This is a genomic window from Catellatospora vulcania, assembly GCF_009720385.1.
Taxonomy (GTDB): Bacteria; Actinomycetota; Actinomycetes; order Mycobacteriales; family Micromonosporaceae; genus Catellatospora; species Catellatospora vulcania.
In genome coordinates this window covers 911,117-967,333 of record NZ_WARX01000001.1, presented here as the reverse complement: position 1 = coordinate 967,333, position 56,217 = coordinate 911,117, and the positions used below count along the sequence as shown (strand labels likewise).

Annotated in this window: 52 protein-coding genes (2 of these 52 only partly in view); 22 read left to right on the top strand and 30 right to left on the bottom strand. The window is 71.1% G+C overall.

Annotated elements, in window-relative coordinates:
* The 5 genes from F6W97_RS23645 to F6W97_RS23625 form a co-directional block, all read right to left on the bottom strand.
* Positions 1-390: the 5' portion of a coiled-coil domain-containing protein gene (locus F6W97_RS23645; RefSeq protein WP_230686903.1), read on the bottom strand. 654 nt of this gene lie to the left of the window's left edge; only the first 390 of its 1,044 coding nucleotides appear in the window; the start codon lies at positions 388-390; its stop codon lies beyond the left edge, outside the window.
* A gap of 169 nt (positions 391-559) precedes the next feature.
* Entirely contained in the window at positions 560-1,054 is a 495-nt protein-coding gene (locus F6W97_RS23640; protein WP_155372589.1) for a GNAT family N-acetyltransferase, read from the bottom strand.
* A gap of 107 nt (positions 1,055-1,161) precedes the next feature.
* Positions 1,162-1,500, bottom strand: a complete 339-nt coding sequence (locus tag F6W97_RS23635; RefSeq protein WP_155372588.1) for an RNA polymerase-binding protein RbpA — start codon at positions 1,498-1,500, stop codon at positions 1,162-1,164.
* Positions 1,501-1,616: 116 nt separating this feature from the next.
* Positions 1,617-2,621, bottom strand: a complete 1,005-nt coding sequence (locus F6W97_RS23630) for an aldo/keto reductase (RefSeq protein WP_155372587.1) — start codon at positions 2,619-2,621, stop codon at positions 1,617-1,619.
* Between the two features lie 125 nt (positions 2,622-2,746).
* The gene (locus F6W97_RS23625) at positions 2,747-4,231 is read right to left on the bottom strand and encodes a cellulase family glycosylhydrolase (RefSeq protein ID WP_155372586.1); all 1,485 of its coding nucleotides are present in this window, start codon (positions 4,229-4,231) and stop codon (positions 2,747-2,749) included.
* A gap of 265 nt (positions 4,232-4,496) precedes the next feature.
* Between F6W97_RS23625 and F6W97_RS23620 the strand changes: the two genes are divergently transcribed.
* The 5 genes from F6W97_RS23620 to F6W97_RS23600 all read left to right on the top strand — a co-directional run bounded on the left by F6W97_RS23620 (position 4,497) and on the right by F6W97_RS23600 (position 8,595).
* Positions 4,497-5,033, top strand: coding sequence for a dihydrofolate reductase family protein (locus F6W97_RS23620; RefSeq protein WP_155372585.1), 537 nt, complete (start codon positions 4,497-4,499; stop codon positions 5,031-5,033).
* A 303-nt stretch (positions 5,034-5,336) separates the two neighbouring features.
* Positions 5,337-6,575: a lipocalin-like domain-containing protein gene (locus F6W97_RS23615; protein WP_155372584.1), complete on the top strand. Its 1,239-nt coding sequence runs from the start codon at positions 5,337-5,339 to the stop codon at positions 6,573-6,575.
* Between the two features lie 85 nt (positions 6,576-6,660).
* On the top strand, positions 6,661-7,236 hold the full coding sequence (locus tag F6W97_RS23610) for a TetR/AcrR family transcriptional regulator (RefSeq protein ID WP_155372583.1): 576 nt from the start codon (positions 6,661-6,663) through the stop codon (positions 7,234-7,236).
* Positions 7,237-7,250: 14 nt separating this feature from the next.
* On the top strand, positions 7,251-7,919 hold the full coding sequence (locus F6W97_RS23605) for a lysophospholipid acyltransferase family protein (protein ID WP_230686902.1): 669 nt from the start codon (positions 7,251-7,253) through the stop codon (positions 7,917-7,919).
* A gap of 145 nt (positions 7,920-8,064) precedes the next feature.
* Positions 8,065-8,595, top strand: coding sequence for a hypothetical protein (locus F6W97_RS23600; RefSeq protein WP_155372581.1), 531 nt, complete (start codon positions 8,065-8,067; stop codon positions 8,593-8,595).
* Between the two features lie 12 nt (positions 8,596-8,607).
* On the opposite strand, the gene F6W97_RS23595 is transcribed toward F6W97_RS23600, so the two are convergent.
* The 3 genes from F6W97_RS23595 to F6W97_RS23585 form a co-directional block, all read right to left on the bottom strand.
* Complete coding sequence (locus tag F6W97_RS23595) at positions 8,608-9,510, bottom strand: hypothetical protein (protein ID WP_155372580.1); 903 nt, start codon at positions 9,508-9,510, stop codon at positions 8,608-8,610.
* A 168-nt stretch (positions 9,511-9,678) separates the two neighbouring features.
* Entirely contained in the window at positions 9,679-10,653 is a 975-nt protein-coding gene (locus F6W97_RS23590; protein ID WP_155372579.1) for a CU044_5270 family protein, read from the bottom strand.
* Entirely contained in the window at positions 10,650-11,195 is a 546-nt protein-coding gene (locus F6W97_RS23585; protein WP_155372578.1) for an RNA polymerase sigma factor, read from the bottom strand. Before F6W97_RS23585 ends, F6W97_RS23590 begins: the two co-directional genes overlap by 4 nt.
* A gap of 345 nt (positions 11,196-11,540) precedes the next feature.
* Here F6W97_RS23585 and F6W97_RS23580 point away from each other — a divergent pair, with 345 nt between their 5' ends.
* Complete coding sequence (locus F6W97_RS23580) at positions 11,541-12,014, top strand: hypothetical protein (protein ID WP_155372577.1); 474 nt, start codon at positions 11,541-11,543, stop codon at positions 12,012-12,014.
* 13 nt (positions 12,015-12,027) lie between these two features.
* Positions 12,028-12,489 (top strand): type II toxin-antitoxin system RelE family toxin, encoded by a 462-nt coding sequence (locus F6W97_RS23575; protein WP_155372576.1) that lies wholly within the window; start codon positions 12,028-12,030, stop codon positions 12,487-12,489.
* Here the strand turns inward: F6W97_RS23575 and F6W97_RS23570 are convergent.
* Positions 12,486-12,926 carry a DNA-binding protein gene (locus tag F6W97_RS23570; protein ID WP_155372575.1) on the bottom strand — a complete coding sequence of 147 codons (441 nt, stop codon included), beginning with the start codon at positions 12,924-12,926 and terminating at the stop codon, positions 12,486-12,488. The genes F6W97_RS23575 and F6W97_RS23570 overlap by 4 nt on opposite strands.
* Before the next feature lie 201 nt (positions 12,927-13,127).
* A complete protein-coding gene (locus F6W97_RS23565) occupies positions 13,128-13,778 on the bottom strand; it encodes a hypothetical protein (RefSeq protein WP_155372574.1) in 651 nt (216 codons plus the stop codon).
* Positions 13,779-14,128: 350 nt separating this feature from the next.
* Here F6W97_RS23565 and F6W97_RS23560 point away from each other — a divergent pair, with 350 nt between their 5' ends.
* Positions 14,129-14,821 carry a type 1 glutamine amidotransferase domain-containing protein gene (locus F6W97_RS23560; protein WP_196279286.1) on the top strand — a complete coding sequence of 231 codons (693 nt, stop codon included), beginning with the start codon at positions 14,129-14,131 and terminating at the stop codon, positions 14,819-14,821.
* A gap of 665 nt (positions 14,822-15,486) precedes the next feature.
* Here the strand turns inward: F6W97_RS23560 and F6W97_RS23555 are convergent.
* Positions 15,487-15,999: a SigE family RNA polymerase sigma factor gene (locus F6W97_RS23555; protein ID WP_155372572.1), complete on the bottom strand. Its 513-nt coding sequence runs from the start codon at positions 15,997-15,999 to the stop codon at positions 15,487-15,489.
* A gap of 178 nt (positions 16,000-16,177) precedes the next feature.
* Between F6W97_RS23555 and F6W97_RS23550 the strand changes: the two genes are divergently transcribed.
* Positions 16,178-16,381 carry a hypothetical protein gene (locus F6W97_RS23550; protein WP_155372571.1) on the top strand — a complete coding sequence of 68 codons (204 nt, stop codon included), beginning with the start codon at positions 16,178-16,180 and terminating at the stop codon, positions 16,379-16,381.
* 72 nt (positions 16,382-16,453) lie between these two features.
* Here F6W97_RS23550 and F6W97_RS23545 read toward each other — a convergent pair whose 3' ends face one another.
* Both F6W97_RS23545 and F6W97_RS23540 read right to left on the bottom strand, forming a co-directional pair.
* Positions 16,454-21,061: a discoidin domain-containing protein gene (locus F6W97_RS23545; RefSeq protein ID WP_155372570.1), complete on the bottom strand. Its 4,608-nt coding sequence runs from the start codon at positions 21,059-21,061 to the stop codon at positions 16,454-16,456.
* 463 nt (positions 21,062-21,524) lie between these two features.
* The gene (locus F6W97_RS23540) at positions 21,525-22,352 is read right to left on the bottom strand and encodes an alpha/beta fold hydrolase (RefSeq protein ID WP_155372569.1); all 828 of its coding nucleotides are present in this window, start codon (positions 22,350-22,352) and stop codon (positions 21,525-21,527) included.
* A 20-nt stretch (positions 22,353-22,372) separates the two neighbouring features.
* On the opposite strand from F6W97_RS23540, the gene F6W97_RS23535 reads away from it, so the two are divergent.
* Positions 22,373-23,455 (top strand): sigma-70 family RNA polymerase sigma factor, encoded by a 1,083-nt coding sequence (locus F6W97_RS23535; RefSeq protein ID WP_155372568.1) that lies wholly within the window; start codon positions 22,373-22,375, stop codon positions 23,453-23,455.
* 9 nt (positions 23,456-23,464) lie between these two features.
* Here the strand turns inward: F6W97_RS23535 and F6W97_RS23530 are convergent, their stop codons facing one another.
* On the bottom strand, positions 23,465-24,712 hold the full coding sequence (locus tag F6W97_RS23530; RefSeq protein ID WP_155372567.1) for an MFS transporter: 1,248 nt from the start codon (positions 24,710-24,712) through the stop codon (positions 23,465-23,467).
* A 142-nt stretch (positions 24,713-24,854) separates the two neighbouring features.
* Positions 24,855-25,247 (bottom strand): hypothetical protein, encoded by a 393-nt coding sequence (locus F6W97_RS23525; protein WP_155372566.1) that lies wholly within the window; start codon positions 25,245-25,247, stop codon positions 24,855-24,857.
* Positions 25,248-25,587: 340 nt separating this feature from the next.
* Between F6W97_RS23525 and F6W97_RS23520 the strand changes: the two genes are divergently transcribed.
* Entirely contained in the window at positions 25,588-28,401 is a 2,814-nt protein-coding gene (locus tag F6W97_RS23520) for an AfsR/SARP family transcriptional regulator (protein ID WP_155372565.1), read from the top strand.
* Positions 28,402-28,551: 150 nt separating this feature from the next.
* Here F6W97_RS23520 and F6W97_RS23515 read toward each other — a convergent pair whose 3' ends face one another.
* Both F6W97_RS23515 and F6W97_RS23510 read right to left on the bottom strand, forming a co-directional pair.
* Positions 28,552-28,998, bottom strand: coding sequence for a hypothetical protein (locus F6W97_RS23515; protein WP_155372564.1), 447 nt, complete (start codon positions 28,996-28,998; stop codon positions 28,552-28,554).
* A gap of 260 nt (positions 28,999-29,258) precedes the next feature.
* Positions 29,259-29,810: a TetR/AcrR family transcriptional regulator gene (locus F6W97_RS23510; protein WP_155372563.1), complete on the bottom strand. Its 552-nt coding sequence runs from the start codon at positions 29,808-29,810 to the stop codon at positions 29,259-29,261.
* A gap of 103 nt (positions 29,811-29,913) precedes the next feature.
* Here F6W97_RS23510 and F6W97_RS23505 point away from each other — a divergent pair, with 103 nt between their 5' ends.
* Positions 29,914-31,173: an MFS transporter gene (locus F6W97_RS23505; RefSeq protein ID WP_155372562.1), complete on the top strand. Its 1,260-nt coding sequence runs from the start codon at positions 29,914-29,916 to the stop codon at positions 31,171-31,173.
* Between the two features lie 162 nt (positions 31,174-31,335).
* Positions 31,336-32,196, top strand: coding sequence for an SAM-dependent methyltransferase (locus F6W97_RS23500; RefSeq protein ID WP_155372561.1), 861 nt, complete (start codon positions 31,336-31,338; stop codon positions 32,194-32,196).
* A gap of 10 nt (positions 32,197-32,206) precedes the next feature.
* Here F6W97_RS23500 and F6W97_RS23495 read toward each other — a convergent pair whose 3' ends face one another.
* Both F6W97_RS23495 and F6W97_RS23490 read right to left on the bottom strand, forming a co-directional pair.
* Entirely contained in the window at positions 32,207-32,821 is a 615-nt protein-coding gene (locus F6W97_RS23495) for a dihydrofolate reductase family protein (protein ID WP_155372560.1), read from the bottom strand.
* Between the two features lie 51 nt (positions 32,822-32,872).
* The gene (locus tag F6W97_RS23490) at positions 32,873-33,154 is read right to left on the bottom strand and encodes a DUF1905 domain-containing protein (RefSeq protein ID WP_230686983.1); all 282 of its coding nucleotides are present in this window, start codon (positions 33,152-33,154) and stop codon (positions 32,873-32,875) included.
* Between the two features lie 85 nt (positions 33,155-33,239).
* Between F6W97_RS23490 and F6W97_RS23485 the strand changes: the two genes are divergently transcribed.
* Together F6W97_RS23485 and F6W97_RS23480 are read left to right on the top strand one after the other, a co-directional pair.
* On the top strand, positions 33,240-33,584 hold the full coding sequence (locus F6W97_RS23485; RefSeq protein ID WP_230686900.1) for a PadR family transcriptional regulator: 345 nt from the start codon (positions 33,240-33,242) through the stop codon (positions 33,582-33,584).
* Positions 33,581-34,600 (top strand): hypothetical protein, encoded by a 1,020-nt coding sequence (locus tag F6W97_RS23480; RefSeq protein WP_155372558.1) that lies wholly within the window; start codon positions 33,581-33,583, stop codon positions 34,598-34,600. The genes F6W97_RS23485 and F6W97_RS23480 overlap by 4 nt, the downstream gene beginning before the upstream one ends.
* Before the next feature lie 36 nt (positions 34,601-34,636).
* Here F6W97_RS23480 and F6W97_RS23475 read toward each other — a convergent pair whose 3' ends face one another.
* From F6W97_RS23475 to F6W97_RS23465, 3 genes are all read right to left on the bottom strand, one after another.
* Positions 34,637-36,442 carry an alpha/beta hydrolase gene (locus tag F6W97_RS23475; RefSeq protein ID WP_196279285.1) on the bottom strand — a complete coding sequence of 602 codons (1,806 nt, stop codon included), beginning with the start codon at positions 36,440-36,442 and terminating at the stop codon, positions 34,637-34,639.
* Positions 36,443-36,561: 119 nt separating this feature from the next.
* A complete protein-coding gene (locus F6W97_RS23470; protein ID WP_155372556.1) occupies positions 36,562-37,005 on the bottom strand; it encodes a DUF3291 domain-containing protein in 444 nt (147 codons plus the stop codon).
* 31 nt (positions 37,006-37,036) lie between these two features.
* A complete protein-coding gene (locus F6W97_RS23465; protein ID WP_230686899.1) occupies positions 37,037-37,663 on the bottom strand; it encodes a helix-turn-helix transcriptional regulator in 627 nt (208 codons plus the stop codon).
* A gap of 138 nt (positions 37,664-37,801) precedes the next feature.
* Here F6W97_RS23465 and F6W97_RS23460 point away from each other — a divergent pair, with 138 nt between their 5' ends.
* Positions 37,802-38,494, top strand: a complete 693-nt coding sequence (locus tag F6W97_RS23460; RefSeq protein WP_155372555.1) for a hypothetical protein — start codon at positions 37,802-37,804, stop codon at positions 38,492-38,494.
* A gap of 58 nt (positions 38,495-38,552) precedes the next feature.
* Here F6W97_RS23460 and katG read toward each other — a convergent pair whose 3' ends face one another.
* From katG to F6W97_RS23445, 3 genes are read right to left on the bottom strand one after another with little or no spacing between them, the layout of a single operon-like run.
* The gene (gene katG, locus F6W97_RS23455; protein WP_155372554.1) at positions 38,553-40,784 is read right to left on the bottom strand and encodes a catalase/peroxidase HPI; all 2,232 of its coding nucleotides are present in this window, start codon (positions 40,782-40,784) and stop codon (positions 38,553-38,555) included.
* 33 nt (positions 40,785-40,817) lie between these two features.
* Positions 40,818-41,249, bottom strand: coding sequence for a Fur family transcriptional regulator (locus F6W97_RS23450; protein ID WP_155372553.1), 432 nt, complete (start codon positions 41,247-41,249; stop codon positions 40,818-40,820).
* Between the two features lie 52 nt (positions 41,250-41,301).
* Positions 41,302-42,555 carry a WD40 repeat domain-containing protein gene (locus F6W97_RS23445; protein ID WP_230686898.1) on the bottom strand — a complete coding sequence of 418 codons (1,254 nt, stop codon included), beginning with the start codon at positions 42,553-42,555 and terminating at the stop codon, positions 41,302-41,304.
* 1,001 nt (positions 42,556-43,556) lie between these two features.
* On the opposite strand from F6W97_RS23445, the gene F6W97_RS23440 reads away from it, so the two are divergent.
* From F6W97_RS23440 to F6W97_RS23430, 3 genes are all read left to right on the top strand, one after another.
* The gene (locus tag F6W97_RS23440; RefSeq protein WP_196279326.1) at positions 43,557-45,008 is read left to right on the top strand and encodes a non-reducing end alpha-L-arabinofuranosidase family hydrolase; all 1,452 of its coding nucleotides are present in this window, start codon (positions 43,557-43,559) and stop codon (positions 45,006-45,008) included.
* A 146-nt stretch (positions 45,009-45,154) separates the two neighbouring features.
* Positions 45,155-46,726 (top strand): endo-1,4-beta-xylanase, encoded by a 1,572-nt coding sequence (locus tag F6W97_RS23435; protein ID WP_155372551.1) that lies wholly within the window; start codon positions 45,155-45,157, stop codon positions 46,724-46,726.
* A gap of 242 nt (positions 46,727-46,968) precedes the next feature.
* Complete coding sequence (locus tag F6W97_RS23430) at positions 46,969-48,987, top strand: family 43 glycosylhydrolase (RefSeq protein WP_155373079.1); 2,019 nt, start codon at positions 46,969-46,971, stop codon at positions 48,985-48,987.
* Positions 48,988-49,084: 97 nt separating this feature from the next.
* Here F6W97_RS23430 and F6W97_RS23425 read toward each other — a convergent pair whose 3' ends face one another.
* The 4 genes from F6W97_RS23425 to F6W97_RS23410 form a co-directional block, all read right to left on the bottom strand.
* Positions 49,085-50,800 (bottom strand): aldehyde dehydrogenase family protein, encoded by a 1,716-nt coding sequence (locus F6W97_RS23425; protein WP_155372550.1) that lies wholly within the window; start codon positions 50,798-50,800, stop codon positions 49,085-49,087.
* 73 nt (positions 50,801-50,873) lie between these two features.
* On the bottom strand, positions 50,874-52,178 hold the full coding sequence (locus tag F6W97_RS23420; protein ID WP_230686897.1) for an MFS transporter: 1,305 nt from the start codon (positions 52,176-52,178) through the stop codon (positions 50,874-50,876).
* A 38-nt stretch (positions 52,179-52,216) separates the two neighbouring features.
* Entirely contained in the window at positions 52,217-53,137 is a 921-nt protein-coding gene (locus tag F6W97_RS23415) for a TauD/TfdA dioxygenase family protein (RefSeq protein WP_155372549.1), read from the bottom strand.
* A gap of 100 nt (positions 53,138-53,237) precedes the next feature.
* Complete coding sequence (locus F6W97_RS23410; RefSeq protein ID WP_155372548.1) at positions 53,238-53,840, bottom strand: TetR/AcrR family transcriptional regulator; 603 nt, start codon at positions 53,838-53,840, stop codon at positions 53,238-53,240.
* A 186-nt stretch (positions 53,841-54,026) separates the two neighbouring features.
* On the opposite strand from F6W97_RS23410, the gene F6W97_RS23405 reads away from it, so the two are divergent.
* The gene (locus F6W97_RS23405) at positions 54,027-54,224 is read left to right on the top strand and encodes a hypothetical protein (protein WP_155372547.1); all 198 of its coding nucleotides are present in this window, start codon (positions 54,027-54,029) and stop codon (positions 54,222-54,224) included.
* Between the two features lie 111 nt (positions 54,225-54,335).
* Positions 54,336-54,860 carry a hypothetical protein gene (locus F6W97_RS23400; RefSeq protein WP_230686896.1) on the top strand — a complete coding sequence of 175 codons (525 nt, stop codon included), beginning with the start codon at positions 54,336-54,338 and terminating at the stop codon, positions 54,858-54,860.
* A gap of 43 nt (positions 54,861-54,903) precedes the next feature.
* Here the strand turns inward: F6W97_RS23400 and F6W97_RS23395 are convergent, their stop codons facing one another.
* Complete coding sequence (locus tag F6W97_RS23395) at positions 54,904-55,770, bottom strand: alpha/beta fold hydrolase (protein WP_155372546.1); 867 nt, start codon at positions 55,768-55,770, stop codon at positions 54,904-54,906.
* A 185-nt stretch (positions 55,771-55,955) separates the two neighbouring features.
* Here F6W97_RS23395 and F6W97_RS23390 point away from each other — a divergent pair, with 185 nt between their 5' ends.
* Positions 55,956-56,217, top strand: partial view of a class I SAM-dependent methyltransferase gene (locus tag F6W97_RS23390; RefSeq protein ID WP_155372545.1) — the start only. The gene runs 1,241 nt beyond the window's last position; 262 of the gene's 1,503 nt are visible here — the first part of the coding sequence; the start codon lies at positions 55,956-55,958; the stop codon falls past the right edge of the window.

Below are 56,217 nucleotides of genomic sequence, written 5' to 3'. Positions count from 1 at the left end.
CATCTTCTCCAGCGCCGCCGAGCGGGTCAGGAACTCGTCGGGCGAGGTGGCGTTCAGCATCACGCCGATGACGCCGAGCCGCCCGGACTTGTACGCCTCGGCGGCGTACTTGGCGACGCTGACGCGGACCCGGGTGTACCGGTTCTCGGCCGCGAGCAGCGTCTGGTTCATGGTGGTCTGCTCTTTTTTGGCCTTGAGCATCGCCGCCTCGGCCTCCAGGTACTGCCCGGCGGCGCTCTCCAGATTCTGGCGCGCCTGGGCGACCTTCGTCGACGGGATCTCGTTGGGCTCGGCGTTGGCGGGCGTCCCGAACCCGGCGACCAGCAAGACAGCGGCCACGAGCAGGGCGAACAGGGACGCGGGGCGGGGGCGGCGCACCGGGGTGGGCACGTACAGGATCCTTCCGTCGTCCGCCGCGCAGGAACCGGGCGCGCGGCGGCGGCCGCCAGGGGTGAGGGGAACTCTGCACGGGCGCGGCCGCCAGGCAGATTACCCCGATGTGGCGGCGCGGGAAAGTCTTCGAGGTCGCGGTACGTGACCACGGAGCCCTCACTCGGCCCTAACTCGCTGAGATCACCAGGTCACGGAAGTAGTGCATGCCCGGTCGGTCACCGACAGTGATCGGTCCATCGACGGTGAATCCGTTGCGCCGGAGCACCGCGGCGGAGGCGGCGTTGTCGAGGGTGGTCCTGGCGGTGAGCCCGGTCAGCGCGTACTCCCCGGCCGCCAGCTCGCAGACGCGCGCCACCATCGCCGTGGCCAGGCCCTTGCCGGCGGCGTCCGCGGCGATCCGGTAGCCCAGCTCGGCACGGCCGTCGGCGACGTCGACCAGGTTGACCCGGCCCACGATCGCTCCGCCCGGATCGACCACGACGTGGAAGTGATGCTGCCCGGCGGCCTGCTCGGCGAGGATCGCGGCGTGCCGCTGCGGGAACTGCGCGAAGTAGTCGTCGCCCCGGTCGGAGATGGTCCGGGCGAACCAGGCCCGGTTGGCCGTCTCGAAGGCCAGCAGCGCCGGGGCGTGCGCGGCGGTGAGGCGCTGCAGTTCGTGCATGCGCCGGGACGCTACCCGAGCGGACCGCCGCCCGCCCCGGGTTATCGGGGGCATACGAATGCCGACGCCGGTCCAGGGGGACCGGCGCCGGCATCGGCGTTGTCGGGTCAGCGACCGCGCTTGGTGCGCACCTCGGCGAGGCGCTCGTTCAGGATCTCCTCGAGCTCCTCGATCGAGCGGCGCTCCAGCAGCATGTCCCAGTGGGTACGCGGGGGCTTGACCTTCTTCGTCTCCGGCTCGGTGCCGTCGACCAGCCGCGCCACGGCCCCGTCGAACTTGCACTCCCACGTCGAGGGCACCTCGGCGTCCACGGCGAACGGCACCTCGAACCGGTGCCCGTTCACGCACGAGAACTCACGGGTCTGCCGGGGCGCGAACTCGGTGTTACGGTCAGACTCGTAGCTGACGGCGCCCAGTCGGCTTCCCCGCAGCACGCGCTCGCCCATACCAGCTCCTCACAATCGAAATGGTCTCCGGTGAAGCAACGACGCGCACACCCGTCGTGTTTCCCCAGCGGCAGACGACAGTACGCGCCCCGCGCCAGACACGACAAGCCGCCACGTCATGCCCCGGCGGCGTCCAGGCGGGCTGCCTGCTCGTCGGAGAGCACCACGTCCAGCGCGGCGTGTGCCGTCTCATACTGCTCCAGCGTGCGCGGACCCACCAGTGGAATCATCGTGGGCGACGAGCGCAGCAGCCAGGCCAGCACCACCTGGTTCGGGGTGGCGCCGACCTCGCCGGCCACCGCGGCGACCGCGGCCAGCCGCGCCTGCGCGTCGGGTCCCTGGTAGCTGTCCATGGCCCAGTGCCCGGCCCGCTTGTCCGCCGAGTCGTAGACCCCCTTGAGGATCGGCGAGTACGCCACCAGCGACAGGTCGTCGTGCTCGCGCAGGTAGTCCAGCTGCTCGTCGTCCACGATGGAGGCGGAGTCCAGCCCCGCCTTCGGGCGCAGGTAGGTGTGCTGCTGCTGCAGCGCGACCGGGGCGGGCCAGCCGTTGGCCGCGCACAGCTGCCGGATCCGCTCCAGCCGCCAGGTGCGCACGTTCGACCAGCCGATGTACCGGGCCTTGCCCGCCGCGACGATGCCGGCGAGCGCCTCCAGGGTCTCCTCCAGCGGGGTGCGCCGGCTGTCGACGTGCACGTAGTAGAGGTCGACGTGGTCGGTGCGCAGCCGCCGCAGGCTGTCGTCGATGGCCTTGGTCAGCGTCGCCGCGCCGGTGCCCTCGAACCGGCTGCGGGCCAGCGCCCAGTCGGGTCCGGACTGCCCGTCGCGCCAGAGCCCGTCGGAGTCCCAGACCATGGCGCTGCCCTTGGTGGCCAGGAAGACCCGGTCCCGGCGGCCCGGCAGCCAGCGGCCGAGCAGTTCTTCGCTCTCCCCGCCAAGGCTGCCCTCTCGCGCCCACCAGCAGTAGCAGTTGGCGGTGTCGATGAAGTTGCCACCGGCGTCGAGGAACCGGTCGAGCATCTCGACGGAGGTGGGCTCGTCGGTGCTGGTTCCCATGATCATGGCACCGAGGGCGAGCTGGCTGACCTGCTCACCGGTGCGCCCGAGTTCTACGGTTTTCATGCGCTGCCTCCTCGATCGTGTACTCCCGCCACGCTAGAAGCTGGAGCGCGCTCCAGGTCAAGCCGGACAGCACGGCACGGCCCTCTCGCCGGGCACGAGAGGGCCGCGCCGCTGATCGGGGCGGGTCAGCTGGTGGGGAAGCTGTCCGGGGTGCGGATGCGGTTGCGCATGAAGTTGCCGGACTCGGTCAGCACCGCGGTGCCCGCGTACTGGCCGCCGTTGCAGGTGCCCGGCTTGAACGCGGCGCTGCCCTCACCGGCGTCGGAGTAGGTCCAGTTCGCGTAGCCGATCTTCAGCCGGTCCAGCATGTCCAGCCAGGCGGTGCTGCTGGCCGTGTCGACCGCGCCGCCGCCGGTGTAGGTGACCGTGCCGAACTCGGTGACGAAGATCGGCAGCGCGGCAGCCGCCCGCTCCACCTCGGCACGGTAGTTGTCCTTGTGCGAGGCGGCGTAGAAGTGGAACGCGTACATCACGTTGGTCGCGTTGACCTTGTTGTTGATGATCTCGGTGGAGTTGCCGCCCTCCGACACGCCCAGCGACGACCAGCCACGGGTGCCGACGATGACCACGGCGTCCGGGTCGTTGGCGCGGATCACCGGGATGACCTGCTCGGCGTAGTTCTTGATGGTCGACCAGCTCACGCCGTTCGGCTCGTTGGTGATCTCGTAGATCACGTTGCTCTTCGCCGCATGCCGCGCCGACACCGCCGCGAAGAAGGTCTTCGCGCGCTCCAGGTTGTACATCGGGTCGCCCGGGGTCAGCGTGTGGAAGTCGATCAGCGCGTACAGGCCGCGTTCGGTGGCCTCCTCGACGAGGTTGTTCACCTGGTTGGTGAACCCGGCCGGGTTGGTCTCGTAGCCCTGCTCCTGCACGTACATCGACACCCGCAGCAGGTCGGCCTGCCAGTCGCTCGCGAGCGCGTTCAGCGAGTTGTCGTTGTAGCAGTTGGCGAACCACTGCAGGCCGTGCGTGCTCATGCCGCGCAGCTGGATCGGCCGGTTGAACCGGTTGCACAGGTTCACCCCGCAGACGTGCAGCTGCCCGTTGATCGCGACCGGGGTCTGCCCGGTCGGCTGCGACGGGCTCGGCGAGGGCGAAGCGGACGGCGACGTGGACGGCCGCGGAGAGGCCGACGGCGAGCTGCTCGGAGCCGGCGAGCTCGGCGCGGGCGAGCTGGGCGTGGTGGAGCCGGTGCAGACGGCGCCGTTGAGGGTGAACGAGGTCGGCGCCGGGTTGGCCGTGGTCCAGCTGCCGTTGAAGCCGATGCCGGTGGAGGCGTTGGTGGCCAGCGAGCCGTTGTAGCTCATGCTCGCCGCGGTCACCGCAGACCCGCTCTGGGTGTAGGTGGCCGACCAGCCCTGGGTCACCTTCTGGCCGGAGTTCGGGAAGGTGAAGCCCAGCGTCCAACCGTTGATCGGGTCGCCGAGGTTCTTGACGGTGATGTTGGCGGTGAAGCCGCCCTGCCACTGGTTGGTGGTGTAGGTGACGGCGCAGCCGCTGGCGGCCATGGCGTTGACCACGGGCAGCGCGACGGTCACACCCATGGCGAGAGCGCCGACCGCGCCGGCCGCGATCAGGGCGCGCCGGGACGCGCGAGGGAGGAGTCTCATGACGAGCCTTTCGTCGGGATCGGGGTGGGCGCGCGCCGACACGGCCCTCGTCGGGCAACAAGGGGGCAGCAAACGCCCTGGCCAGAGACCGGGAGCGCTCCCATCGACCAGAGCTTAAGGCTCCGGTAATGCCTTCGCAACATATCCATTCATCGAAGCCTCATATCGCCGCAGAGCTACTGAAACTTTCAGAAATGCGTCCCGTCGTGATCGGATGTACGGTCCCGGCACGACGCAGGGCGACGCGGACCACGGGAGGACACGCATGGGCAAGGTGCTGTGGCACATCACGATGTCGCTGGACGGCTTCGTCGCCGGGCCGGGCGGCGACATGTCGTGGATGGCCGGATACGAAGGACCCAACCCCGCCGTCGACGAGGTGCTGTCCCGCATCGGCGCGGTCCTCATCGGCCACCGGACCTTCTTCGGCCCACTCGGCGAAGGACCCGCCGAAGGCCGGGTGTACGGCGGGGCCTGGACCGGACCGCAACTGGTCTACACCCGCGACATCCCCGAAGACCCCGACCCCGCCTACATCTTCGTCGACGACCTGGCCGAGGCCGTCGCCACCGCGAAGGCCGCCGCGGGCGACGGATACGCGGTGCTGATCGGCGCGGCGATCGCCCGCGCCTGCCTGGACGCCGGGCTGCTGGACGAGGTCCTCATCCACGTGGTCCCGACGCTGCTCGGCGACGGCACCCGCCTGTTCGACCGCCCCGGCGGCGACGGCACCCGCCTGGAACAGCTCAGCGTTACCCACACCCCGATGTGCACCAACATCTGGCTCCGCGTCCCGCACTGACCCCTGCCCCACCGGACCCGCGCCGGGCCGGGCCGGGACGGGACGGGACGGGCCCATGATCGTCCGACTTGCCGGGCACACGTGCGTATCTCGAGCCCGCTTTCGCCCAGGTGCCCGGCAAGTCGAGTGACCTTGGTGCGCCCCGCGCCCGGACCGTCACGACACGTCGCGGCCGGGCCGCCGCGGCCAGGTTGGCGATCTCGGCTACACGCTGGGCGAACGCGAGCTACATTACGCAAACCAGGGCAATAGGGTGATCCACCTGAAAGGCCGGCGCTGCGGCGTGATGGGACGGCGAGAAAGATGAGTGAGGCTCCCGGAAGGTTCTCCCGCCGCACGGCGCTGCGGGCGCTGGCCGCAGGATCGTTCGTCGCCCTACCCGGGCTGGCCGCGTGCAGCCGGTCCGCGCCGCCCGCCCCACCAGGCGTCGGCCCTACCCTCAACCGCTACGGCACGACCCCGAACGACTACGCCCTGCTCAACCTCAAGCCCGACACGTTCTACGCCTGGGAGGACGGCTACCGCACGGCCGCCACCAACGACGACCCCCGGGTGTACGAGTGGTGGCACACCGAGCTGACCGGCGACGACGGCATCGTGGTGTCGTTCACGCTGAAGACCCGCCCCGGCGACGGCCTGACCGCCGAGGCCGACCGGCGTCCCGCGGTGAACCTGCTGATCACCACGCCGTGGGGCAACGAGTTCAGCGTGTTCCAGACGTACGACTGGAAAGAGTTCGCCAGCGCCCCGGACCGCTGCAACGTCAAGGTCGGCCCCTTCACGCTGACCGGCGACCTGAAGAACTACCAGCTGCGCGGCACCGCCAACGACATCACCCTCAACCTGAACCTGACCAGCACCGCCGCGCCGTTCCGGCCGGGCACGGGCTACGTGTACCTGGGCGGGCCGGACCAGTACCAGGCCTGGTTCGCCGCGGTCCCGTCGGGCAAGGCCGAGGGCCACATCGTCTTCTACAACGAGAAGCGCGACTTCATCGGCACCGGCTACCACGACCACACGTGGGGCAACCTGCCGCTGCCGCAGTTCGTCGACCGGTGGCGCACCGGCATGGGTGTCGCGGACCGCTACTCGGTGCTCGCCCGGGACATCCACCTGCGCGGCAAGTACGACTCGACCGACCTGACGGTGCTGCTCGTCGATGACACCGAGGCGGGCAAGCGGCTGGTGGCGGCGTACAACGACGAGACGCTCAACGCCACCGAGATGCAGACCGGCGAGGAGGACGACTTCGCCGAGGTGCAGTGGAACTACACCGGCGACAACTCCGCGATCGTCACCATGACGGCCACCGACCGGCTGGTGCCCGGCCGCCCGTACGTCAACGGCACCGGCTCGGTGCTGCCCGCCTCCCGCGGCGAGGCCCCGCGCAAGCGCTGGTACATCCGCAACGAGGCCGAGATCGCACTGAGCCTGGGCACGATGGGCCCCGGCTACCGGGTCACCGGCAAGGGCACGCTCGACAACGCCCAGTTCGGGCTGCTGTCCGGCCAGCCGCAGACTCCCAAGCCGAAGCCGTCCTGATCGGCGGGCACCGGGTGCCCCGGCCGGTCCGCCGAACGAACCACGGCTGGTAGACACTGTCTACGCACTCTGGTAGACAGTGTCTATGCCGGATCAGGACACCACCCTGCGCGCCCGCCTGGTCGAGGTCGGCGTGGACCTGCTCACCCGCGAAGGACCCGGCTCGCTGACGCTGCGCGAGATCGCCCGGCGGGCCGGCGTCTCACACGGCGCACCGCGCCGCTACTTCCCCAGCCACCTGTCCCTGCTGTCCGCCATCGCCCAGGTCGGCTACCACGACCTCGGCGGGCGCATCGCCGGGCTGCGCGACGAAGCCGACCCGCGCGCCGGGCTGCTCGCCCTGGGCCGCGCCTACCTCGACTTCGCCCGCACCCAGCGCGGCATGTTCGAGCTGATGTTCCGCCACGAGCTGCTGCGCGGCAACCAGATCGGCCTGCGCGACGCCAGCCGCCAGCTGTTCGGCGTGCTCGTCGACCTGGTCACCCGCGCCCGGCACGACCTGGCCGACCCCGAGCCCGTCGTCGTCGCCGGGGCGCTGTGGGCCAACCTGCACGGCATCGCCCAGCTCTGGCTCTGGGGCAGCCTGCAGATGACCGTGCAGCTCGACGACGTCGACCCGCTGCTACGCGCCGCGCTGGACGCCCACCTGGGCCCGGCATGACCACCGGAGGACCCTTGTCGATCCAGTCCATCACCCGGATGCTGCTCACCCCGCTGGCGCGGGTGGCGTTCCGGCCGACCGTCGAAGGCCGCGAGCACATCCCGCTGGACGGACCGCTCATCCTGGCCGCCAACCACCTGTCGTTCCTGGACAGCTTCATCATCCCGCTGATGACGCCCCGGCCGGTCGCGTTCATGGCCAAGGCGGAGTACTTCACCGGCGCCGGCGTGCGGGGCCGGCTCATCCGCGAGCTGATGACCGGCCTCGAAGCCATCCCGGTGCAGCGCGGCGGGCACCGGGCCGCCCAGGAGTCCCTGGAACTGGCGCTCGGCGTGCTCCAACGCGGCGGCGCGTTCGGCATCCACCCCGAGGGCAGCCGGTCGCGCGACGGCCGCCTCTACCGCGGCCGCACCGGCGTGGCCTGGCTCGCCCTGGCCTCCGGCGCACCGGTTGTGCCCGTCGCCGTCCTCGGCACCGACCGCATCCAGCCCGTCGGCGCGAAACTCCCCCGACCCGGCCGCGTCACCATCCGCTTCGGCGCACCGCTGCACTTCACCCAGCAGCCCGGCATCAGCGTCGGCCGAGCCCGCCGCCAGGCCACCGACGACATCATGGCCGCGATCCAAACCCTCTCCGGCCAAACCCTCGCGGACGCCTTCAACGAACTCTCCCTCACCCCCTGAGCCGCCGCTCCGCCGCGCCGCATGATCACTGTTTGATGTCATGATCTGCGGTCGGACCGCAGATCATGACATCAAACTCCGATCTTCGCCGGTCTCGGCGCGGGGCGCGGGGAAACTGGGTCGCGGGCCGCGGGGCGAGGCGGGCATGCTCGGCGGTGTGGTGGTGGTGCAGCGGATCAGGGTGCGGTGGACGGCCGACGAGCGCGGGGCGGGCGACGCCGACCTGCGCCGCGGGTTGTCCGACGCGCGCCGCCTGCCCGAGTCACTGCCTGCCGATGCGGTCGTCGTGCATGACGTCGTCGCCGACCACGAGACCGGCTACCGGTTCACCGAGCAGGTGCTGTCCGGCGGGGACGCCGCGTCCTCGGCATCGCTGCAGTTGACCATGACCGAACAGGGCGTGACGGTGCACGCGCACGCCCGCTGGGCGGTGTACCCGCGGCAGGACCGGCCGACCCGCCTGTTCACTCTGGCTCCGGGCGAAGCCGGGCTGTACCGTGCCAACTTCCGGTTCCGAGGCTGCACCTGCTCGGCCTCGTGGTGGTACGAGGACTGGACGGTACGCGTCGCGAACGCGCCCGCCCGGACAGACCTGTTCGTCCGCGGCACCCCGCAGCACGTCACCGACCACCGCGTGCGGCTCTACGGCGGACGGAGCCGGCGCACAGCCGCGTAGCGGCGCCCCGGGTCAGGGGACGGGCGTCTCGCACCAGGCGAGGTCGCCGGGGCAGCCGCGGACAGCGTGCACGGCGAAGTGCTGCGCGTTCGCCTCGGCGAAGGCAGCGGTGCGAAACGGCTTGCCGTGGTCGTCGATGACGAGGGTGCCGCTACGCCCGGCGCTCGACCAGCGCAGGCGAAGCTGCCACGTGCAGTCGCAGTCGCCCGGGTCGGCCTCGATGACGAAGATCTCCGGGTCGGTGTCGGACACCTTGAACGGGAACGCCACCGCCGGGATCTTGTTGCGTGCCAGATCCTCGCCCGCCTGCGGCATCGCCTGCGGGTTCGGTCCGGCCAGGTCGATCCGGAAGTACCGGGGCACGGCGCCGCTGCCGCAGCCCTCTTCCGTGAGGAATACCCGCGGCGCGTCGAGCACCGGAGCCCGTTCCTTGATTTCGACGTCCAGGTCCTGCAGGACCACGGACTTGTCGGAGGTCCCCTGGAGCGTGAGCGTGATCCGCGACCGCGACGGGACCGCCTCGACTCGCTGCATCCACTCGGCGACCTCGTCGTCGGCGGGCCATTCGCGCGACTGTGGATCCATCACTCGGTACGGGCTGGCCAGCTCGCCGGGGTCGGCGTTCACCGTGTACGGCTTGCAGTAGTCACCGCGGGACAGCACGTCCACGCTGAACGGCACCGCGTCCGGCGCGGCCGGTGACGGCGTGCCCGCGCCGCCGGGAGTGTCCTCGCCGGGGACCAGCACCGCGACCGCAACCGCGCTGATCACCGACACGACCACCGCCGAGGCGACGCCGCTGAGCCAGTTACGCAGCACCCGGTGCCGCCGCCACCAGCCCATGGGTGGGCGCGCGACCGGATTCGGCGAGCCTGGCACGGGGCGGCGTTCGTAGGGATCGATCGGCAGCGTCACGGCGCTTTCCTGTCCGGTGTGGAGGCAGTACCGGACGATGACCCTACTGAGTGTCAGGGGCCGGTCGCAGCGCCGCCATGGGCAGAGTTGCCCGGCCGATCGACCAACTCCGGCCAGGTGACGACGCGGGCGGCGCGACCCGTTCGGGCCGCGCCTCCCGCGTATCCCTCAGCTCAGGGTCGACGCGTCCGGCAGCGGGCCGTCGGCCCAGCGGGTGCCGAGCAGGGTCGTCCAGCTGGACACCCGGCCGCCGACCCACGACTCGCTCGCCAAGGCCAGGCCGCTGGCCCGGTCGACGATGAGCCGGGCCTGCGACTTGCCGAAGTCACCCTGCCGAGTCAGCGCGATCGCGATGCCGGCGCGGCCGCGCTGGTCGGTCACCGGGCCCAGCGACTTCATGCCGGGCAGCGCCGCGAGCATCCGGTATGCCGCGCCCCGCACCCGCGGCGGCGTCGGCAGGTCGAGCACCAGCCCCATGCCGGCGTGGAACAGGTACACGTCGCCGCCCTCGGCTTCGCCGTCCGTGCCGTCATACCAGGTGAGCAGCTTCCTCCTGAGCTGGGCCGGGTCGGTGGGCAGCGCGGCAAGCTCCGCGACCGTGCGGGGCTGCCCGGCGAGCAGGAAGTTGTTCGCTGCGGTGTGCCCCAGCATCGGGTGGGCGGTCCACGACCCGCCCTCGCCGCGGAAGTAGCCGCTCGACGGCAGGCCCGGCAGCGCGGCAAGCCATTGCTCGTCCTCCACGGCGGGCCGGTCGCCTTCGCCGTGCCCGCGGCGGATCACCCAGTAGTCGCCAGCGGTGGCCGGTGCGGATTCGCTGTGCTGGGCGGCGAGCAGCAGCACGCCGCCCGCGTCGGTGGGCAGTTCGGCGGGCGCGCTGGACACCGGAGCGCTGGCGGGTGGCTGGACGACCGCCGGGCCCGTCCCGGATCCGTTGTTCAGCAGGATCGCGCCGGTCACGGCCAGCGCGACGGCGGGCAGGCCCGCGGCGAGGACGAGGCGGCCCACCGGCCGCCGGGCGGTGCGGGTCACGGTTTCCTCCTGGGGGTACGCCATGATCAGGGCGGGGTCGGCGGGCGGCGTCACCGGGTCGAGGCCGGTCGGACGGGCCTCGGTCAGGGCCCGCAGGGTGTCGCGGTGGCTCATCGGGAGTACTCCTGAGCGGTGAGGCGGACGGGGCGGTGGCGGTCCACCGGCACGGGGTCGGACATGGCCTGTTCCAGGCGCCTGCGGGCCCGGTGCAGGCGGACGAAGAAGGTGGCCGTCGAGCAGCCGACGACACGGGCGGCGTCCTTGGCGGACAGGCCCTGCCAGGCGGTCAGCGTCAGCGCCTCCCGGTCGTCGTCGCCGAGTCCCGCGAGCGCGGCCAGCATCGCGGCGCGGTCGGCGACGCCCTCGGCCACGTCGGCGTCGGCCTCGACGACCCAGGCGCGCAGCTCGGCGGCGAGGCTGGCCTGGCGTACGTCGTCGCGGAAGCGTTCCCGGATCACGTTGCGGGCCACGCCCAGCAGCCACGGCAACGCCCCCTCGGGCACGGCTTCCAGCCTGCGCCAGGCCACCAGGAACGTGTCGGCGACGACGTCGTCGGCGAGCGTGCGCCCGGCCCGGCTCACCGCGTACGCGTACACCTGTCGATGATGTCGTTGGTAGATGGCGGTGAACCGCCTGCTCGGCTCTCCATGGGTCACTGGCTCCTGCTCCTTCGCCGTGAAGGTGTTCCGTCACCAGGTAGTGCGCCCAGGGCGCCGATTCTTACCGCGGAACCGGCGGGGACCGAAACGGGTTCGCGCGCCGACCGGGTCGGCTCCCTCACCACGATCAACCGACTTGCCCGGCAGTCGGGCGTATGACGGGTCAAGATACGCACAGGTGCCGGGCAAGTCGAACGATCAAGACCCCTGCCGGGTCCCGGGGCGCACGAGGCGCGGCGCGGATCGGCGTTTCCGCGCCGGCGCAGCGGCACGGCTGCTACTTGTGGATTCGTGGGTCATACTCGTAAGTGCCGGGCTTGATTCGAGGGACAGGAGCCTGCGGTGACCGTCGCCTCCGACCGCGAGAAGATCGCCGACCTGCTCTCCTCCGTCGAGGAGCTGGAGGACATCGCCCGCACGCTCGACGACGAGCGCCGCGCGCGGCTGCTGCGCGTCGCCCGGCAATGGCTGGCCACCTGCGAACCCATCCGGCCCGTGATCGCGGCCGAGCTGCTCGACCTGAGCGAGCCGACAATCAGGGAGTGGGCGCGCACCGGCATCTTCACGATCGTGCAGGTCAACGGGCAGCCCCGGCTCGAACCGCGCCGCTTCCACGAGGTCTGGCACCTGGTCCGGGAGCTGCGCGACGCCGGACAGACCCGGGGCCTGCTCGACGCCGTATGGCGCTACCTGGAGGACACCGCGCTGCTGGAACGCGAGGACGTCCGCGAGAGCCTCGCCCAGATGCGGCGCGGCGACACCACGGCCATCGACACCGGCGAACTGCTCGCGCGTACGCGGCAGAGCCGGGCTTAGGCAGGTTGCCGACGTGGCCGTCGCCCTCGAATGGACCCCCCGCGCCGAGCAGCAGTTCGACGGCCTGCGCAACCGTCACCAGCAGCAGGTCGCGCAGTTCCTGCGCCACCTCGAAGCCGAAGGCTGCGCGGCCCTCGGCTACCGCCTCACCGGCGGCGCACCGCTCGACCACCTGTGCGTGAAGCACGTCGGCGACCTGCGCATCGTCGTCGCGTTCCGGTCCGGCAGGCAGGCGTGCGTGGTCCTGATCGGACGCCACGACGAGGCCGACCCGGGCGGCGACGTGTACGCGGCACTCTACGAACTCGCCGGGGTCAAGGCGCCGACGGATCCGCGCACCAAGCCGTCGTGCTGCGACGACAGCGGCCTGCCGCCGGAGATCGGCGCGGCCGTCGACGAACTCGCCGACCGGGCGGTCCGGATCCGCCGCACCCGGCGCGGTGAAGGCCGCAACGGCGACGCGCCTCGCAGCTAGCTCGCGGCAGGCGGCTGCGTGCGGCCGGTCAGGCGCTCGTAGCGCTGCCGGGCCGCCTGCGGAGTGCCGAGACCGAGCCCGAAGGCGATCGCCTGCCAGGTCAGGCCGCGTGCACGGGCCAGCTCCAGCAGGCCGGCCTCCAGGGAGTCGAGTTCGGCGCGTACGCGAGGAATCAGGGTGAGCGCGGCAGTCAGGTCGGCGGAGTCCAGCGGCGCTTCGTCCGGCTCGGGCAACGCTGAACCTGCCGCGAGCGACACCGTCAGGCTGACCGCCTCGTACGGGTCGAGCACCGTCGCGTTTCGCCAGCGGTCACGCCGGCTGCCCGTCGCGGCGTGTCGCTCGGCGATCCGGGTGAGCGCGGCGAAGTCACGCATCGCCCGGGCACGACCGGCATCCGGCGGAGTGAACAGGTCATCGGTCTCTTGCGCATCGGCCATGTCGATCAGTGAACCCTGAAAACACTACGTTGTCAACGTTCCGTGTTGAACAGATCGTTCAAACGTCCATGGCCCCGTCCCTGGCTCCCGCCGACAAGGCGGCGTCAGTTCTGGTTCTGCAGCTTCAGGGAATCTGAGGGAATGGCGGATGCGGTTAGTGCAGATTCCCCGAAACTGCGGAACGGGCGGGGCCGGAGCGGGTCAGGAGCGCATCAGGGGGACCATCAGGTGGGTGCCGAGGACGTCGTTCATGACGGGCGGGGTCTGGGTGTCGTACTTGCCGGTGCCGGACCGCACCGACAGGAGCATCCGGCCGAGCGCGCCCGGCGCCAGCTCGTACGCCTGCAGCGCGGAACCCCGGAAGATGACCGGCTTGCCGTACTGCGCGGCCAGCCGGACCATCACCCCGCCGATGAGCTTCTGGCAGGTCGAGCACGGGCTGTTGGTCTGGTGCGCCTCGATGATGACGGCGAGCGTCGTCTCCTGGTTCAGGTTCACGGCGGCCGCTTCGAACCAGGCCAGGAACGCCTGGAACTCGGAGTGTGCGACACCCGAGACGCCCTTGAGCTTGTGCGGCTCGACGGTGTCCTTGGCGGCGGCCGACTCCTGCTCGATCTCCCCATCGATGCGGCGGACCACGGTCAGGCCGGCCAGCAGCGAGTTCCCGGACGCGCCGCCGGGCAGGGCCGCTCGGTGCAGGGCGGGGGCGGTGACGGTGCAGTACGTGGCCGGGGCGGTGCGGAGCAGCACGTCGAGGGAGTCGGCGACAGCCCACAGACTGTCCCCGGTGTGGGTCTGGCCACCGGCCTCGTACTCGTACCTCTCCCCGGTGAAACTCAGGTGATGGGGCATCTGCGCCTCCTATGTCGGTCGGACGCCGATAAGAGGACGGATCCGATTCGGTGATACGCGTTTTCGGTGTGGCAGCTGGGTCGGGTCGACGACTCCGCCAGGCCGTGAGCCTGGCAGCCACGCATCGAGAGCAGAGGGGGCCTTGGCTTGGCCATATACCCAAAGCTGGGCGAGCCGGTAGGACCTGATGCCTATACTTCAACTTTGATCATGTTTCGTCGGCCTAAGTTCTGGCCTGGCACGTTCACCATGAAACGCGCCGGAATGTATGCATTCAATGCATACATCAACTTCCACCACCGAAGGCGGAATGCTGATCCTCACCATGCTCACCTGAAGGCGAGATCATCATGGCAAAGGTTCTGATGGTGCTGAGCGGCGCTCAGTACTGGACCATGAAGGACGGGCACCGGCACCCCACGGGGTACTGGGCCGAGGAGTTCGTCGCCCCCTACACCGTGTTCACGGAGGCCGGTCACGAGGTCACGGTCGCCACTCCGGGCGGCGTGATCCCCACCGTGGACACGATGAGCCTGCGGCCCAGTATGACGGGCGGCGAGGAAGTCTCCATCCAGGAAGAGGCCGTCATCGAGGCGGCTGAGCAGCTCCGCTATCCCGTTGCCATCAAGGACGTGCGGTTCGAGGACTACGACACCGTGTTCTACCCCGGCGGGCACGGGCCCATGGAGGACCTCGCCTACGACGCCGATTCCGGCAGGCTGCTCCGGGAGGCACTCGCCTCCGGCAAACACTTCGGCATCGTTTGCCACGCCCCGTCCGCGATTCTCGCCACCCGCGACGAGCACGGTGACACGCCGTTCGCGAACTACCGCCTCACCGGGTTCACCAACGAGGAAGAAGCCGGTGTCGGCCTCGCCGACAAGGCCAAATGGCTCCTGGAGGACGAGCTGAAGAAGCTGCCCACCGACTTCTCGCGCGGCCCGAAATGGGAGCCGTACCTGGTCACGGACCGGACCCTGCACACCGGCCAGAACCCGGCGTCTGCCGGCCCGCTCGCGAAAGAGCTGCTGGCGGTGATCTGACCCGAAACAGCAGGAGCGCCGTCACGGATCACTTGACGATCATGCGGTGAGTACGGCCCATGCCGGCACAGAGGGACACCGACACACCAGCACTGCCGGTGTCCCTCTGTGTGCTCGCGTCTGCGGGTGCCGGTGAACCGGCGACTGTCCGGACCGGCCGGTGACGCCTGAGCCGGCCCGATGACGACCTCAGCAGCTCAGCTCGCGTGGCGCGGCACCAGATCTCGGCAGGCCGGTCTGACCGCGCCTACCTGCCCGAATGACCGCGAGGCTCCTGTTCAGAGTGCGGCGGTTGTCGCACTAGCGCCGCGGCGACGGCGACGGCATGTTCATCGGTGCTGACGGGGATGGAGATGGGGCCGCAGGCGACGGGGACGGAGCCGCGCGTGACGGGGACGGAGCCGCGGGCGACGGGAACGGAGCCGCGGGCGACGGGGACGGAGCCGCGGGCGACGGCGCGGCAGGTGGTGTTCCCCGGTCGGCAGCGGCGAGCGCGAGCGGCGCGCTGATCAGAACAGCGGCCACGGCCGCGACAGCGCCGAGCACGACCGTGGTTTTGCGCCTGCGGTGCGCCAGATTGAGCGCGCGGGTGGTCAGATTCACGGGGGAAGCCTCCTCGGAGATTTCGGACAGCGTGTTGCGAATGAGGGCTTCGAATGGGGTGCTCATGGCGTCGCCTCCAGCACGGGTTCGGTGGCGGGCATCAACTGCCGCAGCCGGGTGACGGCTCGGGATGTGCGGCTGCGCACTGTTCCGATGGAGCAGCCCAGGATCTCGGCCACCTGTCCCTCCGTCAGGTCCTCGTAGTAGCGCAGGACCAGCACCGTGCGTTGCGGCGGCGGCAGCTCCCGCAACGCTTCGCGCATCGCGACCCGCAGGTCGGTGTGTGTGCTCGGATCAGGCATGACGAAGTCGGCCGGAACCGCCGTGACCAGCTCGCGTAGCCGGCCCAGCCGCCGCCACCAGCCGACCTGTTCCCGGTACATGACGACGCGGATGTAGCCCTCCGGATCCTCGTGCCGTAACGAGCCCCAGCGGGCGTACGTCTTGGCCAGGGCGGACTGGACCAGGTCCTCTGCCGCGTGCTGGTCACCGGTGAGCAGGTACGCCACCCGGATCAGCGCCGGCGTGCGTGCCGCTGCGAACTCCGCGAACCGTCTCTTGGCTTCATCTTCCACACCCACCCCTATCGCTCGACCCTCTACACCTACAGACGCACGGGGGTCCCGAAGCTATCCGTGGCGGTCCCCCGGCTGCCCGGCGGCCTGAGTGAGGACACGTTGCCCGCCTCGGCCGCCCGCGCCGAGAAGCCGAAATGCGGTGGCGGCAGGCGGTGGCCGACCGTACGTTGCCGTGGTGGTCAAGTCCTCCGGCCGGTTCAGGCGCCGCACCCGCCTGCGTACTCTCCTGCCCTGGTTTCTGATCAACCTCGGCGCGGCCGCTAAACCCGGCCGGGACTGCGGCGATCACGAGTGGTACCGCTTCGACACGGCGGTGGAGCACTGCTACCACTGCGCTGTCGGGCAGCGGCCCTACGACGCGGCTCACTTTCGAGACTGACCCGACAGGCAGGGGGCCTGCCGGCGGTGATCGCCGGCAGGCCCCCTGTGGTGCGGTTTCTCAGGCTGAGGGTCAGCTGCCCGAGAAGGTGAACGTCGAACCCGGCTGGGTCACGATGTTGCCGGTGCCCGAGTTCGTGATGGTGACGTTCGACAGCGTCGCGCTACCGCGGGCCTGGGCCATCGCCAGCATGCCCGCGCCGTTGTTCGACTTGTCGATCTTCACGTTGGTGATGATCACCCCCGGCAGCTCACCGGCCTTGAACTGGATGCCGTCGTACGTCGAGTCGTAGATCTCGGTGTCACGGATGGTGACACCGGGGATCGCGACGGTCGCCGCGAACAGCGTGATCGCGCCGAACTCCTGGTCTTCGTTCCAGAAGGCGCCACCCGTGCGGTAGAGCGCGTTGTTGGCGATCAGCGTCTGACCCGTGAAGGGGATCGGGTCGTGGTCGGTCGCCAGCATGATGCCCGGGTAGTTCATGGTGTCGTAGATCAGGTTGTTCTCGATCTTGTTGCCGTAGCCGCCGTAGATCGCGATGCCGTTCGCCCGCCACGGCAGCTGCACCGTGTTGTTGACGAAGCGGTTGTCGTGACCGATGTCGACCGAGGTGTCCTTCACGTACTTGCTGGCCCAGACCGCGAGCGCGTCGTCGCCGTTGTTGCGGAACGACGAGTTGAACACGGTCGAGTTGCGGGTGCCGTTGGTGAAGTTGATGCCGTCGGCGTACGTGTTGCGCACGCGCATGCCGCTGAACTCCAGCCCGTCACCGGGTCCCCAGAGCTCGGGGATGTTGGAGTAGTCGCGGCCGACCCAGACACCGACGTTGGCGTGCTCGATCCAGACGTTGGTGATCTTCGTGCCGACACCGAGCCGGCCGTTGATGCCGACGCCGCCCTCGGCGTTGCCGTCACCGCCACGGATCCGGCCGGAGCCGAAGATCGCGATGTCGGAGATGATGGTGTTCTTGTCGATGTCGAACCCGAAGTTGCCCTCGTGCGGGTGGTTGATGCCGCCCGCGTTCTGGGGCTGGGTCAGCGTGTAGAGGCGGGAGTGCCACATGCCCGCGCCGCGGATGGTGACGTTGCTGATGCCCACCTGGTTGTGCGTCCCGCGGTTCAGCGGGTCGTCGGTGAGGATCTTCTGCTCCTGCCGCCACTGGCCGGCCGGGATCCAGACGCAGCTGATCTGCCCGTTCTGGTCGGCGGTCACCGCGGCCTGGATGGCCGTGGTGTCGTCGAGGCCGTCGTTGGGCACCGCGCCGTAGTTGGTGATCGAGGTGCACTCGGCCGGCTTGGTCAGCGCGGGCGCCACCTGCTCCAGGTCGACGAGATCGATGATGTAGAAGGAGGCGTTGTCACCCGAGTCGCGCTGCAGCTTGAACTTCGTGCCGGCCGGGTACGACTGCGACAGCAGGGCGTTGGACTCGTCGAACAGCCGCCGCGCGTTGGTCTGCGGGGTGTTCGTCAGGCCCTCGGGATCGTCGGTGGTGCCGTAGAGCCAGCTGTGCACCGAGGACAGGGTGAGCTTCCGGTCGAAGACACCGTTGATGTAGAGGCTGATCGTGTAGTCCTGGCCGCCGCCGCCGGCGGCGTCGGGGACCGAGTTGCGGACGACGATCGAGTTGGCCTGGTTGGTCGAGGTGAACTCGACATACTGGCCCTGGCTGTTGAGCTGCACCGATTTGCGGCCCGAGGACTCGGTGGCGAAGTTGGTGTGCCCGAAGGTGCGCAGCGCGTCCGTCTGCAGCAGGGTGCCCTGGTAGGCAGCGGACTCGGCCTCGTACGAGGTGTACGGGACGGCCGCGCCCCGGCCGACGACGATCGACTGGGACTGCGAGTTGTTGGTCTCGTTGGTCTCGGTCACGACGTTGGTGGCGTCGGCGCTGGCGGTGATGGTCGCGCCGCCGCTGGTGGCGGTCCAGGTGCCGTTGACGGCCACGTTGACCGTGGTGCCCGCGGCGATGGAGGCCGTGTTGGTGTTGAGGGTGGTCGAGCCGACCGTCACCCGGGTGACCGTGGTGACGCCCGAGGCCGTGGTGCCGCGGTTGTTGACGGTCACCGTGAAGCTGACCGCCGCGCCGACGGCCGGGTTGGCCGGGTTGGTGGAGATCCCGGTGACCTGCAGGTCGGGGCCGGGGGCCTGGGCCACGACGAGGTTGCTCGCGGCGTTGGCGGTGTTGTTGTTCTCGTTCTTCTCGGTCACCGTGCTCGCGTTGTCGGCGCGGGCGCTGATCGCGTACGAGCCCTGGCCGAGGGTGCCGATGGGCAGGCTGACCGACTGCGAGCCGCCGGCCGCGATGGCCGCGACGTCGACGGTGCCCTTGAGCGCGCCGTCGAGGTAGAGGCCCACCTTCGAGGCGGGCGCGGCCAGGTCGCCGATGTTGTTGACGGTGGCGGTCAGCGAGATGCTGGACGCCTCGTTCGGCGACGACGGGGTCCACGACACGTTGCTGACGGTGAGGTCAGGGTTCGGCGCGGGGGTGCCGCAGACCTCGAACTCCGCGACCTGGCCCGAGGGGGCGCCGGTGTTGGAGTTGAAGGACAGCCGCACGTCGGCGGTGGTCGCCGAGACGGGGATGCTCACCACGTTGCTGCCCTGGGTGAACTGGTAGCTCGCCGCCGACACCAGGTTGGTGTAGGTGGACGAGGACTGCTCGCGGCCCAGGATCTGGAAGTTCTGGGTACGCGTGCCCCACGAGGCGTCCGGGTTCAGCTTGACGTTGACCTGGGTGACCGTGTGGTTGCCGCCCAGCGCCACGGTCAGCGTCGCCGGGTACGCGCCACCCTCCCAGTAGGTGGCGACCTGCCCGTCGTTGGCCTTGTCCGGGGTGAACGTGAAGATCGAGCCGTTCGCGCTCATGGTCTTGCCGGACGCGACGTTGACGCAGCCGGGCTGCTGGGTGCCGGTGCGGGTGACGGTGTTGCTGTTGCCGGACAGGTTGCCGGCGTTGTCACGGGCCCGCACGTAGTAGGACACGGTCGCCGTGGCGGGCTGTGTGTCCTGGTAGGTGAGCACGGTGCCGAGGGTCGCGATCAGGCCGCCGTCGCGGTACACGTTGTAGCCGGCCAGGCCGCTGCCCGAGCCGTCGTTGGACGCGCCCCAGTTGAGTGTGATCGTGGTGCCCGAGGTGCTCTGGGTCAGGTTCGACGGCACGGTCGGGGCGGTGACGTCACCGCCGGGGCGGGTGACCGTGTTGCTGTTACCGGAGACGTTGCCCGCGTTGTCACGCGCCCGGACGTAGTAGGACACGGTGGCCGAGGCGGCCTGGGTGTCGTTCCAGGTGGTGACGGTGCCGACCTGCGCGGCCAGGGCGCCGTTGCGGAACACGTCGTAGCCGGCCAGGCCGCTGCCGCCCGCGTTGTCGGTCGACGCGCCCCAGTTCAGGGTGATCGTCGTGCCGGACGTGGTGTGGCTGAGCGTGCCGGGCACGCTCGGCGCGGTGGTGTCCGGCGTGCTGCCGTTGCGGGTGACCGTGTTGCTGTTGGCGGAGATGTTGCCCGCGTTGTCGCGCGAGCGCACGTAGTAGGACACGGTCGCCGTGGTCGGCTGGGTGTCCTGCCAGGTGGTGACGTTGCCCAGCGTCGCGGCCAGGGTGCCGTTGCGGTAGACGTTGTAGCCCGCCAGGCCGCTGCCGCCGGAGTTGTCCGTCGACGCGCCCCAGTTCAGGGTGATCGTCGTGCCGGAGGCGCCGAGGGTCAGGTTCGACGGCACGCTCGGGGCGGTGGTGTCGGGGGTGCCGGTGCCGGGCCCGTACACCTCGATCTCGGAGAGCTGGCCCGCCGGCCACGCGGAGTTGGCGGTGATGTTGATCCGCACGTACCGGGTGGTGGTCTGGGTGAAGTTGATCGTCACCGAGTTGCCGGCCACGGCCGGGTTGAAGGTGTACGACGCCGAGCCGACGATGTCGGTGAACGTCGAGCCGTTCGTGCTGCCCTGCACCGCGAGGGTCTGCGAGCGGGTGCCCCAGCCGGAGGTAGGCAGTTTCAGCACGACCCGGTTGACGGCCACGGACGCGCCGAGGTCGACGGTCGCCCACTCCGGGAACGAGTTGTTGACGCTCTCCCAGTAGGTGCCCTGGTTGCCGTCGACGAGCCGGGACGCGTCGTACACGTCGGCGTGGCCGCTCTCGGTGGTCGGGCGGCCCTGCGCGAGGTTCGTCGACGCGCTGGCGGTGCCGTAGATCTCCAGCTCGGACAGCTGTGCAGCGGCCCAGCCGGTGTTCGCGCTGACGCTGATGCGCACGTAGCGCGGCGACGTCGCGGGGAAGTTGATGGTCACCGAGTTGTTGGCGACCGACGGGTTGAAGCTGTAGCCCTGCGAGGCGACGATGTCGCTGAAGCTGGTCCCGTTGGTGCTGCCCTGCACGGCCAGGGTCTGGGTGCGGGTGCCCCAGCCGGCGGGCAGCTTCAGCACGACCTGGTCGATGGCGGTGGCGGCGCCGAGGTCGAGCTGGGCCCACTGCGGCAGGGAGCCGGAGCTCTCCCAGTAGGTGCCCTGGTTGCCGTCGTTGAGGTTGCCGGTCACGTAGGGGCCGTTGACCGAGCTGGCGGAGGTGGATTTGCCGGACGACAGGTTGGGGCCGCCGGCCGCTTGCGCGACGGCAGCCCACCCGGCCGTGGCGATCATGGCAGCGGCGACCGCGGTCGCCACCACCCTGATCGGATTCTTGGTTCTCATCGTTGTCCTTTGTCACGGAGGGACGGTTCCGCGTGTGGAGGGGGTCCACAGGCGATGCGGTGAAACGGGTGCCTGAACAGCCGCGACGGTGAGCGGGACCGCGCGGTTGATGTTTTGCAGGCGTGGTGTAACCGGTGACGTGGCGCGGGCGTGAACTCAGCCCGGACCGCGTGGGGGTGATCGACCAGTGCGTACGAAAGCCGACGTCATACCGGGCCTCTCCCGAAACGGATGGAGAACACCGGCAGGTGAGCGGCCTGCAGGGAACTTGCACAAGCTTTCGACAAAACTAAACATCGGTTTGTCGAAATCTTGCACTGCGTTGGGAGCAACGTTACCGACACGTCACGAACACGTCAACACTTCGACAGTCGTGAGCCGACGAACGGATGAGACGCGGCGGCAAAGACATGGCCATCCGGACGGAATCCGGATGGCCATGTGTCCACTCTCGACGGTGTGCTCAGGCCGCGGCCAGCACCTCGCGCAGTCGCGCGGCGAACGCCGCCGGGTGCTCGGTGAAGCCGATGTGGTCGCCGGGGAACATCGTCGGCTCGATGTCCAGCAGCGCGGCCAGCGCCCGGGACGTGCGATCGCAGAGCTGACCGGTCGATTCCTCGCCGATGCCGACCACGACCCGGGTGCCGTTCTTGAGCAGCGCCGCGGTATCCGGCACGAAGCTGACGGTGGGCAGCAGCATGTGCGCGTACTGGAAGTGCTCGTCGGCGACGGACTGCTCGTCGCGCTCGCCGCCCACGATGGCCTCGAACACCGGCGGCGGCAGCTCGATGTTCGCGATCTTCAGGAACTTCGCGAACGCGCCCCGGGGGTCGCCGCCCAGGTACGTGGCGATCATGTCGTCGGTCTGCTCGCGCAGCTCCACCCGGTCCTCGACCAGTTCGTCCAGCGGCGGCTCGTGCGCGATGACCGTCCTGACCAGGTCGGGACGCGCTTCGGCGAGTGCCAGCGCGCTGACCGCGCCGCCGCTGGAGCCCAGCACCACGGCCGGCCCGGCGTCGAGGTGGGTGATCAGCCGGGCCAGGTCGTCGCCGCGCTGCTGCGGCGTCGAATCCTGCTCGCGGTCGTCGACCTGGCTGCGGAAGATGCCCCGCGGATCGGTGGTGAGCACCGTGTGGTCGGCGGCCAGCAGCTCGGCGAGCGGCGTGAACGCCCGGCCGTCCATCGGCGCGCCGATGAGCACCACCAGCGGCCCGGTGCCCCGTACCTCGTAGTGCAGCCGGGCGCCGGGCACGTCCAGGACGCCGGTGGTGACGGTTGAAGTGTCGTTCATCAGGTCTCCTAGCAGGTGATATGTCACTCGTACCTGATAAAGACCGGGCGCGTCCGGCAGAATCGTCGCTTGTGAGCGAACTTTCCTCCGCCGTGGCCGGGGACGCCGACCTGGCCCTGGCCCAGGGCGGGGACGACGCCGCGTTCACCCGGCTCGTCGAGCCGTTGCGAGCCGAGCTGCACGCACACTGCTACCGGATGCTCGGCTCCGCCCACGACGCCGACGACGCGCTGCAGGACGCGCTGCTGCGGGCCTGGCGCGGGCTGGACCGCTTCGCCGGGCGCGGCTCGCTACGGGCCTGGCTCTACACCGTGGCCACCCGCACCTGCCTGGACCTGGTCGAGGCCCGCGGCCGGCGGGCGCTGCCGATGGACCTGGGCCCTTCCAGCGCCCACGCGGTGCTCGGCCACACACCGCTGACCGAGGTCGCCTGGCTCGGGCCGTACGCCGACGCGGGCCTGGGGACCGGTCCGGCCGGGCCGGGCGCGCGCTACGAGCAGCGCGAGGCGGTCGAGCTGGCGTTCGTGGCCGCGCTGCAGCACCTGCCCGGCAACCAGCGGGCGGCGCTGCTGCTGTTCGAGGTGCTGGGCTTCTCCGTCGCCGAGATCGCCGCGATCATGGACACCTCGACCACCTCGGTGAACTCGGCCCTGGCGCGGGCCCGGCGGATCGTCGCGGAGAAGGTGCCCTCCCCCAGCCAGCAGCAGACCCTCCGCAAGATCGGCGACGCGAAGGTGCGCGACATCGTGCGCCGGTTCGCCCAGGCACTGGAGCGCGGCGACGCCGACGCCCTGATCACGCTGCTGGTCGAGGACGTCACCTGGTCCATGCCGCCGCTGCCGCACTGGTATCACGGCCTGGCCGCGGTCACCGACTTCGCCAGACGGGTCCCGCTCAACGCCTGCGGCTCCTGGCGGCACCTGCCGGTCAGCGCCAACGGCCAGCCCGCGGCGGCCTGCTACCTGCGCCCCGAAGCGACCGGCGAGCACCTGCCCTGGTCGGTCAGCGTGCTGACCCTGCGCGACGACCGCATCGCCGAGGTCACCGCGTTCATCGGGGTCGAGCACTTCACCCGGCTCGGCCTGCCCGCCCACCTGCCCTGAGGCGTGCGTTCACGCGGCGACCGGGACCGCCTCCTCGTCGGAGTGGGCGATGCGGGTCAGCTCGCGCCACAGCAGCACGACGAAGGCCGCCGAACCGGCGAAAGCGAACCAGAACGGCGCGGTGACGCCGAAGTGGGTGGCCAGCACGCCGCCGATCACCGAGCCGACGACCAGCCCGCCGAAGACGCAGATGGTGTTGAAGCTGTTGACCCGGCCCTGCAGCTGCTCGGGCACGGCCCGCTGGCGCACCGTCACGGAGGTGGTGCCCCAGACGAACGCGTGCGCCCCGAAGACGAAGAAGATCGCCGAGGCCACCACGGGGGAGGTCGTCACGGCGAGGCCGAGATGGGTGAGCGTCTCGATGATCAGCCCGACACGCATCACGTTGCCCAGGCTGACCCGGCGGGTGATCGCGCCGTACAGCGCGGTGCCGAGCAGGCCGCCGACCGCCGAGACCGTGGTGAGCAGGCCGAACCCGATCGCGCCGAGGCCGAGCTGCTCCTGGGCGTAGAGCACGAGCACCGACCACGCCGCCCCGAACGTCACATTGAAGATCAGAATCGTGAGCACGAGGGTACGCACCGCCGCGTGGTTCACCGTCCAGCGGAAGCCCTCGGCGACGTCCCGCCGCAGGCTGCGCCGTTGTTCGGTGGGCCGCTCCCGGGCCGGCAGCCGCACCCGCGACACCAGCACCACGCTCGCGGCGACCAGCACGGTCTCGGCCGCGAACGGCCACACCGTGCCCGCGGCGAACAGCGCCGCCCCGATCGGCGGCCCGATGAGCTGGTTGAGCGTGATGAAGCCGGTCTGCAGCCGGGCGTTGGCCACCGCCAGGTCGTCGCGGTGCACCAGCATCGGCGTGAGCGTGCCCGCGGTGTTGTCGGCGAACACCTCGGCGACGGTCAGCAGGCCCAGTGCGACCAGCGCGCCGACCGCCGACAGGAGCCCGGCGAGCATCGACGCCACGAGCCCGGCCAGCACGAGGACCCGGGCCAGGTTCGCCACGATCATGATCCGTCGGCGGTCCAGCCGGTCCGACAGCACGCCTGCGTACAGGCCGAACACCAGCGGCGGGGCCCAGCGCAGCAGCGCGGCCAGCGAGATCAGGAACGGGTCGTCGGTCAGCGTGGTGACCAGCAGCGGCCCGGCCGCGAGCGCCACCCCGTCGCCGAGGTTGCTCGACCAGGACGAGGCCAGCAGCCAGCGGTAGCCCCCGCCGAGCCGGGCGGGCACGACGGATTCCACTACCCTGCGCACAAGGTCGAGACCCTACGGCCACCCACCACCCACCCGCAACGCCTATTCACCGCCCGCCCCGCCGGTCGCCCTGCAGTTTCGGGGAAACTGCCGCATCGAGGGCTGCGATAGGCGCAGTTTCCCCGAATTTGCGGCAGCGCCGTCAGCGGGCGGCGAAGCCGATGACGGCGAGCACGGCCGAGGCGAGGGCGAGGACGCCGGAGACGGCCTCGCCGCGAGCGGAGAAGCGGCCGGCGCCCCAGCGCTGCGGGAACAGGAACTCGTCGGCCCGGCGGGCCTTGACGACGACGTACGCCGCGTAGAGGTTGAGCAGGGCGGCCCCGACCGCGACCGCAGGCAGCAGCCACGAGTGCCAGACGGCGAGTGCGATGCTCAGCGCCAGCCCCAGCACGCCGGCCAGGGTCGCGGGCAGCCCGGCCGCCTGCCAGCCGCGCGCCTCGTAGAGCGTCGAACGGGTCCGCGCCCGGCGGCCGGGCTGCATCCGTGCGGCGGCATCGGCGCGATTCGCCCGGACTTCTCGTCGTGACTTCGGCATGGGTGGCAGTGTGCCCGACGCCGTCCAGCTCCGGTGTCCCTGCGTGGGTGATCCCGGACTCCACTGCCGACGGTGGGCCGCAGGCTCCGGCGGACCGGCTTGAGGCGTGGTCCCGGGGCGGCCGAGGTCCCCCGAATCTCGGCCCGCCCCGAGAACATCGGCACGTCGGCGTGCCAGCCGACGAACGCGCACGGTTTGATCACAGGCGTTTCACGCCGTGCCGTACGCTCGCCGATACCGCGCATCGTGTCCGATCGCGGTACAGGCGCTGTACAACGCGGACCGTGACCGCCTGAGCACATTTCGTTGTCGGGATCGTGGTCGGGAAGGCGAGACGGCAGTGGAGTTCCAGGCGCTGGGACCCCTCCAGGCGGTACACGACGGACAGCAGGTCTACCTGCCCTCGGGCCACAAGCCGCGGCTGGCGCTAGCCGTCCTGCTGGCCCGGCTGGGCCGGCCCGTCGCCATGGACACCCTCGTCGAGGCGCTGTGGGCGGACCAGCCACCGGCCTCGGCCCGGCGCAACGTGCACCAGTACATCAGCCAGCTGCGCGGCGCCCTGGGCACGGAGCGGATCCAGAACGCCGCCGACGGCTACACGGTGCCCGCCGGTGAGCTGCTCGACGCGGCCCGGTTCGGTGAGCTGAGCACCGCGGCCGCCGAGGCGCTGGACGGCGGTGACGTGGAGTCCGCCGCCCGGGACTGGCGGACCGCCCTGGACCTGTGGCGCGGCCCGGCGTACGCGGAGTTCACCGGGTGCCTGCTGCTCGCCGACGAGGCCACCCGGCTGGACCAGCTGCGCCTGGACGCGTACGAGGGCTGGGCCGAGGCCGAGCTGGCGTTGGGGCGGCACCGGCAGCTGACCGGGATGCTGGAGACGCTGGTCGCCGAGCAGCCGTTCCGCGAGTTCGTGCGCTGCTGCCTGATGCTGGCCCGCTACCGCAGCGGGCGGCGGGCCGAGGCGCTGGAACTGTTCCGGGAGACCCGGGCTCTGCTGCGCGACGAGCTTGGCCTGGAGCCGGGCCCGCAGCTGCGGGCGCTGCACGAGGCGATCCTGCGCGACGACGAGCGGCTCACCCGCCCCGGCCGGTACGACTTCGAGCCCGACCCGCCCCCCGCCGCCGATCCGGTGACGGTCCCCCGGCAGCTGCCCGTCGACGTGACGGGCTTCACCGGCCGCGACGGGGCGCTGCGGGAGCTGGACCTGATGCGCGACAGGGACGCCGCGGCCGGTCCGGCCCGGGTCGCCGTCATCACAGGCAGCGCCGGGGTGGGCAAGACCTCGCTCGCGGTGCACTGGGCGCACCGCGCCGCCGACCGCTTCCCCGACGGCCAGCTGTACGTCAACCTGCGCGGCTTCGACGCGGGCGGCCCGCCGACGAGCCCGTCGCAGGCGGTGCGCGGCTTCCTGGACGCGCTGGGCGTGCCGTCCGCGCGGATGCCCGCCGACCTCGCCGAGCAGGCGGGCCTCTACCGCAGTTTGCTGGCCGGGCGGCGGGTACTGCTGGTGCTGGACAACGCCCGCGACGCCGACCAGGTGCGCCCGCTGCTGCCGGGCACGGCGGGGTGCCTGGTGCTGGTCACCAGCCGCAACCAGCTGTCCGGCCTGGTCGCCGCCGAGGGCGCCCGGCCGGTGTCGCTGGCCATGTTCACCACCGCCGAGGCGCGGCAGCTGATCACGCACCGGCTTGGCGACGCCGCGGTGACCCGGGAGGACCGCGCCGTCGCCGACGTCATCGCGCGCTGCGGCGGGCTGCCGCTGGCGTTGGCGATCGTGGCGGCCCGCGCCGCGTCCAGCCCCGCGCTGCCGCTGGCCGCGCTGGCGGCGGAGCTGGCCGACGGGCGCGACAACCTGGACGCGTTCAGCGGCGACGACGCGGCCACCGACCTGCGCGCGGTGTTCTCCTGGTCCTACTGCCGGCTCAGCGACGGCGGCGCGCGCATGTTCCGGCTGCTGGGGCTGCACCCGGGGCCGGACGTCTCGCTCGCGGCGGCGGCCAGCACGGCCGGGCTGACCGTGCGGCAGGCGCGCCCGCTGCTGGCCGAGCTCACCCGGGCGCACCTGGCCGTCGAGCACGGCCCGGGGCGGTTCCTGCTGCACGACCTGATGCGGGCGTACGCCGCGGAACTGGTCACCGACCACGACACCGAGGCGGACCGCTTCCTGGCCCTGCGCCGCGCGTACGACCACTACCTGCACACCGCCAACAGCGCGACGCTGATGGTGTACCCGCACCGGCACCGCATCGCGATCCTGCCGCCCGACGAGCAGGTGACCCCGGAGGTGCACGCCGACCGTGACGCCGCCTACGCCTGGTTCGCCGCCGAGCACCAGGTGCTGCTGGCCGTCATCCGGCAGGCCTACGAACTCGGCTGCGACGGGCACACCTGGCAGCTGGCCTGGACGCTGATCACCTATTTCGACCGGCAGGGCCACTGGCTGGACCAGGCCGCCACCCAGCGCACCGCGCTGGACGCCGCGCTGCGCTCCGGTGACGTGACCGGCCAGGCGCACGTCTACCACGGGCTCGGCGTGTCCAGCACCTGGCTGGAACGCTACGACGAGGCCCAGCAGCACTACGACCGCGCCATGGACCTGTTCGCCCAGTCCGACGACGCGGCCAGCCAGGCCAACACCCTGCTCGCGCTGACCTGGCTCGGCGAGCGCACCACCCGCTACGCCGACGCCTACACCTACGCCGAGCGGGCATACCAGCTGCACCGGGCCACCGGCGACAGGTCGGGGCAGGCCAAGGCGCTCAACACGATGGGCTGGTTCCAGACCCTGCGCGGCGACCACGCGGCCGCGATCACCGCCTGCGAGGAGGCGCTCGCCCTGCACCAGGAGGTCGGTGACCTGGCCGGGCAGTGGGAGACCTGGGACAGCCTGGGCCACGCCCACCACCACCTCGGCAACCACGAGCAAGCCGTGATCGGTTTCGGCAACGCGCTGGACCTGGTCCGCCAGACCCGCGACCGGTACTGGGAGGCCTTCATCGCCGACCACCTCGCCGACGCGCACGTGGCGCTCGGCGACCCGGGCACCGCCGACGGGCTGTGGCGGGACGCAGTCCGGATCATGGAGGAGCTGGCGCACCCCGACGCCGAGCGGATCCGCGCCAAGCTGCGCCCGCCCGACCCGGACGTGGCCTGATCGCGCCGTCCGCGACCGGCGTCGACGCGGCCTGCACGAACGCGAACGCGAACGGAGCGGCGAACACGAACGGCGAACGGCGAACTGAGCGGCGAACACGAACGGGGCCGCCACGCTGATCAGCGTGGCGGCCCCGGCGGTCGTGCGCCCTTACCGGGTGGACAGCCGCTCTTCGGACTCGATCTCGGCGTCCCGAGCGATCTTGGCGTCGCGGGCGGCCTTGGCGGCCTCGACCTCGCGTTCGGCGTCGGCGGCACCGGCCTCGGCGGCACGCTGCGCGGCCAGCTCCGTGGCGATGGTGTCGTGCTTGCGCTTCAGGGCGAGGTTCTCGGCCCGCTGCGCCTGCATCTCCCGACGGGACGCCATGCGCCGGCGGGCGCTGCGACCGGCTCCGCCGAAGAGCATGAACAGCGCGACGAGCATCAGCGCGCCGGCGGCCGCGCCGATGAGGAACACCTCGCCGACCGTGAGCGAGGCACGGTAGCCGAACAGCTCGACCGTGCCCGCCGAGGTGGTGAACAGGCCGTCATTGTCCATGAAGGCCACGAGCGCCAGTCCGGCCAGGCCGAGGACCAGCAGCAATCCGAGCAGCATCATCGTTGTGCCTCCTGCGTGGCGACAGCTGTGTTGTTCGTGGTGACGGGGTGCGGATACCCGCCGGGCGCGGCCGTAAACCGCTGCTGTCGCCGCAGAAACGAAGGTTCCCCGCCGACCACGGGGGAAGTCGGCGGGGAACGTCTATGACGATACTCCTCCGGCCCCGCGTCGCAAAGACCGCAGTGCGAAGCTGTTCGTTCAGATTTTCCGGTCTGCATCGGAGCCGGCGGCGGACCGTACGTCGTGATCGGACGCCGGTTTCAGCGCCCCGCGAACAGACGGCTGACCAGGGCCCCGGCCAGGTCGTCCTCGGCCAGGCTCCACGGCCGGAACAGCACCCGGTAGACGATGGGCGCGATGACGTGGTCGATCACGTCGTCGACGGGCGGCCCGTCGCCGGCCCGCTCGATCAGCAGGGTGGCCTCGGCCCGGCGGTTGCGCAGGCAGTCCGAGTCGCCCGCGCCGGCCGCCGCCGCCCCGCCGCGCAGCAGCGCCGCCGCGGCCGGCTGGCGGAAGTGCTCGATGATCTCCTGCGCCCAGCGGACCAGGTCCTCGCCCAGGTCGCCGGTGTCGGGCAGGGGCCGGTCCGGCGAGATCCGGTAGGTCGCCAGGTCGTTGATCATGGACGCGGCGTCGCCCCAGCGACGGTAGACGCTGGTCGGGTTCACTCCGGCGCGCTCGGCCACCATCGGGATGGTCACCTGGGCGCTGCCGCGCTCGGCGACCAGTTCCTCGACCGCCGAACGCACCGCGGCCAGCACGGCCGCGCTGCGGCCGCCGGTACGCCGGGCGGGGCTGGGTGTGGCAGACATGACTCCCACTCTAACGCAGAAATATTTGCTTTAACTTCCGCGCTGTGGCTACGGTCGCCTACGACGTAAAAGCAAAGATATTTGCCTTAGGGAGCGCCACGTCATGACCATCGTCGAGCGGGCCACGCCTTACCTGCCCCGCCACTCCGTCCGGGCACCCCGGCGGCCGCTGTCACCGACCGTCGCCTTCGCCGGCGCCGCGCTCGCGTTCGCGTCGCTCTACCTCGCCGCGGGTGCGCCGACCCCGCTGCTCGTCCTGTTCCAGCGGCAATGGGGCTTTGCGCCGTCCATGCTCACCGTCGCCTTCGCCGCGTACGCCTTCGCGCTGATCGCCGCCCTGCTGGTGGCCGGCTCGCTGTCCGACCACGTCGGCCGGCGTCCGGTGCTCGTCGGCGCGCTGCTGGTGGAACTGGTCTCCATGGTGATGTTCGTGTTCGCGCCGAACCTCGGCTGGGTCATCGCCGCCCGGGTCGTGCAGGGCCTGGCCACCGGCGCGGCCAGCAGCGCGTTCACCGCGGCCCTGGTGGAACTGGCTCCGCCGCGATACCGCCGGTGGGGTTCGCTGATCGGCGGCGTCGCCCCGGCGGGCGGCCTCGGCCTGGGCGCGCTGCTCACCGGTGCCGCGGTCCAGTTCACCCACTCCGCCAACGTGATCGTGTTCAGCACGCTGACCGTGATCATGGCGCTCGGCGCGGTCGTGCTCTACCTGTCCGCGGAGACGTCCGCGCCGCGGCCCGGCGCGCTCGGTTCGCTCGTGCCGCGGGTGAGCGTGCCGCGCCCGGCCCGGCGCGAGTTCGCCGCCGCCGTGCCTGTCCACCTGTCGGCCTGGATGATGGCGGGCCTGTTCATGGGCTTGGGCCCGACCATCGTGCGCGGCGTCTTCCACCTCGACAGCGGCCTGCTCAACGGCGCCACCGCGTTCCTGGCCCCGGGCGCCGCCGCGGTCGCGGGCGTCATGACCGGGCGGTTCCACGGCCGCCGCGCGACGGTGCTCGGCAGCGCCGGGGTGCTCGCCGGCACGGTGGTCGTCGCGGCCGGGATCGGCGCGGGCCTGCTGCCCGTCGTCCTGCTCGGCGCGATCGTCAGCGGGCTCGGTTTCGGGTCGGCCTTCGGCGGCGCGCTGCGCCTGATCGCCCCGCACGCGCAGCCGCACCAGCGGGGCGGGCTGTTCGCCGCGGTGTTCCTGGTCGCCTACCTGTCCTTCGGACTGCCGCTGATCGTCGCCGGCCAGGGCGTCGCCCTGCTCGGCCTGATCCCCACCATCCTCACCTACACCACCGCCGCAGTGCTCGTGGCAGCGGCGGGCCTACTCACCCAACTCCGCCTGCACCGCCGCGACACCACCCTGCCGGCCACCGCCTGACCCGCCCCCCGCTTTCGCAACTCTTGAAGACTTGCGCCCTCCGAGCGGCTCGGAGGGCGCAAGTCTTCAAGAGTTGTCGGGCTTGGGGCCGGGCGGGGCGGGGCCCGGGGCGGGGTCGTCGTGTCGCGCGGGCAGGGGGGCGAGCGTCTAGAGTGGGCGGCCATGAGCTCCCAGGCGGATGCGGCAGCGGGTGCCGAGCGGGTGCGCCGCTACTACGACAACAACGCCGCCGCGTTCGAGCGGCTCGGGCAGGGCGGCGCGTCCATCCACCGCGCGGTCTGGGGTCCGGGCGTGGCCAGCCGGGCGCAGGCCTTCCACCACGTGGACGAGCTGCTGCTCGACACGCTGCCACCGGACCTGCCCCGACCGTCCGTCGTGGACCTGGGCTGCGGGCTCGGCTCGAGCCTGCTCTACCTGGCGGCCCGGACCGACCTGACCGGCGAGGGCATCACCATCAGCCCGCTGCAGGCGGCACGGGCCGCGGAGCTGATCACGGAAGCCGGTATGGCCGACCGGGTGCGCTGCCGCGAGGGCAACTTCCTGGCCGTCCCCGACGACCTGGCCGGAACCGCCGACCTGGCCTTCTCCATCGAGGCGTTCATCCACAGCCCCGACGCCGACGGCTACTTCCGGGAAGCGGCCCGCACCCTGCGGCCCGGCGGACGCCTGGTCCTCTGCGACGACTTCCTCACCTCCGCCGCCGCACCGGGCTCGCCGCGGATTGCCCGCCGGATGGCGGAGTTCCGCACCGGCTGGCACGTCGGCTCGCTGCTGACCGTCGGCCAGGTGCGCACCATGGCCGCCGTGCACGGCCTGGAACTGGTGCGCGACCTGGACCTGACGCCGTATCTCGAACTGCGCCGTCCGCGCGACCGCTGGATCAGCGCGCTGCTGGCGGTGGGCCGCGTGTTCCGCCCGTCGGGCCTCTACTGGCAGTCGCTGGTCGGCGGTGACGCGCTGCAGTGGGCGCTCATCCACGACCTGCTCAGCTACCGCTTCCTCGAGCTGCGCCGCCGCGGCTGACCCGGGCGGGTCATTCGACCTCCATGGAGCCGTACGCGGGCGCCCCGGCCGATTCCAGGGTCTGGATCGTCACGCCGGTCGGGGTCGACCTGACATCGGCCAGCCGGAAGGTCGACGGCGTACGCCCCTGCGCGAACAGCCGCATGCCCGAGCCGAGCACGACCGGGAACACGATGAGCCGGACCACGTCGATCAGGCCGGCGTCGAACAGCGTCTGGGCGAGCGCGCCGCTGCCGTGGATCTGCAGTTCCCTTCCCGGCTGCTCCTTGAGCTTGGCGACCTCGGCGACCACGTCCCCGCCGAGGATCGTGCTGTTGTGCCAGTCCGCGCTGGTCAGCGTGCGCGAGGCGACGTGTTTCGGCAGCGTGTTGAGGGCGTTCGCGACGGGGTCGTGCGGGTCGGTGGACCTCGGCCAGGCCTCGGCGAAGATGTCGTACGTGCGCCGGCCGAGCAGGAACGCGTCGACCTCGCCGAAGACGCCGTTGATGAAGTCGCCCAGGGTCGGCTCGAAGAACGGCACCACCCAGCCGCCGTGGGCGAAGCCGCCGGTGGTGTCCTCGGCTGGGCCGCCGGGGCCCTGGTACACGCCGTCGAGGGTCACGAACTCGGTGAGTGTCAGTCTCATACCGGTACGACGAACCGGCGGCCCGGAAGTCATCGGTCCGGGGCCGGGAAATCAGGCGTCGACGGCCAGCCGGATCGTCACCGTGTCACCGGCGTCGAGCTTCTCGGCCCGGCGCACCACGGCCTTGACGGGCACGATGTAGCGCCCGTCCTTGGGAAACAGCGAGGTCGTCCAGCCGGTCGTGCCGATGCGGGCGGTCACCGGGATCATGCCCCAGCCGTAGCTCACCTGCGACGACGCGTCCTGCAGGGTCTGGCAGTGCTCGTCCGGCACGGTCACGAAATACCACGGCGCCGGGCCTCGCCAGAACCAGATCTCGCCGCTGAACTCCATGTCCACCGGGCCAGGATAACGAGCCGGTACGACACCTCCCATTACTACGATTGACAGAGTATACCGATAATCGTAGTGTCGGCCCATGCGGTTGCCTGAACCTACGTTCTTCATCCTGACCTCCCTCACCGAACAGCCGTTGCACGGCTACGGCGTGATGCAGGCCGCCCGGGAACTGTCCGGCGGCCGCCTGCAGCTGCGCCCCGGCACGCTCTACGCGGCCCTGGATCGGCTCGCCGAGGACGGGCTGCTCGTGGTCGACCGCGAGGAGGCGGTCGACGGCCGGCTGCGCCGCTACTACCGGCTCACCGATGACGGGGCCGCCGCGCTCGCCGCTGAGGTCGAGCGGATGCGAGCCGACGCGACCGTCGCCGCGGCCCGGCTGCGCCATCGCGGCGCGGCGGGCCTGGCCCTGGAGGGCGGCCGATGAGCGAGGAACTACGCAGGCGGTACGAACTGCTGCTGCTGGCCTATCCCCGCTGGTATCGCCGGGAACGCGGCACGGAACTGCTGACCACGCTGCTCGACGACGCCGCCGAGGGGCAGCGCCGGCCGCGCCGCGCCGACGCGCTGGACCTGATCGCCGGAGGGCTGCTCACCCGGCTGCGCCCACCGCGGGGCTCCGCGGCCCGGCTGCTGACCGCGGTGTGCGCGCTGTACGCGGCACTGGCCGGCATGGCGCTGGCCGTGCTGGCGGGGCCCTATCCCGGACCGCCCGCGGCACAGGACGCCCTCGCCGCGGCGACGACGGCCTTCGGCCGGGCGCCGCAGGGGGCGCCCGGCCTGGCGGTCGATTGCGACCTGGCGTGCCCGGACGTCAAGGGCGCCCACGAGATGGTCGTCTTCGACCACTCCGAGGACCGCACGGACACCGTGGTCGTGTGGGCGGACCCGGCCGTGGCGGACCTGGCGCAGGCGCAAGCGCGGCTGGCCGCCGCAGGGTGGTCGGCGGATCCTGTCGTGGGCGAGGTCAGCGGGCTGCGTTCGTTCGACGCGGTGCGGGACGGGTTGTCACTGTCGGTGTCGTTGCCGCCGCCCACGGAGTCCGACGCCCGGGCCGTGCTGGTCGTCTCGAAGCGACCCACAGCCTCGGTCGTCACGGCGGCGCTGGCCGGCGCGCTCGCCGGCGCGGCCGTGGGCTGGCTCGCCGTGGTGTGGGCGCTGCAGCGGCGACGCCGGCACGGGCCCGCACTGCGCCTCGCGTCGGCGCTGGCCGGGGCCCCGTTCGCGCTCGTGGCGACGGTGACCCTCGGGTACGCGCTGCTGTGGGCCGTCACGCCGGTGCTGACCGGCGCCCCGGTCAATGCGGTGGCGGTGCCGCTGGCCCTGCTGACGCTGCTGCCGGCGGTGACCGTCGCGGCGGCCGGATCGGCGGTGCTGTGCTGCGCCCTGCTCGCGCTGCCCGGCCGCGGCGCCGCTGCCGCACTCGGGCGTCGACTGGCGTGAACGCCTGGCAGGCATCGGCCCTCCAGGCGTGCACCATCACGACGACGGACCCCTGGGGACCTTGCTCGGGCTCCGCGGCCCCTGCGGCGCGGCGGCCGGCTCGTGCCGGATGGCGGGCTGCGGATGGTCGGCGCCGGCGGGAGCCGGACCGCCCTTCTTCCGGGAGCCCCGGGCACGGCCACCGGCCTTCGCCGACCGGTCTGCGGATGGGACAGGACCCGGCTGCGTCGGCTTGACCGGCGGTGGCCCTGGCTTCGCTGACGACCCGGGCCGAGGCTTCGCGGGCGGGGTGAGCACGACCGGAGCCGACGACTCCGGCTCGGCTGAAGGCTCGGGCCGAGGTATCGCGGACGGCACGGGCCCGGCTGTCGCGGACCGCTCGGGCCCGGTTGTCGCGGACGGCACGGGCCCGGCTGTCGCGGACGGCACGGGCCCGGTTGTCGCGGACGGCAAGGGCCCGGCTGTCGCGGACCGATCGGGACGGGCCGTCGCGGACGGCTCAGCCGACGGAGCAGGCACGGCCGGTCCGCGCGGATCAGCCGGCGGCAGCGGGCACCGGTTCACCCTGCCGTCGCCGTCGACGATCCACTGCTCGGTGGGGAAGTGCTCGCCCCGCACCCGGGCCGCCAGCCAGTCGGCCACCAGGCTCGGCGCGTACGGGCCCAGGCGCGACGACGGCACACCGCCGATGTGGTGCGGCGAGTCCTGATAGATCACGAGCTGCCGCGGGCCCTGCGCCGCGGCGAGCAGGCCGCGGGTGTGTTCGAGCGGGCTCAGCTCGTCCTTCTCGCCCGTGACGGCCAGGAACGGCATCCGGATCCGCTCGGCGTGCCCCTGCCAGGTCAGGGTCCGGGTGAACCGGTCGAACTCCGCCTCGTCGGTGTGCCCGGTCATGTACATGAAGCGCATCTTGTAGGTCGGCGACGCCTGCTCGAACACGGTCGTCCAGCCGGGCTGGAGGAAGACCTCCGCGACGGCGCAGGCGCGGATCCGGGGCTCGTGGGCCGCCGCGACGGTCGCGGCGAACGAGCCGAAGCCGCTGCCGGTCAGCACGACCCGCGCCGGGTCGAGCTCGGCCCGTCCGGCCAGCCAGTCCAGGCAGGCGGTGCCGACCTGCGCCCAGGCGGGCACGCTGAAGTGGGTGCCCAGCAGCGTGCATTCGTACTGGCCCGGCCCCTCGATCGCGAGCACGGCGAACCCTCGGCTGAGGAACCGGTCGCCGTGCAGGGCCACCGTCGCCTCCTTGCCGCTGTCCAGGTCCGGCACTGCCACGACGACGGGGATCTGCCCGTCGGTGTAGCCCGGCGGCAGGTGCAGCCAGGCCGGCAGCGAGCCGCGGTGGGTCCCCGGGAACGGGATCGACACCGCTTCGACGCGGTGGTCGGCCAGCTCGGCGTAGCGGGTGTAGCAGGCACGTTTGCGCTCGTGGTACCGGCGGCCGGCGGCGTCGTCGGCGTGGCCGGGCCACTGTGCCGCGCTCCAGTGCACGGCCGCGATGAAGTAGTTCTCCCGCGCGGTCACCAGGTCGCCCATGGCCTCGGCGGTCCGCGCCCGCTCCTCCCGCCGGCCGGCGGTCTCCTCGAACGCGGGGGCGATGTCGTCGTAGTCCCGCGCCTCCCGGCGTACGGCGGCGAAGTCGGCCGCGGCCTCCGTCCCGCAGGCGGCGTTCCAGTGCACCGAACGGGGGTGGTCCCAGTCGACCCCGCGCTCGGCGATGGCGGCCGCCCACCGCTCGCGTTCGGCGATCCAGCGTCTGACCGGCGGTGTCGTGCTCCCGGCGGGGTCGCGCTGATCCACGGTGCTGTCGGCCGCCCTGGTCTGGTCGGCGAGAATCCTGTCCATCCCGGCTCCTCTCCTTGCGACCAATCTGCCCTGACTCGGCCGCCGAAGTGACCAATTCGGGTACATCGGGCGTAAATCGGCACAGGAGCGACGGGCCGCGGTCGGGCGCGGAAATTGGATCAGGCGGGCGGTCCGTGAAAGTCCCGGAACGTGAAGGCGTCCGCCCCGGGGCCGTGCTCGGCGAGCAGGGCCAGGCGCGCCATGCCCTCCGCGGCGCTCGGCAGGTGCCCGTCCGGAATCCACCACATCACGCTGTGGATCTCGACGGTCCGCTGGAACCACTCCCTGCGCCGCTGCAGCACGGCGAGGTGGCGCGTCCGGTAGACGTAGTCCCACAGGTCCTGCCGGCCGCGCCAGACCGACATGTTGATCAGCAGGTCGTCGCCGAAGTCGTGCCGGTAGGTGAGCGCCGGGTCGGACTCGGACTCCCGCAACCGCCACACGAACCCGGGCGCGCCGTCGGCCAGCGCGTTGATCGGTTCGAGCAGGGCGACGAACTCGGCCAGTTCCGGGGCGTCGATCGGGGCGATCAACCGCCCGACGTTGAGCTGCGCGAGATGCATGGCTCGATCGGACCACCCCGCCGGTTCTATGTCAATCCGAATTGTTTTTAGAGAACGAGACGCAGCATTCGTTCGGCCGCGGATCGAGTTCCGCGTTCGCGTCCCCGCCCGCGATCCCCTGACACAGCGCCAGGTTCATCGCACACACCAGCAGCGGCTGCGCCTGCGCGACCAGCCGGAAAGGACAGTTGCGCAGGCGCACCCGCCCGCCGTCGGCATAGGGCTCGTAGCCGCGCGCCCGCAGCGCCGCCAGCCACCCGCCGGGCTCGTACAGCCGCTGCCCCGCCGCGGCCGCCGCCGCCACGGCGCGGTCGTCGGCAGCCAGGTCATGGACCGCATCGGCAAGCAGCGCGGCCAGCTGCTCGTAATCCCGGTGGGGCAGGGTGACCTTCCGGTCGGCGGCCGCCCGTCGGTAGACCTTCGCCGGACGCCCGCCGCCCGGACCCGGCCTGGCCTCGGTCAACCGCATGAAGTCGACCTCCAGCAGGCCCGCCTCGGCGAGCTTGTCCAGGTGGAAGGCCGCGAGGGTACGCGAGATCCCCGCCTCCTGCGCCGCCTCGTTGCGCCCCACGGCCCGGCCCTGGGCCGCGACATAGTCGTAGAGCGCCCGGCGCACCGGGTCGTGCAGCGCGGCCACCGCGGCGAGATCGTCGGTCACCCCCGAAGTGTGCCTGCTGAGCAGCACCGAAGCTAACCCCGGGTGCTCGTGGTGCCCGCCGGCGGGCGGGTGTGACCTCAGTCTGATGTGGAGGCAATCGCTTGGCACGGCCTTGCCGGGCCGTGTGAGACTCCAGTGGTGACGCTGCCTCCACCGCCGAATCCTCCCGGCTACCCCGGCGCCGCCCCCTGGGGACCCGGCGCGGTCCAGCCGCCCCCGCCGAAGAAGAACAACACCCCCCTCATCATCGGCCTGGTGGTCGGCGTGGTGGTGCTGTGCCTGGTCGGCCTCTGCGGGGGCGGATTGGCCTACAACTACCTCAACGACGACGAGAGCCCGTATGCGAACGGTTCGCCCTCACCGGCCACCCAGCAGACCAGCCGCCCGTCCGACCTGTACTCGCCGCCCGAGGTGATCCCGACGACGGAGGCCCCGCTGCCCGCGCCGGCCGCCGTCGGCGACTGCATCTCCGTCAACGAGACCGGTGACTTCCTCGGGCTCGGCAACTGCAACGGCTCGCGCGGGACCTACCGGGTGCTGTCCGTCGACCGTGCGCAGGGCGACTGCGCCGACCCCAAGGGGGCGTGGATCACCACCGACGGCTACCGGCTCTGCCTGGAGCTGTACCTGGTGCGCACCTACTGCTACAAGCTTCCGACGGACACCACCTTCGCGGTCGCCGCGCCGAAGTGCAAGGCCAAGGGCACCGTGCACATCATCGACATCGTGCGCGGCGGGTCCAACGGCGACAAGTGCACCAAGGACCTCAAGTGGAACCACTGGTACCGGTTCCTGCACCCGACGGTCGTCTACTGCGTCATGAAGTACTGACGTCCGCCATCGGCGAAGCCCGCCGGATGCGTTCCGGCGGGCTTCGTCGACGAACGGATCAGGCGAGGTCGTACCGGCCCAGGTTCATGACCTTGACCCAGGCCGCGGCGAAGTCGCGCACGAACTTCTCCTTCGCGTCGTCGCTCGCGTAGACCTCGGCGAGCGCCCGCAGCTCCGAGTTGGAGCCGAAGACCAGGTCGGCACGGCTGCCGGTCCACTTGACCTGCCCCGTGGCGAGGTCACGGCCCTCGAAGGTCTCGGCGTCGGCGGACGTCGCCGTCCACGCCGTGCCCAGGTCGAGCAGGTTGGCGAAGAAGTCGTTGGTCAGCGACCCGGGCGTGTCGGTGAACACGCCGACCGTGGACTGCCTGGTGTTCGCGCCGAGCACCCGCAGGCCGCCGACGAGCACCGTCATCTCGGGCGCGCTCAGCGTGAGCAGGTTGGCCCGGTCGACCAGCAGGTACTCGGTCGGCAGGCGGTTACCCTTGCCCAGGTGGTTGCGGAAACCGTCGGTGGTGGGCTCCAGCGCGGCGAAGGACTCCGCGTCGGTCTGCTCCGCCGTGGCGTCGGTGCGGCCCGGCGTGAACGGGACCTCGACCGGGGTGCCCGCGGTCCGCGCGGCCTGCTCGACCGCGGCGGACCCGCCGAGCACGATCAGGTCGGCCAGCGAGACCTTCTTGCCACCGGTCTGGGCGGCGTTGAACGACTGCTGGACGCCCTCCAGGACGTGCAGCACGCGGGCCAGCTCGTCGGGGTCGTTGACCTCCCAGCCGCTCTGCGGCTGCAGGCGGATGCGCGCCCCGTTGGCGCCGCCGCGCTTGTCGCTGCCGCGGAACGTCGACGCCGACGCCCACGCGACCGAGACCAGCTGCGACACCGTCAGGCCGGAGGCCAGCAGCTGCGCCTTGAGGGCCGCCACGTCGGCGGCGTCGACGAGCTCGTGGTCCACCGCCGGGACCGGGTCCTGCCAGATCAGCGTCTCGGCGGGGACCTCGGGGCCGAGGTAGCGGGCGATCGGGCCCATGTCACGGTGGGTCAGCTTGAACCAGGCCCGCGCGAACGCGTCCGCCAGCTCGGCCGGGTTCTCCAGGAAGCGCCGGGAGATCTGCTCGTACACCGGGTCGAAGCGCAGCGCGAGGTCGGTCGTCAGCATCGTCGGGGCGTGGGTCTTGGCCGAGTCGTGCGCGTCGGGGACCGTGCCCGCGCCCGCGCCGTCCTTCGGCTTCCACTGGTGCGCGCCCGCCGGGCTCTTCGACAGCTCCCACTCGTACCCGAACAGGATCTCGAAGAAGCTGTTGTCCCACGCCGTCGGCGTGTTGGTCCAGGCGCCCTCGAGGCCGCTGGTGATCGTGTCGCCACCGACGCCGGTGCCGAAGCTGTTCTTCCAGCCCAGGCCCTGCTCCTCCAGCGAGGCGCCCTCGGGCTCGGCGCCGACGTGGTCGGTGGTGCCCGCGCCGTGGGTCTTGCCGAAGGTGTGGCCGCCGGCGATCAGCGCGACGGTCTCCACATCGTCCATCGCCATGCGGCGGAACGTCTCGCGGATGTCGCGGGCCGCGGCGATCGGGTCCGGGTTGCCGTTCGGGCCCTCCGGGTTGACGTAGATGAGGCCCATCTGCACCGCGGCCAGCGGGTTCTCCAGCTCGCGGTCGCCGGAGTAGCGCTCGTCGCCCAGCCAGGTGGTCTCCGGACCCCAGTAGACGTCGGCGTCGGGCTCCCACACGTCCGGACGGCCGCCGGCGAAGCCGAAGGTCTGGAAGCCCATCGACTCCAGGGCGACGTTGCCGGTGAGGATCATCAGGTCGGCCCACGAGATCTGCTGGCCGTACTTCTTCTTGACCGGCCACAGCAGGCGGCGGGCCTTGTCCAGGTTGCCGTTGTCCGGCCAGCTGTTGAGCGGCGCGAAGCGCTGCATGCCCGCGCCGGCCCCACCGCGGCCGTCACTGATGCGGTACGTGCCGGCGCTGTGCCACGCCATGCGGATCATGAACGGGCCGTAGTGCCCGTAGTCGGCCGGCCACCAGGCCTGCGAGGCCGTCAGCACCTCGGCGATGTCGCGCTTCACCGCGGCGAGGTCGAGGCTGCCGAACGCCTCGGCGTAGTCGAAGCCCTCGCCCAGCGGGTTGGCCACGGCCGGGTTCTTGGCGAGGATCTTCAGGTTGAGCTGGTTCGGCCACCAGCCGCGGTTGCCGTCACCCTGGGTCGGGTGGGGCGCACGTCCATGCGCCACCGGGCAGCGGGACTCCGCCCCGGCCTCAGCGTCGTGGACGACGGCATCGTGGTTTTCAGACATCGGTTTCCTTCCGTGGCGTGCGAAACAGTTGGGTCAGGAACTGCCTGCGGTGGAGCAGCCGGGGCACCGGCCCCAGTAGACGACCTCGGCCTCGTCGACCGAGAAGCCGTTGCCGTCGGACGCGGTCAGGCAGGGCGCGTCGCCGACCGCGCAGTCGACGTCGGCGATGAGCCCGCATGACCGGCAGACCATGTGGTGGTGGTTGTCCCCGACCCGCGACTCGTAGCGGGCCACCGAGCCGGCGGGCTGGATGCGCCGCACCAGGCCCGCGGCCGTCAGCGTCTGCAGCGAGTCGTACACGGTCTGGTGCGAGACCTCGGGAAGGTCACCGCGCACGGCACCGATGATCGAGTCCGTGTCGGCGTGCGGATGCGCGAGCACCGCGCTCAGCACCGCCAGCCGGGGACGGGTCACCCGCAACGCGGCTCCGCGCAGTAACTGCTCGAAGTCCGTGGTCGTGGGCACGCCCCGTAGTCTGGTCTGTTTTCTGGAATCAGTCAAGAATACACAGATGATCTTACGCGGCACCCGCGGTCCGCCAGCGCCGCAGCACGCTGCCGCCGAGGCAAGCCAGTTCACCCGTGCCGCGGTGATGGCGGGTCGGCGCGAAGCCGGGCACGACGCCGGTGCGCTCGCCGGTGACCGGATCCCACACCTCAAGACCGGCGGCCCCGGCGGCGTAGAGCCGCGTCCCGTCGGCGAACAGCTCGCCGTCCGGCCCCGCGAACGCCGACACCTGCCGACCGGTGACGGCGTCGAAGACACGTATGCCCGCCAGCATGGCCCGCTCGTCGGAACCGATCCCGGACAGCGCCACCCGCCGGTCGTCGAGCCAGCACATGGGCCTGTTCCAGTAGTAGTCCCGCTGCGCGAGCCCCAGCAGGCTCGGGCCGTCCTCGGACTCCCAGATGTTCACGTCGAGCCACCGGTCGACGCTCCATACGCAGGGCACCCCGAAAGGCGACCACACCCAGCCGTCGTCGAGCAGCAACTCCCCGCCCGGCGACAGGGCCAGGCCGCCGTGGAAGTAGTCGAGATAGTGCTCCGGCAGCGGCTCGCTCTGGCGATACGGCTCGGCCGCGCGGGCGGTGAGCAGCTCACCCGTGGCGGCGTCGGAGACGTCGAGCCGGTTCCAGTCGGATCGGTGGATGACCAGGGTCCGGTCGTTCCGCTCGAACATCGCCAGGGAGAACGGCACCGTGTCAGGCCGGTGGTCGCCGCCGTCCAGCGTCAGCGTCACCGCGCCGGTGCGCAGGTCGAGCACCTGGCCGTGCCGGCCGAAGTCGTTGACCACCGCCGCGAACCGGCCGTCGCCGTAGGTGTGCAGCCGGCGGCGCAGCTCGTGCCCCGCCCAGGGCTCGTGCTCGGGTTCCGCGGGCACGGTCGACCTGGCCAGCACCGTCCAGTCGCGGGTGTCCGCGGCGAACCGCCCGATCCACCCGTCGCGGTCCAGCAGCAGCCACACCGAGTCGGCCGCGTCGACCGGGGCGAAATCCACCGCGTCGACCGGTAGCGGTGTCTCCCGCACGGTCGGATCGAGCGGCCCGGGGCGTTCTGCGATCCCCGGGGTGCCGCGCCAGGCGCGCAGGTGCCCGTCCGAGTCCGCACAGCGGGCGACACAGCCGTCGCAGGCGATCAGCAGTTCCACAGGCCGACCCTCGGCGACGGCCTCGCCGCACGCCGGGCAGCACATGTCGAATTCGAGGCCGTGACCGGTCAGCAGTCGGACGTGAGCCGCCTCGGCGTCGTCGCCGACCAGGTGTCGACACATCCGACCAGGTCCGGCATACGCGATATGACCGCAGGGCAGCAGCTCCACGGCGGCATCGTGCCAGAGGTGGGAGCAACGCCACCACACCATTCCGTACGGCCGTGCGGCGCTCGCGCTCAGCGCCGGCGGTCTTTCAAGCAGTCTGGGACGTGCGCGCGCAGCACACGTGCATGTGGGGAACGGACGGGACGGGACGGCTCGGGCGGGGCAGGGAGCGGGGCGACGCGACCTCGACACGCCTCACATCGGCTTCAGTCCATGCGAATGCTCCTGTTCGTCGGCCAGCCGTCATCTGGTGCTTCCATCGATATCCGACGAGATTGCCAGATTGTTTCCCCGCTATCAAGAGCCAGTACTCGACTCGGCCCGAAGAAGCCTTTCAACCGCCCCCGAAAAGCGGAGGCGTTGAAGCGTTTGCCCAGCCAGATGCCGTTATCAAGGCCATCTGACATTGCAATGGAATGTTCTCTGCGACCGCGCTACAGAGCTGGGATAACACTTTTTCCGTTGGATTTTACGACGCTGTTCGCAAAAACTCTGCCGTCGCGAAGTGTTATGCGCGGCATGGCGCCGTGGTCGCCTGCGCAGGCAGCCGCTTCCGGATCAGGCCACCCCTGGCGGGCTGGGCGGTCCGGTCCCCGGCGCACATGTTCGAAACATTTTCGCCGGTATTGACGTACGCCTTGTTATCGTTCACATTCGACTGACGGGACGGCGAGACACGCAAGCGTCACAGCGCCATCAGCTAGACCAGGAGCAGGGCGACGTCATTTAGGACGTGCTCCACGGCGACGATGTGACCGATAACCATTTCCCGATCAGCTCAGTGACCGCACCCCCGTGGACGGCCGTACCCATCGGCCGGCCCACGGCGCTGCGTCGCGTACTCATCCGGCCGACGGGCCGCACCGATATCGAAGGAGGATGCCGTGACCGGCATCAGCACCATCCCACCGACCATCTCCCGCAGACAAGCCTGGCGCACCGCGTTGATCACCGTTGTGGTCACCGCGCTGGCCAGCGTGGGCCTGGTCGTCGTCGGCACGAGCGGCGCGCAGGCCGCCACCGTCGACACCAGCGCCTGGTACATCCTGGTCAACCGCAACAGCGGCAAGGCCCTCGACGTGTACAACTTCTCCACCGCCGACGGCGGACGCATCACCCAGTGGACCCGAGGCACCGCCAACAACCAGCAGTGGCAGTTCGTCGACTCCGGCAGCGGCTACTACCGCCTCAGGTCCCGCCACTCCGGCAAGGTCCTCGACGTCTCCGGCTTCTCCACCGCCAACGGCGGCGCGATCGTCCAGTGGACCGACAACAACAGCAACAACCAGCAGTGGCGCCTGGCCGACTCCACCGACGGCTACGTGCGCCTCATCAGCCGCCACAGCAACAAGGCCCTCGAAGTCCAGGGCGCGTCGACCGCCGACGGGGCCAACATCGTCCAGTACGACGACTGGGGCGGCGCCAACCAGCAGTGGCAGCTCGTCCGCGTCGGCGCCACGCCCAGCCCGACCGCGTCCTCCTCGCCGCAGCCGCCCGGCAACTGCTCGCTTCCGTCGAGCTACCGCTGGACGTCGACGGGGTCGCTGGCGAACCCCGCGAACGGGTGGGTCTCGCTCAAGGACTTCACCCACGCCCCGTACAACGGTCGGCACCTCGTCTACGCGACGACGCACGACACGGGGTCGACCTGGGGTTCGATGAACTTCGGCCAGTTCTCGAACTGGTCTGACATGGCCTCGGCCGCCCAGAACCGGATGCCGTTCGCCGCCGTCGCGCCGTCGCTGTTCTACTTCGCCCCGCGCAACCTCTGGGTGATGGCCTACCAGTGGGGTGGTCCCGCGTTCTCCTACCGGACCTCGACCGACCCCGCCAACGTCAACAGCTGGTCGTCGGCGCAGACGCTGTTCTCCGGGAGCATCTCCGGCTCCGGCACCGGCCCGATCGACCAGGCCGTCATCGGTGACAGCACGAACATGTACCTGTTCTTCGCCGGGGACAACGGCAAGATCTACCGGGCCAGCATGCCGATCGGGAACTTCCCGGGCAGCTTCGGCTCGGCCTCGACGGTCGTCATGAGCGACACGACGAACAACCTGTTCGAAGCGGTCCAGGTGTACAAGGTCGCGGGCCAGAACCAGTACCTCATGCTCGTCGAGGCGATCGGCTCGCAGGGCCGCTACTTCCGCTCCTTCACCGCCACCAGCCTCGGCGGCTCCTGGACCCCGCAGGCCGCGACCGAGTCCAACCCCTTCGCCGGCAAGGCCAACAGCGGCGCCACCTGGACCAACGACATCAGCCACGGCGAGCTGATCCGTAGCAACGCCGACCAGACCATGACCATCGACCCCTGCAACCTGCAGCTGCTCTACCAGGGCCGCTCGCCGAACTCCGGCGGTGACTACGGCCTGCTGCCGTACCGGCCGGGTCTGCTGACGCTGCAGCGCTGAGGTCCTGAAGCCGCACCAGCCCGACACCGCCCGACGGGCACGCCCAAGCCCGCTCGGAACGGTGCACCAGCGCACTACCGCACCGCCCGGGGCACCCGCCCCGGGCGGGCCTCCACGGACCAGCCCACCGCTCCCAGGAGAACGACATGAAACGAACACCCCACGGCCGCACGTTCCGCGCGGCCCTGACGGCCACCATGCTCGTGGCCGCCACCGCCTTGACCAGCATCGCCCTGGCGAACTCCGCCAGCGCGGGCACCACCCTCGGCGCCTCGGCCGCCGAACGCGGCCGCTACTTCGGCGCGGCCATCGCCGCGGGCAGGCTCGGCGACTCGACCTACGTGAACATCCTCAACCGCGAGTTCAACTCGGTCACCGCCGAGAACGAGATGAAGTGGGACGCTACCGAGCCGTCCCAGAACAACTTCAGCTACGGCAACGCGGACCGCATCGTGAACCACGCCCAGAGCCGGGGCATGGCCATCCGCGGGCACGCCCTGCTCTGGCACCAGCAGCAGCCCACCTGGGCGCAGAACATGAGCGGCGGTGCCCTGCGCTCCGCCATGATCAATCACGTAACCCAGGTCGCGACCAAGTACCGCGGGAAGATCCACTCGTGGGACGTCGTCAATGAGGCGTTCGCCGACGGCGGCGGCGGTGGCCGGCGTGACTCCAACCTGCAGCGCACCGGCAACGACTGGATCGAAGCCGCGTTCCGCGCCGCGCGGGCCGCCGACCCCGGCGCGAAGCTCTGCTACAACGACTACAACACCGACGGCATCAACGCGAAGTCGACCGGCATCTACAACATGGTGCAGGACTTCAAGTCCCGCGGCGTGCCCATCGACTGCGTCGGCTTCCAGTCCCACCTGACCAACTCGGCCCCCGGCGACTACCAGGCCAACCTGCAGCGCTTCGCCAACCTCGGCGTCGACGTGCAGATCACCGAGCTGGACATCTCCGGCTCCAACCAGGCCAACGCCTTCGCCGCCGTCACCAACGCCTGCCTGGCGGTGTCGCGCTGCAACGGCATCACCGTGTGGGGCATCCGCGACAGCGACTCCTGGCGCACCGGCCAGAACCCGCTGCTGTTCGACTCCTCCGGCAACAAGAAGGCCGCGTACACGTCGACCCTCAACGCCCTCAACAGCACCCCGCCCACGAACCCGACGCCGTCGCCTTCGACGTCGACGCCCCCGTCGGGCGGGCCGGTGGACACCAGCGCCTGGTACGTCCTGGTCAACCGCAACAGCGGCAAAGCCCTGGACGTGTACAACTTCTCCACCGCCGACGGCGGACGCATCACCCAGTGGACCCGAGGCACCGCCAACAACCAGCAATGGCAGTTCGTCGACTCCGGCAGCGGCTACTACCGCATCAAGTCCCGCCACTCCGGCAAGGTCCTCGACGTCTCCGGCTTCTCCACCGCCAACGGCGGCGCGATCGTCCAGTGGACCGACAACAACAGCAACAACCAGCAGTGGCGGCTGGCCGACTCCGGCGGTTACCTCCGCCTGATCAGCCGTCACAGCAACAAGGCCCTGGAGGTCCAGGGCGCATCGACCGCCGACGGGGCCAACATCGTCCAGTACGACGACTGGGGCGGCGCCAACCAGCAATGGCAGCTCGTCCGCGTCGGATCCTTCGCGGCCGCGATGGGCGCCGCGGCCCACGACGCCGGGCTCGCGGCACAGCGGGCGCTCGCGCTCGCCTCCTGACCGTGGCTACGTCACGGTCATGACCTCGGACGCGACCACCGCTCCATGAACAGCCGCCGGTGCGCGGGCCGCCGCAGCCCGCGCACCGGCGGTTTCCACGGGTGACCCCCCATACCCGGCCCATTCCGGCCTGAGACAAGGAGGATGCCGTGAGCGGCATCGGCACCACCCCCCGAACCCAGCCTTCACGACGCGGCTGGCGCACCGCGTTGATCACCGTCGTGGTCACCGCGCTGGCCAGCATGGGAATGATCGTCGTCGGCACCAGCGGCGCGCAGGCCGCCACCGTCGACACCAGCGCCTGGTACATCCTGGTCAACCGCAACAGCGGCAAGGCCCTCGACGTGTACAACTTCTCGACCGCCGACGGCGGACGCATCACCCAGTGGACCCGAGGCACCGCCAACAACCAGCAATGGCAGTTCGTCGACTCCGGCAGCGGCTACTACCGCATCAAATCCCGCCACTCCGGCAAGGTCCTCGACGTCTCCGGCTTCTCCACCGCCAACGGCGCGGCCGTCGTGCAGTGGACCGACAACAACAGCAGCAACCAGCAGTGGCGGCTGGCCGACTCCACCGACGGCTACGTCCGCTTCGTCAACCGCAACAGCAACAAGGCACTGGAGGTCCAGGGCGCGTCGACCGCCGACGGGGCCAACATCGTCCAGTACGACGACTGGGGCGGCGCCAACCAGCAATGGCAGCTCGTCCGCGTCGGCGCCAACCCCACCCCGAGCGCGTCGACCTCGCCCCCGCCCAGCGGCGGCAACTACGCCAACCCGGTGCTGTGGCAGGACTTCGCCGACATCGACATCATCCGCGTCGGCGACGCCTACTACTACTCCGCCTCGACCATGCACTACTCCCCGGGCGCGCCGATCCTGCGCTCGTACGACCTGGTCAACTGGGAGTTCGCCGGGCACTCCGTGCCGGTGCTCGACCATTCCAGCGCGTACAACCTCAGCGGCGGGCGTGCCTACGTCAAGGGCATCTGGGCGTCGACGCTGAACTACCGCCCCTCCAACAGCACCTTCTACTGGATGGGCTGCATGGAGTTCAACAAGACCTACGTCTACACCGCCTCGGCGGTCGACGGGACCTGGTCGAAGCGCTCCACCATCAACAACTGCTACTACGACGCCGGCCTGCTCGTCGACGACAACGACACGATGTACGTCGCGTACGGCAACAGCAGCATCAGCGTCGCGCAGCTGTCCGCCGACGGGCTCAGCCAGGTACGCACGCAGCAGGTGTTCACCACCCCGTCCAGCGTCGGCACCCTCGAAGGAGCCCGCTTCTACAAGCGCAACGGCAGCTACTACATCTTCCTCACCCGCCCCGCCAACGGCCAGTACGTCCTCAAGTCGTCGAGCCCGTGGGGCCCGTACACGATGCAGCAGGTCCTGCTCAACCTGCCCGGCCCGGTCTCCGGTGGCGGCGTGCCCCACCAGGGCGGTCTGGTGCAGACCCAGAACGGCGACTGGTACTACATGGCCTTCGTCGACTCCTACCCCGGCGGCCGCATCCCCGTGCTCGCGCCCGTCACCTGGACCGCCGACGGCTGGCCGCAGCTCCAGCTCGTCAACAACGCCTGGGGCGCGAGCTACCCCAAGCCGAACCTGCCCGCCCCGCCGCGCCAGGTCAAGCCGATGATCGGCGCCGACACCTTCGCCGGCACCACGCTCGGCCCGCAGTGGGAGTGGAACCACAACCCCGACACCAGCCGCTACTCCGTCAACAACGGCCTGCGCCTGCAGACCGCGACCGTCACCAACGATCTCTACAACGCCCGCAACACGCTCACCCACCGCATCCAGGGCCCGACCTCGACCGCCACGATCCAGCTCGACTACTCGACCATGCGCGACGGCGACCGGTCCGGGCTGGCCATGCTGCGCGACTCCTCTGCCTGGATCGGCGTCAAACGCGACAACGGCGCGACCAGGGTCGTCATGACCAACGGACTCACCATGGACAGCAGCTGGAACACCACCGGCACCGGTGCGGAGAACGCCTCCGCGGCGGTGTCCGGGGGCCGGATCTGGCTGCGCGTCAACGCCGACATCCGGCCGGGCAGCGGACGCCAGGCGCGCTTCTCCTACAGCACCGACGGCGTCAACTTCACGTCGCTGGGCTCCGCGTTCACCCTCAACAACGCCTGGCAGTTCTTCATGGGCTACCGCTTCGGCATCTTCAACTACGCCACCCAGGCACTGGGCGGCTCGGTTACGGTGTCCAGGTTCGACCTGACCACCCCCTAGCGGGTGTCCCGGCGATCGGACCCGGATGCGGGTCGCTCGCCGGAGTCCCGCCGCAGACGGCCGGTGCGGATCTCACCGCTCCGCACCGGCCCCGCGGCTAGCCCCGCAGCGCGGAGGCGAAGACGGCGGCCAGCGCCGACAAGCGGGGGCGGGCCGAGAACTCGACCAGCCGACGGCCGGTCGTCGCGGCCGTGCGGTTCGTCACGAACCACGGCGGCTTCGGGGTGAGGCTGAACTGCCCGGTCATGATCGAGCGGGGCAGCGGCCGGAACGGCCCGTACACGACGGTGCGTTCCGGGCGGTGCAGCAGCAGCGCGTTGTGCACGACGCCGCGGCCGCTGGCGATGTCGTCGAGCGGGTGCCCGGGGAAGGCTCCCCAGGTGGCGCGGGCGGTCAGGTAGCCGACGCCGGTCCAGGCGTTGACCCCGACGGTGCCGTAGCGCAGGCGCGCGATGCCCTCCCGCAGCCGCGCGCCGAGCCTGCGCAGGGTGCGCGGGTCGATCACCAGGTTGGCGCCCAGCGTGCCGTGCAGCCGCTCGTTGGCGGCCTCGACCGCGGCGTCGACGAACTCCATGCCGGTGCCGGGCAGCTCGGCCACGCCGAGGACCGGCCCGAAGTACTCGGTGCCGAACGCGGACTCCGCCGGGTCGTCCAGGTGCAGTCCCCACAGGATGGTGCGCTCGGCGGTGCCGCCGACGGCCTCGAAGCGCGGATGCGCCTGCCGCGCGCCGGCCACCCGCGCGGCGCAGCCCGGATACCAGGCGGGGCGCACGGGTGCGGTGGCGTACGCCTCGCGCAGCGCGTCGAGGAACTCCCGCTTCTGCGGCCAGTCGCGACTGACGATGACGAGCTGCGCGGCGATGCAGTTGAAGCCGCTGTTGTGCAGGCGCTGGGTGGCGATGTGCTCGGCCTGGAAGCGGAGGTCGGCCTTCGACCAGCGGCCGGGCACCACGATGGTCGGCGAGACGCCGCCGAGTTCACTGGTGATCGGCTTGTCCAGGCGCGGCGCGCCCGCGGCCTTCGCCGCCGCGCCGGCCGGGCCGGTCCCCCACACGATCGCGTCGTGGGTCGCCTCGCTGCCGGTGATGTGTACCGCGTCTACGCCCGCGTGGGTCACCAGGTGGTCGCCGACCTGCGCGTCGCCGGTGACGATGCGCAGGTAACCGCGCTTGATGAACGGCGCGAACACCGCGGCGAACACCGGCAGCAGCGCGTCGGTGACGGGGTTGAGCTTGAGCAGGACCACCCGGTTGTACGCGTACAGCTGGTAGAGCACGTCCAGCGGCGCGATCGAGGTGATGTTGCCCGCGCCCATCACCACGGCGACCCCGGCCGTCAGCTCCGGGGCGAGCTGGCCCAGCCCGGCATGTTCGCGGAGCTGCTGTTCGGTGGTGCCGGGCTCCGTCCAGACCTCGGCGCGGAAACCGCTGAGCAGCAGCCGGTCGTGGATGCCGTGCGGGAGCACGTCGACGGCGACCCGGCCGCCGGGCGCGTTGCCGACGCGATACCCGGCGAGCACGTCGCGTCCCGACTCGATGCGGGCCAGGGTGTCGGCCAGCGCGGCGGCGTAGCCGAGGACGGCCCACGGACCGCTGATCCACTCCTCGCCGAGCAGCGGCGACCCGGCAGGCAGCTGCTTGATGCTCCCGGCCGTGCGCACCCACTGGTCGGCTTGCGCGGCGACGTTGGCGTGGACCTGGAGCAGCAGGGCGCGGCGCGAGGCGAGCGTCTCGCCCGCCCAGCCTCGTTCGCCGTCGCGCAGCGTGGCGAGCATCTGGTCCAGCTGCGCGATGGTCGCGGTGCTGATCGTCATCGGTGGTTCCTTGTCGCCGTGAGGTTGTTCGCCAGAGGTGTCGCGGCAGCGGGCGGCCGGGTCGCGGCGCGGGTCACCGCGCGAGGCGCTGCCTGTCGCGGGCCGGGTCGACGAGCGTGACCGTGGCGATGCCGCCGAGCAGGAGCACGCCTGCCGAGATCAGCACCGCCTGCTGGTATCCGGCTGCGCCCTGGGTGTCGACCAGGCGGCCGACCAGGATGGGCGCGATCAGGCCCGCGGTCGTCACGACGCCGTTCATGATGCCCAGGGCGCCGCCGCGACGACCGGCCGGCACGATCTCGGCCACCGTGGTGACCGCGATGGTCGCCATCACCCCGCAGATCCCGAATCCGGCGATCAGCAGCAGCACGGTGAGCGGGCCGCCCTGACCGGCCGCGAGGGCGGCGCAGCCCGCCGCGCTGACGAGCAGGGTGATGCCGCCTACCCGGGCCCGGGCCCAGCGGCTGCCGACGCCGCGGCGCAGCAGCCACCCGGTCAGCCCGGCCTGGCCGAGCAGCGCCATCGCGTTGACGGCCCACATGAGCGCCACCAGGTTGGCCGAGGCCGTCTTCGAGTAGCCGAGACCGTCGTTCAGGTACGAGGGCAGCCAGGCCACGGTCAGCGCGACCATCCAGTAGGTGCCGAAGTACCCGGCGGTGACGCCAATCCAGGATCGGGTGGCCAGGATGCGCCGGTAGCCGACCTTGTCCGCGACCTGCTCCGCCTCGTCACCGGTTGCCGGGTCGGCCGCCACCGCGTGCCGTCCCTCACCGCCGACGATGGCCCACACCAGCGCCCACAGCACACCGGCGACGGCCACCACCCCGAACGCGGACCGCCAGCCGTGCTCCGTGATCACCCAGGTCAGGCCGGGTGCGGCGATGACGACGCCGAACGTGGTGCCCGCGGTGACCAGCGCGCTGGGCAGGTTGCGCCTGCTGTTCGGGAACCAGGACAGGGCGGTCTGCTGGGCGATCGGGAAGGCGGGGCCCTCCGCCGCGCCCAGCAGGATCCGGGAGGTGAACAGCATGGCCACGCCCGCGCCGAGCGCCATCGGCGATTGCGACACCGACCACAGCAGGACCATGCCCAGCAGCAGCCACCGTGGACGCACCCGGTCGGCCAGCAGCCCGCCGACCGCCCCGAAGATCGAGAACCGCAGGAAGAACGCGCTGTTCGCCGTGCCGAACTGGGTCGCGGACAGGCCCAGGTCCGCCCGGATCGGGTCGGCGGCCAGGCCCAGAATGGACTTGTCCGCGAAATTGATCATCATGAAGGCGACGAGCATGGCGGTGACGAGCCACGCGTGACGGCGATCGTCTCGGGTCTGCGCGGCGGGTCTGGCGGGCGTTGCGGGTGCGACTTCGGTGTCGGTCACGGTGGCTCCGCGGGCTGGGAGGGAAGGTCGGGGGTGGTTCAGGACAGCGGGACGCCGGCGATGGCGATGCGCTCCATGACCCGGCGCGCCGGGTAGTAGTCGTTGATCGCGTAGTGCTGGGTGGCGATGTTGTCCCAGATCACGACCGAGTCGGGCTGCCAGCGGAAGCGCACCTGGAACTCGGGGACGCGGGCCTGCAGCACGAGTTCGTTGAGCAGCTCGCGGCTCTCGTCGGCGGACATCCCGACGATGTGCGTGGTGAACGGCTCGTTGACGTAGAGCGTGCGACGGCCGGTGACCGGGTGGCGTACGACCACGGGGTGCTCGACCGCGGGCAGGCCGGGGCGCAGGGCGGCGATCTGGTCGGAGGTCATGGTCTGGCCCCAGGACGGGATCCAGTCGTGCACCGCGGTCAGCCCGTCGATGCGGGCCTTCATCGCGTCGGAGAGGTTGTCGTAGGCGGCGGCCATGTCGGCCCACATGGTGTCGCCGCCGGCGGGCGGGATCTCCACGGCGCGCAGCACCGAACCCAGCGCGGGCGCGGCCATGAACGAGTGGTCGCTGTGCCAGATGTTCTCGTTGCCCACCGCGGTGGCGTCCTTGGCCAGCCGGGAGACCCCGGCGGTGTCGCCCTTGGGGAAGAACGGGTTGGGCTCCGGCGGACCCCACAGCCCGGCGAAGACCTGCTGGGAGTACGGGTCGAAGCCGTGCTGGTCGCGGAAGAAGAGGACCTTCCACTCCAGCAGGGCACGCTTGAGTTCGGCGGCCAGCGCGGCACCGGCGGGCACGGACAGGTCGACGCCGGAGATCTCCGCGCCGATGTGCGGCGTCATCGGGCTGACCTGCAGCAGCTCGTACGGCTCGGCCCGGGTCCCGGGCGCGGTGCGGTCCAGCACGCGCCGGCCGTAGCGCATCAGCGGCTTGCCGTACGCGGGGGCGGCACTGGCAGCGGTATTCATGTGTGACCTCCGACACGTCGAATGCGTTACCCGCAGTATCGTTATTAGTGATCGGCGACGCAAGAGGCCTGACGGTGGGATTCTTCGGGGCGGGACCAGCTCAGGCCGGTGCACCCACCGCCCGAGCGATCATGTCGGCCAGATCCGCGGCGAAGCCCTCGTCGGGCAGCTGCTGCTCGATCACCAACCGGAAGATCATCGGTGCGGCCACCAGCGTCGCCGCGGCCCGCACGTCGACATCGGCCCGCACGTCGCCACGAGCCTTGCCGCGCTCCAGGATCTTCCGCGTCTCGCTCATGATCCGGGCGGCATAGCTCTGGTACGCGCCACGCACCTCACCGCCCTCCTCCGCGGCGGCGATCAGCCCTGCCAGCAGCCGCGCCGTTCCCGGCATCCGGTAGACCTCGACCCGCGCGTCCAGCACCGCACGCAGCTCGGCGCGGAAATCCCCCAGGTCGGGCACGGTGAGCACACCGATCCGGGTCTCCGCGGCCGCGATCATCAGGTCGTGCTTGCCCGGCCAGCGCCGGTAGATGGCGGGCTTGCTCACCCCGGCGCGGGCGGCCACCGCGTCCATGGTGACCGCTTCCATGCCCTGCTCGGTGACCAGGTCGAGCACGGCGGACAGCACCGCGCCCGTGACGCGTTCCTCCCGCGGGCGCCCCGGCCCGCGCTCCGCCCGCTTCACCTGTCCACCAGCCATGCCCGAAGCGTACGGGCGGCGCAGCCGACCGCCCCGGCGAGCGGGCCGGGAACGCGCCGGACGGCCGATACTGCGTTCCTGCACCCACCGGACGGGGCCATCCCCACCGAGAAGTGGACCGCGGAGAGCCTGAGGACCTATATCGCGAACTACGGCTCCTGGGAACCGCTGGACGATGGCCGGCGCATGTACGTCACCCCGGTCAACAGCGCAGGCGGAGACCTCGTCCCCCTGCGTGAGGTGAGCCGGTATGACGATCGGCCGCCCCACATCGACTTCGACCTCCCGCTCAACGGCGAATGGAGCGACCTCACCGCACTGTTCGACCTGGTGCGGATCGACGACCGCTGGGCGTTCGTGCTCCACGACCTGCACGTCCTTTGAACTGCACCGATCGCCGTCGAGCCACACCTGCACCGCCGCGGGCGCGCTCAGATACCAACTGCGCCCGCCGTGCCAGGAGCTTCAGCGCGCACATCGTCGGGGGCCACCGGCATGATCACGGTGACTGAGCCGCCCCGCCGCAAGGAGACGATCATGGACGACGGCCGCGCCGACTTCGACTTCATCTTCGGCCGTTGGCAGGTGCGCAACCGCAAGCTGCGCGACGTCACCGACCCGGCCTGCACCGAGTGGGTCGAGTTCGACGCCACCGCGCACGCCGAGCCGATCCTCGGCGGGCTCGGCCACGTCGACCGCATCTGGACCGACGCCCCGCCCGGCGAGGAGCCGTTCGAGGGGTTCACGCTGCGGCAGTTCGACCCGCAGGCCCGGGTCTGGCGGATCTGGTGGGCGTCCAGCCGCAACCCCGGCCACCTCGACCCGCCCGTCGAGGGCGCCTGGCGCGACGGGCGGGGCGTCTTCGACTGCGACGACGTGCTCGGCGGACACCCGGTCAAGGTCCGGTTCGAGTGGACCAGGGAGGGCGCGGACACCGCCCGGTGGCAGCAGTCGTTCTCCTACGACCAGGGCTCGAACTGGCGGACCAACTGGGTCATGGACCTGTCCCGTACCGCCTGACCCGAACGGGGCGGCCCTGCGGCTCGCCCCGTTCGGGACTCTGTCAGGCGTTCGCGGACAGGACCTCGCGCAGCTTGGCAGCGAACTCCTCCGGCTTGCCCGGCATGCCGAACTCGCCGCCCATGAAACCGCCGTGGTTGCTGGGGAACACGACCGCCGTGGTGCCGAGCCGCTCGGCCACCGCGACCCCGCCGCGGTAGGCCATCTGGCCCTCGGACTCCTCGCCGACCACCGGCACGATCCGGGTCTGCGCCGCGCGCAGCGCGTCGAGGTCGTACTCGTAATGCGTGCAACTGATCAGGTTCTGGCCCAGCAGCACGTCGTCACGGGAGCCGTCGTCCTCGGCCGGCATGCCGAACTGCGCCGGGTCCGGCGCCACGGCGTAGTCCGCCGGGAACTCGCCCTGGTGCCCGACCGCGGCGATGAACGCCGCCATCCCGGCTCCGGAACCCTTCGCCTGGTACAGGTCGCGGATGAACCGGATCGCGGCGAGCGCCCGCTCCCGGTCGGGCAGCAGGGTGCCCGCCGGCGGCTCGTGGGCGACCAGCGTGCGCACGTCCGCGGGGTGCCGGGCGACCAGGGCCAGCGCGTTGACGGCCCCGCCGCTGCTGGCGAAGATGTCGACCGGTCCCCCGCCGAGTTCGGCGATCAGCCGGTGCAGGTCGTCGGCGTGCACGTCGGGCGTCGACTCCCCGGCGTCGGCGGTGCGGATGCTGCGTTCGGCGCCGCGGGGGTCGTAGGTGACCACGGTGCGGTCGGGGAAGTACCCGGCGAGCGTGGTGAACCCGCGGGCGTCCATGGGCGAGCCGAACAGCATCAGGACCGGCTCGCTGCTCTCCGCGTTCTCGCGCACGTCGTAGTGCAGGACCGCGCCGGGAACGTCGAGGGTGTAGGTCTTCGCTTCCGTCATCGGAGCATCTCCTTCTCGGGTCATGTCCAGGTAGACCGCCGCCGCCCGGCAAACTCATCGGTCCGGGGCCCGGAACTTTCCCCGGAGTCGCCGAAACGGGCAAATGCCTCGGCCAGCATAGTCCGGCAGCGGGATGGCGGACCTGCGGTGAGCAGCCCCGCCGCCGCGTGCGGTATCAAGGTCCGATGAAATACGTGCTGTTCCCCGGACGCCACCACCTGCTGACCCGGTTCCAGGCCGGCCGGCTCGTCGACCTGGCCGCCCGGCACGGCGCGACCATCGTCTGGGCGGTGACCTCGGCGAACCACGACAACACCCGCCGCAACCCGGTGCCCTACCACCGGCGGGAGGCCGCCATCGAACGGTTCAGCGCGACCACCGGCCTGCGCTCGGTGGTGGTGCCGGTCTTCGACATGCCGCCGACGCCGCGCTTCGCCGAGGTGACGA

What these genes read in the sequence shown, in the direction of transcription:
- F6W97_RS23475 (WP_196279285.1), bottom strand. Translation starts at nt 36,442, where the DNA reads ATGGACAGGATTCTCGCCGACCAGACCAGGGCGGCCGACAGCACCGTG.
- F6W97_RS23610 (WP_155372583.1), top strand. Translation starts at nt 6,661, where the DNA reads ATGCCGGATCAGGACACCACCCTGCGCGCCCGCCTGGTCGAGGTCGGC.
- F6W97_RS23535 (WP_155372568.1), top strand. Translation starts at nt 22,373, where the DNA reads ATGTCACTCGTACCTGATAAAGACCGGGCGCGTCCGGCAGAATCGTCG.
- F6W97_RS23470 (WP_155372556.1), bottom strand. Translation starts at nt 37,005, where the DNA reads ATGCATCTCGCGCAGCTCAACGTCGGGCGGTTGATCGCCCCGATCGAC.
- F6W97_RS23395 (WP_155372546.1), bottom strand. Translation starts at nt 55,770, where the DNA reads ATGACGGAAGCGAAGACCTACACCCTCGACGTTCCCGGCGCGGTCCTG.
- F6W97_RS23425 (WP_155372550.1), bottom strand. Translation starts at nt 50,800, where the DNA reads ATGACGATCAGCACCGCGACCATCGCGCAGCTGGACCAGATGCTCGCC.
- F6W97_RS23405 (WP_155372547.1), top strand. Translation starts at nt 54,027, where the DNA reads ATGTACGTCACCCCGGTCAACAGCGCAGGCGGAGACCTCGTCCCCCTG.
- F6W97_RS23505 (WP_155372562.1), top strand. Translation starts at nt 29,914, where the DNA reads ATGACCATCGTCGAGCGGGCCACGCCTTACCTGCCCCGCCACTCCGTC.
- F6W97_RS23560 (WP_196279286.1), top strand. Translation starts at nt 14,129, where the DNA reads ATGGCAAAGGTTCTGATGGTGCTGAGCGGCGCTCAGTACTGGACCATG.
- katG (WP_155372554.1), bottom strand. Translation starts at nt 40,784, where the DNA reads ATGTCTGAAAACCACGATGCCGTCGTCCACGACGCTGAGGCCGGGGCG.
- F6W97_RS23525 (WP_155372566.1), bottom strand. Translation starts at nt 25,247, where the DNA reads ATGCCGAAGTCACGACGAGAAGTCCGGGCGAATCGCGCCGATGCCGCC.
- F6W97_RS23480 (WP_155372558.1), top strand. Translation starts at nt 33,581, where the DNA reads ATGAGCGAGGAACTACGCAGGCGGTACGAACTGCTGCTGCTGGCCTAT.
- F6W97_RS23400 (WP_230686896.1), top strand. Translation starts at nt 54,336, where the DNA reads ATGATCACGGTGACTGAGCCGCCCCGCCGCAAGGAGACGATCATGGAC.
- F6W97_RS23600 (WP_155372581.1), top strand. Translation starts at nt 8,065, where the DNA reads ATGCTCGGCGGTGTGGTGGTGGTGCAGCGGATCAGGGTGCGGTGGACG.
- F6W97_RS23500 (WP_155372561.1), top strand. Translation starts at nt 31,336, where the DNA reads ATGAGCTCCCAGGCGGATGCGGCAGCGGGTGCCGAGCGGGTGCGCCGC.
- F6W97_RS23630 (WP_155372587.1), bottom strand. Translation starts at nt 2,621, where the DNA reads ATGAAAACCGTAGAACTCGGGCGCACCGGTGAGCAGGTCAGCCAGCTC.
- F6W97_RS23540 (WP_155372569.1), bottom strand. Translation starts at nt 22,352, where the DNA reads ATGAACGACACTTCAACCGTCACCACCGGCGTCCTGGACGTGCCCGGC.
- F6W97_RS23510 (WP_155372563.1), bottom strand. Translation starts at nt 29,810, where the DNA reads ATGTCTGCCACACCCAGCCCCGCCCGGCGTACCGGCGGCCGCAGCGCG.
- F6W97_RS23635 (WP_155372588.1), bottom strand. Translation starts at nt 1,500, where the DNA reads ATGGGCGAGCGCGTGCTGCGGGGAAGCCGACTGGGCGCCGTCAGCTAC.
- F6W97_RS23495 (WP_155372560.1), bottom strand. Translation starts at nt 32,821, where the DNA reads ATGAGACTGACACTCACCGAGTTCGTGACCCTCGACGGCGTGTACCAG.
- F6W97_RS23620 (WP_155372585.1), top strand. Translation starts at nt 4,497, where the DNA reads ATGGGCAAGGTGCTGTGGCACATCACGATGTCGCTGGACGGCTTCGTC.
- F6W97_RS23625 (WP_155372586.1), bottom strand. Translation starts at nt 4,231, where the DNA reads ATGAGACTCCTCCCTCGCGCGTCCCGGCGCGCCCTGATCGCGGCCGGC.
- F6W97_RS23615 (WP_155372584.1), top strand. Translation starts at nt 5,337, where the DNA reads ATGAGTGAGGCTCCCGGAAGGTTCTCCCGCCGCACGGCGCTGCGGGCG.
- F6W97_RS23570 (WP_155372575.1), bottom strand. Translation starts at nt 12,926, where the DNA reads ATGGCCGATGCGCAAGAGACCGATGACCTGTTCACTCCGCCGGATGCC.
- F6W97_RS23565 (WP_155372574.1), bottom strand. Translation starts at nt 13,778, where the DNA reads ATGCCCCATCACCTGAGTTTCACCGGGGAGAGGTACGAGTACGAGGCC.
- F6W97_RS23640 (WP_155372589.1), bottom strand. Translation starts at nt 1,054, where the DNA reads ATGCACGAACTGCAGCGCCTCACCGCCGCGCACGCCCCGGCGCTGCTG.
- F6W97_RS23515 (WP_155372564.1), bottom strand. Translation starts at nt 28,998, where the DNA reads ATGATGCTGCTCGGATTGCTGCTGGTCCTCGGCCTGGCCGGACTGGCG.
- F6W97_RS23590 (WP_155372579.1), bottom strand. Translation starts at nt 10,653, where the DNA reads ATGAGCCACCGCGACACCCTGCGGGCCCTGACCGAGGCCCGTCCGACC.
- F6W97_RS23545 (WP_155372570.1), bottom strand. Translation starts at nt 21,061, where the DNA reads ATGAGAACCAAGAATCCGATCAGGGTGGTGGCGACCGCGGTCGCCGCT.
- F6W97_RS23415 (WP_155372549.1), bottom strand. Translation starts at nt 53,137, where the DNA reads ATGAATACCGCTGCCAGTGCCGCCCCCGCGTACGGCAAGCCGCTGATG.
- F6W97_RS23490 (WP_230686983.1), bottom strand. Translation starts at nt 33,154, where the DNA reads ATGGAGTTCAGCGGCGAGATCTGGTTCTGGCGAGGCCCGGCGCCGTGG.
- F6W97_RS23445 (WP_230686898.1), bottom strand. Translation starts at nt 42,555, where the DNA reads ATGTGTCGACACCTGGTCGGCGACGACGCCGAGGCGGCTCACGTCCGA.
- F6W97_RS23435 (WP_155372551.1), top strand. Translation starts at nt 45,155, where the DNA reads ATGAAACGAACACCCCACGGCCGCACGTTCCGCGCGGCCCTGACGGCC.
- F6W97_RS23430 (WP_155373079.1), top strand. Translation starts at nt 46,969, where the DNA reads ATGGGAATGATCGTCGTCGGCACCAGCGGCGCGCAGGCCGCCACCGTC.
- F6W97_RS23485 (WP_230686900.1), top strand. Translation starts at nt 33,240, where the DNA reads ATGCGGTTGCCTGAACCTACGTTCTTCATCCTGACCTCCCTCACCGAA.
- F6W97_RS23410 (WP_155372548.1), bottom strand. Translation starts at nt 53,840, where the DNA reads ATGGCTGGTGGACAGGTGAAGCGGGCGGAGCGCGGGCCGGGGCGCCCG.